Origin of the sequence: uncultured Sphingomonas sp. (assembly GCF_913062585.1) — a bacterium.
Lineage (GTDB): Bacteria > Pseudomonadota > Alphaproteobacteria > Sphingomonadales > Sphingomonadaceae > Sphingomonas.
In genome coordinates this window covers 1-57,671 of record NZ_CAJXWX010000021.1, presented here as the reverse complement: position 1 = coordinate 57,671, position 57,671 = coordinate 1, and the positions used below count along the sequence as shown (strand labels likewise).

Genomic DNA, 57,671 nt, shown 5'->3' with positions numbered 1-57,671 from the left:
GTGAAGAGAAGCAGATCTCGGTCACCTTCCCCGAGGACTATCCCGCCAAGGACCTGGCCGGTCAGCCCGCGACCTTCGACCTGGTGATCAAGTCGGTGAAGACCGCCGGCGAAGCCAAGGTCGATGACGAGATGGCGAAGAATCTGGGCCTCGAGAGCCTGGAGCAGCTGCGCGGCCTGCTGAAGGGGCAGATCGAGCAGGAGCATAACGGCCTGACCCGCACCTACATGAAGCGCAAGCTGCTCGACCAGCTGGCCGATGGTCATGACTTCGAAGTGCCGCCGTCGATGGTCGAGGCCGAGTTCTCGCAGATCTGGGCGCAGCTCGAGCATGAAGCGACCCATGAGGAAGACCCCGAGGCCGCCAAGGCCGAGATGGAGAAGGAGCGCGACGATTATAAGAAGATCGCCGAGCGCCGCGTCCGTCTGGGCCTGCTCCTCTCGGAGATCGGTCAGGCCAACGGCGTCGAAGTGACCGCACAGGAAATGAACCGCCTGATCGCGCAGGCCGCGCAGCAGTACGGTCCGGAAGATCGTCAGCGCTTCATCCAGTATGTCCAGCAGGAGCCGATGGCCGCCGCCCAGCTGCGCGCCCCGCTCTATGAGGACAAGGTCGTCGACTTCCTGTTCGGCAAGGCCGAGATCACCGACCGCGAGACCACCCGCGAGGAGCTGGAAGCCGCGATCGAGAGCGAGGACGGTTTCGCGACCGGCACGCACGTCCACAATCATGACCACGACCATGATCATGACCATGGCGCGAAGAAGCCCGCCAAGGCGAAGGCCAAGAAGGCCGATGACGTGACCGAGGATGCGGCAACCGAGGAGGCTCCGAAGGCCAAGACGACCCGCGCCAAGAAGGCGGCTCCGGCCGAGGCAGAGGCGGAAGCGCCTGCCGAGACCGAGGAAGCTGCTCCGGCGAAGAAGCCGCGCGCCAAGAAGGCCGCTGCTCCGGCCGAGGGCGAGGCGGAAGCCGCCGAGGCCGCGCCTGCCAAGAAGCCGCGTGCCAAGAAGGCCGCGCCGACCGAATAAGGTCGGCGTCGCCGGGCTTCGGCTCGTGACGAACGGAAAGGGCGGCCGCGCGAGCGGTCGCCCTTTTGTCGTTTGATCCTGACAATTTTATCGGATCGCCATATCCTCCCTCGCCCCTCTCTGAGGGGAGAGGGTTCCGCAGACTTGGTCTTTGCGAGAGCAAAGGCCTTAGTCGGAGCTGGGTGAGGGGTGAGCGCTCGAAGAGCGCGCGAGCCGGAGGCTCGCTCGACCCCTCACCCAAGCTACGCTAGCCAGCACGCTGGCAAGCTCCGCTAACTCTCTCCCCTATCCAGGGGAGCGATGCGCGATGCTACCCAGCGATCGACCTTGGCCTTTGCCGCCACGCAACGATAAAACAGGCGGCGAGCAGGGGGAGCAGCCACAGCACCCGGCTCTGATAGCGGTCATCCGGCCCGGACAGATCGCCGGTGATCGCCGCATTGAGCAAGACCGTCGCAACGACGAGCCCGGCCAGCCCCAGCACGCGCCAATCCCGCCTGCGCGCCGCCCAGAACAGCATCGGCGGAAGCAGCAGCACGACTAGAACCGCGACCGCCACGTCTGGCGCGAATTTCAGTGCGTCGAGTGTCCCGCGCTGCTGGCGCGAATGGGCAAAGGCCTGGAAAGCGTGCGGCATCCGCGTGGACAGGATGCGCGAGACCTGCATCTCGGCCGGATAGGGGGGCAGCACGCCTTTGCGGAGGGTGACCAGCTGCTCGGTAAAGCCGTGCCAGGCCAGTGCCGCGACACCGGCGGGATCGTCGTGCAGGACCGCGGCGATGATCCGCCGCTGCTCGGCGATGGTCCCCGGCCGGTCGCGGTGGAGCATCGCGCCCAGCGGCGAGCGCGCGTCCCAGAGATAGGCCTGGCCCGGCTTGGCGATCGTCGGATCGTCGACCAGCGGGCGGACCGCGCAATGCGCCATCGCCTGCGTCTGGCAGAGCCGCGCCAGGGCCGGCTGGGCGAGATGGCCGTCGAACAGCCGCCCGACCAGGAACATGTCGGACGACAGGGCGGGCTTGAAATCATAGCCGGCTGCGCGGTTCAGCGTGCTGAGCCCGAACAGGGCAAGCAGAATGGCGAGGGCGGGCGGCAGGGCCCGCCGCAGCACCGCGCGTGCGGCCATGCCCTTCGCCAGCATTGCCACTACCGCCAGACCCAACAGCCCCGTCACCAGCGGGACATGGCTGAGATGCACTGCGATCAGCGCCGTCAGCACCAGGGTCAGTCCGGCCCGTTGCCAGAGGGCGGCGGGACTGGCGAGCAGGGCGAACAGGACGAGCGGCACGAAGCCGGTGGCGAGATCGGGCATGATCTGCCCGACGAACCAGGGCAGGCTGCTTCCCAGCGCCAGAAAGGCACAGGTCGCGAGCAATTCGACCGGCTGCAGGCGGCGCCCGACGATGCCAAGCGTCATCGCTACAATCAGCGTGGCCCCGATCGCCTGGATCGCCACGATGCCCCAGGGCCCCGCGATCATCAGGGGCAGCCCGATGGCCAGGCCATAGATGGCCGGTCGATCGGTCGGGAAATACAGCTCCAGCGGAATGCGGAAATAGGTCCCCGAATCGGCGAAGACCAACGGAAAACCGTTGGCGATCGCGACCCAGGCGAGCAGCGCGGCGCCCAGCAGTATCGCGCCGCCCATCGGCCATATCGGCCATCGTGATGATCCCGGCGGGTGCCGCTTGGTATCCTGCATCCCCTGAGCCTAGGATGGCGACTGATCCGGGAGCAAGGTCGCGCGCGACCGCTTTCGTCCCGCATCGGCCATGGGGTCTCTCGCTTTACCCCGCGATCCTCCATAGAAGGCACCGCCAATGGGCCGCAGCTATGGCCCCACGAGGGAAGAATGATGGATCACCAGGGGGCCGCGCCACGGATCGCGGTGCTGTTACCGTGCTATAACGAGGAAGCCGCGATCGCACAGACGATTGCCGGGTTCCAGGCGGCGCTGCCGACCGCGACCATCCATGTCTATGATAATAACAGCCGCGACCGCACGATGGAGGTCGCGCGGGCGGCGGGGGCGGTCGTCCGGTCGGAGCGGATCCAGGGCAAGGGCGCGGTCGTCCGCCGGATGTTCGCCGATATCGACGCCGACATCTATGTCATGGCCGATGGCGACGCGACCTATGACGCGGCGTCCGCGCCCGCGCTCGTCGCCCGCATGGTCGAGGAACAGCTCGACATGGTGGTCGGCCAGCGGGTGAGCGAGGCGGAACTCGCCTATCGCCGTGGCCACCGGTTCGGCAATGCGATGCTGACGGGGATGCTCGCCAAGCTGTTCGGGCGCAGCTTCACCGATATCCTGTCGGGCTACCGCGTCTTTTCGCGCCGTTTCGTGAAGAGCTTCCCGGTCCTGTCGGTCGGCTTCGAGATCGAGACCGAGATCAGCGTCCATGCGCTCGAACTCAAAATGCCCTGTGCCGAGATCGCGACGCCCTATTATGCGCGGCCCGAGGGGTCGACGTCGAAGCTGAGCACCTATTCGGACGGCTGGCGCATCCTGCGGACCATCATCAAGCTCTATCGGATCGAGCGTCCGTTGTGGTTCTTCGGGGCGATTGCGGGCCTGTTCGCCGCGCTGGCCGTGCTGCTCGCGGTGCCGTTGATCTTTACCTATCTGGAAACGCACCAGGTGCCGCGCTTCCCGACTGCGATCCTGTCGACGGGGCTGATGCTGCTGGCCGGGCTTAATCTGTTCACCGGGCTGATCCTCGACACCGTCGTGCGCGGGCGACAGGAGGTTCGGCGGCTGGCCTATCTGGCGCTGCCCGCGCCGGGGAATGACCGCTAATCGGATTTTCACCCCTGAACGGGATAAACGCTGCACGGCAGCATCCTTGGATGTTGCCGGGGCTTGAATATGCGCGGGCATCACGCGACATAGGGGCTCTTCTGGGCATAAGAGAGAATTCCATGCACAATCCGTTCGAGACCGGCGATTTCGCGAGCCCGCTGGCGCATGCTGGCGTCGGGCTTCGGCAGACGCAGGCCGGGCTGGTTCCGATCGTCATCGAACAGTCGAACCGCGGCGAACGGTCGTTCGATATCTTCAGCCGCCTGCTCCGCGAGCGCATCATCTTCGTCACCGGCGGTGTCGAGGACGGCATGGCCTCGCTGATCTGCGCGCAGTTGCTGTTCCTTGAGTCGGAAAATCCGAAGAAGGACATCTACATGTACATCAACTCGCCGGGCGGTGTCGTCACGGCGGGCATGGCGATCCATGACACGATGCAGTATATCCGTCCGCGCGTCGGCACGCTGTGCATCGGCCAGGCCGCCTCGATGGGCAGCTTCCTGCTGGCCGCCGGTGAACCGGGCATGCGCTTTGCGACGACGAACAGCCGCATCATGATCCACCAGCCTTCGGGCGGGGCGCAGGGCATGGCGGCCGATATCGAGATCCAGGCGCGCGAAATCCTGCGTATGCGGCATTTCCTGAACTCGCTCTATGCGAAGTACACGGGCAAGCCGCTTGAGGAGATCGAGCGCGCGATGGACCGCGACAAGTTCATGAGCGCGGAGGAAGCCAAGGAGTTCGGCCTGATCGATCAGGTGTTCGACAAGCGTCCGGTTCCGGCCGAAGACGCATCGGCCGCCGCATAAGGCGGGTCGTTCAGCATGAACGGTTTATTTCGATTGTGACTTTATCGGGGTGCGGTACGATGCGCACCCCGGCAACGGTAGCGCACCAGTATCGGGTGCGAGAGGTGATTGATGGACAAGGTGAGCGGTGGCAACTCGAAAAGCACCCTCTATTGCTCGTTCTGCGGGAAGTCGCAGCACGAGGTGCGCAAGCTGATCGCGGGGCCAACCGTCTTCATTTGCGACGAGTGCGTGGAGCTGTGCAACGACATCATCCGTGAGGAGACCAAGTCCGCGCTGGTTTCCAAGAAGGATGGTGGCGTGCCGACGCCGCAGGAAATCTGCAATGTGCTCGACGATTATGTCATCGGGCAGAAACAGGCCAAGCGCGTTCTGTCGGTCGCGGTGCACAACCACTATAAGCGGTTGAACCACGGCGCGAAGGGCGCCGACGTCGAACTCGCCAAGTCGAACATCCTGCTCGTCGGCCCGACCGGCTGCGGCAAGACGCTGCTCGCGCAGACGCTGGCGCGCATTCTCGACGTGCCGTTCACCATGGCGGACGCGACGACGCTGACCGAAGCCGGTTATGTCGGCGAGGATGTCGAGAACATCATCCTCAAGCTGCTCCAGGCGTCGGATTACAATGTCGAGCGGGCGCAGCGCGGCATCGTCTATATCGACGAGATCGACAAGATCAGCCGCAAGGCCGAGAATCCCTCGATCACCCGCGACGTGTCGGGCGAGGGCGTTCAGCAGGCGCTGCTGAAGCTGATGGAAGGCACGACCGCCAGCGTTCCGCCGCAGGGTGGCCGCAAGCATCCGCAGCAGGAGTTCCTGCAGGTCGATACGACGAACATCCTGTTCATCTGCGGCGGCGCGTTTGCAGGGCTGGAGAAGATCATCGGCGACCGTCTGCAGGGTAAGTCGATCGGCTTCGGCGCCTATGTGGCGGCTCCCGAGGAGAAGCGGACCGGCGAATATCTGCGCCAGACCGAGCCGGAGGATCTGCTCAAGTTCGGCCTGATCCCCGAATTCGTCGGCCGTCTGCCGGTCATCGCGACGCTGGAAGACCTCGACATCGCGGCTTTGGTCAAGATCCTGTCCGAGCCGAAGAATGCTTTGGTCAAGCAGTATCAGAAGCTGTTCGAGATGGAGAATGTCGAACTCGACTTCACCGACGATGCGCTGACCACGGTCGCCAAGAAGGCGATCGAGCGCAAGACCGGCGCACGCGGGCTTCGTTCGATCCTGGAGGGCATTTTGCTCGACACCATGTTCGACCTGCCCGGCATGGACGGCGTCGACGAGGTGATGGTCGACAAGGACGTGGTCGAGGGCCGCAAGGAACCGATCCGCGTCTATGCCGAAAAGGCGAAGAAGACGGACGGCGCGGCGGCCTGAACGGCCCCGTGATCCGGTGGAATTGATAGCGGGCGCTTCCCCCTGGGGAGGCGCCCGTTTTCACATGGGGAATGCCATGGTGACGATCCGTGAGGCGGGGGCTGGCGACCGGGCGGCGGTGGCGACGATGCTGGGCCGCGCCTTTGCCGACGATCCGGCCATGTCCTATATCTTTCCCGACGCCGCCGACCGGGCGAAGCGGCTGCCGCGTCTGTTCGCCTTGTTGTTCGACAGAGATGCGGTGGGGATGCGGCTGGTCAGCCAGGCGGCGGATGCGGGAACCTTCTGGCGTCCGCCGGGGCAGGCGCATGTGCCGACCATGGCCTTTGTCCGGCGGCTGATCCCGGTGCTCCACGCGCTGGGGGCATCGCTGCCCCGCGCGATGCGGCTGGGCGATGCGGTCGAGGCGCATTTCCCGGCCGAGCCCTTCTGGTATCTGCACATCGCGGGTGTCGATCCGGCGCGACAGGGGCAGGGACTGGGCGGCGCGTCGATCCGGGCTGGGCTGGCCCGGTGCGATGCCGACGGCGTGCCCGCCTATCTGGAGACGGCGACCGGGAGCAATGTCGCGCTTTACGGTCGGCTGGGCTTCGAGCTGATCGGGGAATGGTCGGTGCCTAAAGGCGGTCCGCGCTTCTGGTCGATGATCCGGCGGGTCGGCGGGCGCTGAATTTCCTCCCCTGCAAGGGGAGGTGGCGCGCGTAGCGGGTCGGAGGGGTGTCACGCCATCGAGAGGGTTATACCCCTCCGTCAAGGCTTCGCCCTGCCACCTCCCCTTGCAGGGGAGGAATGAAACAGGCGTGCGAACCCTCTGCGTGACCGCGCGTTGCCGCTCCGAATAGGAGACGCACCGATGAAGCCCCATATGATCTGCCACATGATCTGCAGCCTCGACGGGCGCATCCTGCAAAGCCGCTGGCGCCCCGACAGCTACAAGCCCGGCGATTTGTTCGAGGACCTGCACGACAGGCTCAGCGGCGATGCGTGGATCGTCGGGCGGGTGACGGGGCAGGAGTTCGCCAAGGGCGAGCACTATCCCGACAGCGACCAGGTTTTCCCGCGCGAACATTGGTTCGCCCGCCGCGAGGCCGACGCGTTCGGCGTGGTGCTGGACGAACAGGCCAAGATCGTCTGGGGCCGGGGCGATATCGGCGGCGATCCGATCGTGGTCGTGCTGACCCGGGCAGTGTCGGACTCGCATCTGGCCGGACTGCGAAGCGATGGGGTGTCCTATATCTTTGCCGGACAGGACCGGATCGACCTGCGCGCCGTGCCCGAGATTCTCGCCGAGGAACTGGGGGTGAAGACCCTGCTGGTCGAGGGCGGGGGAACGGCCAATGGCGAATTCCTGCGCGCCGGGTTGATCGACGAGATCAGCATGGCGTTTTGCCCGGCGATCGACGGCGCGGCGGGAGCGCCGAGCCTGTTTCATTCGGGCGAGGAGGATGCAGAGGCGTCGGCGCCGCTGGCCGGGCTGGCATTGACGCATCATGAGGTGCTGCCGGGCGGTGAGGTGTGGCTTCGGTACAAGGTGGAGAATGTGGGGGGCGCTTAACGGCCCTCACCCTTCCGCCGCTTCGCGCCTCCCTCCCTCTCCCAATGGGAGAGGGAGGGAGGGAGGGGCGTTATTGCCCTGTCGCAACGAATTTGATCGCGTCGGGAGCCACTAGGGTGGTTGGCGCATTGGCATGACAGGGATGTCATCACCCCATGCCGAGAAGGAGACCAGACCCGCCATGAGCGAGCCCGACGCCATCGTCACCACCGGACAGAAACGCCCGCTGCTCCAGCGTCTGTTGATGCCCTGGTGGACCCTGGTGTTCCCGATATTGGGGCTGATCGCCATTGCGGTGTCGCTCTACAGGATGGGGACGGTCGGCGTCGTTGCCGCGGCGATCATTCTGTTCGGATGCGTGCTGTCCGCCGTGCATCAGGCCGAGGTCGTCGCGCACCGGGTCGGCGAGCCCTTCGGCACGCTGGTCCTGGCGGTCGCGGTGACGGTGATCGAAGTCTCGCTGATCGTCAGCCTGATGCTGTCCGATGCGGGCGATGCCTCCAGCCTTGCGCGCGACACGGTGTTCGCGGCGATCATGATCATACTGAACGGGATCGTCGGTCTCTGCCTGTTGGCGGGCGGTGTCACGCATGGCGAGCAGCGCTTCTCGTTGCGGGGGGCGAGTACCTCGCTGAACGTGCTGACCGCCATGGTGGTCTTGTCGCTGGTGCTGCCCAATTACGTTTCGTCCGCGCCCGGGCCGACCTATGCGCCGTCGCAACTGATCTTCGTCGCGCTGGTCAGCGTCATTCTCTACGGGACCTTCGTGATGGTGCAGACGGTCCGCCACCGCGACTATTTCCTGCCCGCCGACGACGACATGCCCGCCGACGCCCATGCCGAGCCGCCGACCAATGCGGCGGCCTGGGCGGCGCTGGGGATGCTGCTGGTCGCGCTGGTCGGCGTGGTGCTGCTCGCCAAGGGGCTGTCGGGGATCGTCGAGGCGGCGATCCTGGGGGCAGGCTTGCCGCTGGCGATCGTCGGCGTCGTGATCGCGGCGCTCGTGTTGGCGCCGGAGAGCCTGGCGGCCTACCGCGCGGCCAAGCGGAACCGGCTCCAGACCAGTCTGAACCTCGCGCTGGGTTCGGCGCTGGCGACGATCGGGCTGACCATTCCGGCGGTGGCGATCGTGTCGCTGATGCTCGGCCTGCCCTTGGCGCTGGGGATCGGAGCGAAGGAGATGACTTTGCTGGTCCTGTCGCTGTTCACTATCACGCTGACGCTGGGCAATGGCCGCACCACCGTGCTGGGCGGTGCGGTGCATCTGGTGATTTTTGCGGCGTATCTGTTCGTGACGGTGGTGCCGTAGGGTCGAGGAATTCCCCCCAGCCGTTCAGCCTGAGCGAAGTCGAAGGCCACGCTACAGCGGTAGCCAAAGGGAGATCGGCGAAGGGATTACCTTGGCCTTCGACTTCGCTCAGGCTGAACGGAGGGTGTGTTTTAGTTCGTCTTTTTCTTCGCCGCCTGCTCGCCCTTCCACGCCCGGAACTGCTCGATCGCGACCGAGCGCTTCAGGATTTTGGCCCAGGGATCGACCACGACATGCGCGCCCGCCGCCACGGTCAGCGTGCCCGTGCCGTCCGTCATCGGCAGGGTCTCGACCTTGTCGTCGACCTGCACTTCGACCGGCAGCGGGAAACGCCCGCCCCCCGGCACCTTCCAGCTCAGCGTCAATTGGTCGCCGACCCGCGTCTCGACGATCTCGGGCAGGGCCGCCTGGCGCAGATAGACGTCGAAGAACCAGCCATAATCCTTGCCCGTCACCTGTTTGACGAAGCCCTCATATTCCTTGGTCGAGCCATAGCGAGGGCTGAAATTCCCAGGCTTTGGATCGGTCCGCCCATAGACGGCCAGCCGCGTTACGTCCCAGAAGGCCTTGTCGCCGATCAGATTGTGGAGCGTGTGCAGCATCCACGATCCCTTCATATAGATGTCGAGGCCGGGACCGCCCTTGGCCTCTTCATAGACATCCTGCTCCGTCATGCTGCGGTCGTGGACGATGGGGGCCTTGTTCGCGATCTGCCCGCGCTGCGCGTCCATCATCACCGCATAGCGGGCCTCGCCCTCACGCCAGCGGCCGTAAGAGGGCTGCATATAGCTGCCATAACCCTCGTGCAGCCAGAAATCGTCCCAGTCGACATTGGTCAGCTGGTTGCCGAACCATTCATGGCTGAACTCATGCTGAAACAGCCAGTCGAACCCTTCCGGCGCCTTGGCATATTCATTGCCATAGGCGTTGATCGTCTGGTGCTCCATGCCCTTGTGCGGGGTTTCGACCACGCCGAGCTTTTCGTCGCCGAAGGGGAAGGGGCCGACGGTCGACTCGAAGAAATCCAGCGTCGGCGCGAACTCGGCGAACAGCCCTTCGGCCTTTTCCTTCTCGCCGGGCAGATACCAGTAGAACATCGGGATCGTATTGCCGAAGCGGCTCTTGTAGCTGCCCTGCACCACCTCATAGGGCCCGACGTTCAGCGCGATGGCGTAGGTGTTGGGGTGCTTCGCCCGCCAGTTCCACCGGGTCCGCCCATCGGGCAGCGTATCGACGCCCAGCAGCACGCCGTTGGACGGCGCCTTCAGCCCCTTGGGCACCGTGATGTGGAGCGTGACCACGCCCGGCTCACCCATCGGATAGTCCAGGCACGGCCAGAGCAGGTCGCAGCCATAGCCCTGGTCGGTGGTCGCGAACCAGGGGCGGCCGTCCGGCGTCTTGGCCCAGACGACGCCGGTATCCCAGGGGGCGCGCACCGCGACATGCGGCGTGCCGCCATAGGTGATCTTGGCGCTGACCTTCTGTCCTGTGCGAAGCGGGCGGGGCAGGGTGATGACCAGCTGCCCTTGCGGATTGCTCCACTGGGCAGGCGACAGGGCCTTGCCGTCGATCGCGATCGCCTTGACCGGCAGGTTCTTGTCGAGGTCGATCACCAGCCGTGCCAGCGGCGCCTTAGCGGTAAAGCCCAGCACCGCGATGCCGTTCAATTCCTCGGTATCGGGCAGCACCTCGAACGACAGGTCGGCGCTGTCGAAACGCACCGCGAGCTGTTCGGGGGGACGGACCCCGCCCGATATCATGGTCTGCGCAGTCAGCGGCGGCTCACCCTTGCCGGGCAGGGGCTTGGGCGTCTGGGCTGGAAGCGGCGTGACCGACAGCAGCGAGGAGGCGAGCAGCGCGGCGGCAATTCGTATACGATCCATCGCTATGGTGTTGCGCAACTGTCCGGACTTGGCAAGCACCGTATCGCCTCGTCGCACCGGTGATTGATGGATCGGCAACCCTCCCCATATAGTGAGGCGAAGAGGCCCCGCTGGGGGCCGACCGGAGTTTGCATGAACCAGTCCTATCCCGTCCTTCCGCTGCGTGACATCGTCGTCTTCCCGCACATGATCGTGCCTTTGTTCGTCGGCCGCGACAAATCGGTCGCGGCACTGGAAGCGGCGATGGCAGCGGATAAGGAAATTTTCCTGGTGGCTCAGTTGGATCCGGCCGAGGACGACCCCTCGCGCGAGGATCTGTACGAGATCGGCGTGACCGCCACCGTCCTGCAATTGCTGAAGCTGCCCGACGGCACGGTGCGCGTGCTGGTCGAAGGCAAGACGCGCGGTCGCCTGTCCGAGCTGGACGAATCGGGGGCGTTCCTGACCGCCACGATCGACGCGACGCCGGTCGATGGTGACGAGGCCGCGCTGGAGGCGCAGGACCATGACATGAAGGCGCAGATCGCCGCCCTGATGCGCTCGGTGGTCGACCAGTTCGAGAATTACGCCAAGCTCAACCGCAAGCTGCCGGCCGAGACGGCGGTCCAGCTGGCCGAGATCGAGGATGCCTCGCAACTTGCCGATGCGGTCGCCGCCAACATCTCGGTGAAGGTCGCCGACAAGCAGGCGCTTTTGGTGGAGACCGATCCGGCCAAGCGGCTGGAGATGGCCTATGCCCTGATGGAGGGCGAACTCGGCGTCCTTCAGGTCGAGAAGAAGATCAAGAGCCGCGTCAAGCGCCAGATGGAGAAGACGCAGCGCGAATATTATCTCAACGAACAGCTCAAGGCGATCCAGCGCGAGCTGGGCAATGAGGGCGAGGACGGCGATGGCGACGAGATCGCCGAGCTGACCCAGAAGATCGCGACGCTGAAGCTGTCGAAGGAGGCGCGCACCAAGGCGACCGCCGAGCTCAAGAAGCTGAAGACCATGGCGCCGATGAGCGCCGAGGCGACTGTCGTGCGCAATTATCTGGACGTGCTGCTGGGCCTGCCCTGGGGCAAGAAGTCCAAGGTCAAGAAGGACATCGCGGCGGCACAGGCGATCCTCGACCAGGACCATTATGCGCTGGAGAAGGTGAAGGACCGGATCGTCGAATATCTTGGTGTCCAGGCGCGCACCAACAAGCTGAAGGGGCCGATCCTGTGCCTCGTCGGCCCGCCCGGCGTCGGCAAGACCTCGCTGGGCCAGTCGATCGCCAAGGCGTGCGGGCGCGAGTTCATCCGCCAGTCGCTGGGCGGCGTGCGCGACGAGGCCGAGATTCGCGGCCACCGTCGCACCTATATCGGCTCGCTGCCGGGCAAGATCGTGACCAACCTGAAAAAGGCCGGCACGTCGAACCCGCTGTTCCTGCTCGACGAGATCGACAAGCTGGGCCAGGATTTCCGCGGCGACCCCGCCTCGGCGCTGCTGGAGGTGCTCGACCCCGAACAGAATGCCAAGTTCAACGATCACTATCTGGAGATCGACATCGACCTCTCGGACGTGATGTTCGTGTGCACCGCGAACACGCTGAACCTGCCGCAGCCTTTGCTCGACCGCATGGAGATCATCCGTCTGGAGGGCTATACCGAGGACGAGAAGGTCGAGATCGCCGAGCGTCACCTGATCGCCAAGCAGGTCGAGACGCATGGCCTGAAGGACGGCGAGTTCACGCTGACCCAGGACGGCCTGCGCGCCCTGATCCAGCGCTACACCCGCGAGGCGGGCGTGCGCACCCTGGAGCGGGAGATCGCGCGCCTCGCCCGCAAGGCGCTGCGCCAGATCCTGGAGGGTAAGGCGACGTCGGTCACGATCACGCCGGACAACCTCCACGAGTTTGCGGGCGTGCAGAAATATCGCCACGGCCTGTCCGAGCAGGAGGACCAGATCGGTGCGGTCACGGGCCTCGCCTGGACCGAAGTCGGCGGTGAGCTGCTGACCATCGAATCGGTGACGGTGCCGGGCAAGGGTCAGGTGAAGACCACCGGCAAGCTGGGCGATGTGATGAAGGAATCGGTGCAGGCCGCCTTCAGCTTCGTCCAGGCGCGCAGCCCGAGCTTCGGGATCAAGCCGTCGCTGTTCCACCGCAAGGACATTCATATCCACCTGCCCGAGGGCGCGGTGCCCAAGGATGGTCCGTCGGCGGGCATTGGCCTGGTCACGTCGATCGTCTCGACGTTGACCGGCATAGCGGTGCGCAAGGATGTGGCGATGACCGGCGAGGTGACGCTGCGCGGCCGCGTACTGCCGATCGGGGGCTTGAAGGAAAAGCTGCTGGCGGCGCTGCGTGGCGGCATCACCACCGTGCTGATCCCGCAGGAGAATGAGAAGGATCTGGCGGATATCCCCGCCAACATCCTGAACGGCCTGAAGATCGTGCCGGTCGCCCATGTCGATGAGGTGCTTCGCCTGGCGCTGGTCGGGCCGCTGGAGGCGATCGACTGGACCGATGCGGACGAGCTGGCGGCGCTGCCGCCCGCACCGATCCCGGCGGTGGGCGGCGAACGCCACCACTGATCGTCGCAGGCCAGAGGCCGCCGGTCGAGCGACCGGCGGCCTTTGTCATCAAACTGCAACCGGCATCTGTTTGCGTGCCGCCTCGTTTTCAATCGATGTCGGGGTTTGACAGCTTCGACAGCCTTGTCATTATCGGTCCTTTAATATTTGAGCGGCACCGAGTCCCAGGTCGCTTATCGTTGAAATCATAGGGGGTTATGGAATGAACAAGCAGGAGCTGATCGCTACCGTCGCCGATTCCTCGGGCCTCGCGCGCGGCGATGCGGTCAAGGCGGTCGACGCCGTGTTTGAATCGATCACCGCCGCTCTGAAAAAGGGCGATGAAGTCCGCCTGGTCGGCTTCGGCACCTTCTCGGTTTCCAAGCGCAAGGCGTCGACCGGCCGCAACCCGCGCACCGGCGAGCCGATGACCATCAAGGCGTCGTCGCAGCCCAAGTTCAAGCCGGGCAAGCTCCTGAAGGACTCGGTCAACTAAATCCGAAAATTGGGGCTGGACAGGCGGCGGATCGCCGCCTAAAGGCCCGTCCTCCGGTTACCGGGCGCGTAGCTCAGCGGTAGAGCACACCCTTCACACGGGTGGGGTCACAGGTTCAATCCCTGTCGCGCCCACCATTTTTTCAACGACTTGGCGGTCGTGAAAAAATGGCTTCCGATGCGATCATGTCCTGATGATCGCCTGTCCGGCAGGATTTTGCCGGTTTCCGGCAAAGATGTGCCGGTTGCATGACGCATTAAGGTGCCTTTAGCGGCTGTTTCCTATGCTGTTTGGCGAAGGAGATCGTCATGCAGCAGGGGTATCGCAGCTTTCGTCCCGAGCATCCGGCCATTGCGATCGCAATGGCCTTCCAGCCGGTTCTGGACGTCGAGACCGGGCGCGCCGTCATCTATGAGGCGCTGGTTCGCGGCCCCAAGGGAGAGGGCTCTGCCGATATCCTGGCGCGCGTCACGCCCGAGACGCGCTTTGCCTTTGACCCGCAATGCCGGGTGATGGCGATCGAAGGCGCGGTGGCGGCGGGCATCCTGAACACCGACGCCCGGCTGGCGATCAACTTCTTTCCCGACACCGTCCAGTCACCGCTCGCTGGCCTGGAGCAGACGCTGGCAACCGCCCGGTGGCTCAACGTGCCGCACGAACGGCTGATCTTCGAATTTTCGGAAGAGGCGCACGTCGGTGAGCCTGAGCATCTGGAGACCATTCTCGATACCTATCACCATATGGGCTTCGGCACCGCAATCGACGATTTCGGGGCGGGCCATGCGGGCCTGACGCTGCTGGCGCGGGTGAAGACCGATTATATCAAGCTCGACATGGCGCTGATCCGCGGGATCGATACGGCCATGCCCCGCCGGATGATCGTGGAGGGCGTCATCCGGATCGCGGACAAGATGGGCATCGCGGTCATCGCCGAGGGGGTCGAGACGATCGGTGAATATGACGCGCTGCGCGCGCTCGGCGTCCGCTATATGCAGGGTTACCTGCTAGCGCGTCCGGGCTTTCGCTGCCTGCCGCCGGGGCAGCTGCCCGAGGAACCAGCCTGGGCAAAGATGGCGTGACCGGGGATTCTTCCTCCCCGTGCGGGGAGGATGGATCCTCTATCGCTTGGCACCTGCATTCCCCTCCAGATAGCGGGCAATGGGGTCGATCATGTCCTTCGGGATACGGCGCGCGATGACCGGCATGGTCGCGTGGCTCTTGCGCGCGTCGACCATGTTCTTGTCGCCCTGCCAATGGCGCAGGCGCGCGGCGATATAGCTGGCCCGCTGTCCGGCAAGGACCGGATAGGGCTTGCCCGGCGCGTGACAGCTGGCGCAGGCGGGCAGTTGCTGGTCGGGCAGGCCGCGCTCGACGATCTTTGCGGCGGCATCATCGCCCGCAGGCTTGGCGCCCAGTCCCGGCATGGCCGCGAAGCGTCGCGCGGCGGCTTCCATCGCGGCGGGGTCCATGCGCATCGCCACTTGCTGCATGACCGCGCTCGACCGGGTGCCGTTCGCATAGCCCCGCAGCGCGGCAAGCAGATAGTCCGGGCTCTGGCCGCCCAGGATCGGGATGTCGGGGCTGCCGCGCCCGCCCCCGTCGGTGCCATGGCATCCGGTGCAATTGTCGGGGTCGATCGCGGGGGAGGCCTGGGCGACCAGCGCGCGATATTGCGCCGGGCTCATGCCGGGCAGGCGACGGACAAAGGCGACCATGCGCCGCACTTCGTCCGGCCGGTCCTGCACCGCCCAAGCGGGCATGCCGGTATATTTCACGCCATGCTGCAGGATCCAGAAGAGCTGCTTGTCGCTCCATTCGCGCGCGTTGATCGCCAGGTTCGGCGCGGGCGGGGTGGCGGCCTGCATCACCGGTGCGGGCTTCTGGCCCGGGGCGCCGTGACACACGGCACAGGCATTGGCGAAATGGCCCGCAGCGCTGACCAGGCCGCTGGCATCGGCCGGATCCTCGGGCGTAGTCAAGGCGGCATGGGTGCGCACCGAATTGCGCATCGCCCAGTGCAGGAACCAGTCGGTGATCGCCCAATGCCCGCTCGACGCGGCAAGGCTGATCACGCCCGACCAGGCCACCGCCAGCCCGAGCGCCGCCAGCCCGACCAGCGTCGCGAGTACCCGCTTCCATGTGATGCGGATCGTCATGCGCGTGCCTCCTCTGGCGTGCGGAGCAGGCGGCCGAGCATAGCGAGCCCGCCGCACAGATAGGCGATGCCGCCGACGAGCAGCATTACGACCCCCGCCAGCTGCTGGTCGGCCAGCGCCTCCGTACCGTGATGGGTGTAGAGCGGGCGCGGGGCCAGGCCGATCAGCGCGCCGAGCAGGGTCATGTGCATCGAGGTCACGAGCAGCGCCGCCACCCCCGCCGCATGGTGGCGCGGGGCCAGCACCGCCGCCCAGAGGAGCAGCCCGGCGGCCAGGAAGCTCGCCTGTTCCACTGCCAGCCACAGGGGCATGTGATCCGCCAGGCGACGCAGTGCGGGGACGTGCCAGCCCCACACGATCACCGCCTCGACCAGTGCGGCGGCCAGTGGCGTGGCGAGGCGCGGCCAGCGCTCGGCGGGATCGAAGCGGGTGCCCTGTACCCCGATCGCGAGACAGGGCGCGGCGACCGCGACGGCGATCATATGTGCGACCATATGGCCGGTCATGCCCCAGCCGCTTAACGCCCAGCCCAGGGGCAGCAGCGCCAGTCCGACGGTCAACGCCCCCCGCTTCATCGGCAATCGTTCAGCATGAGCACGGGCAGCGCGGTGAAGATTACCGCGACGAAGCTCAAGGCGGCCAGCAACATGGTCGAATAGGCCAGGAAGCGCAGGCGGTCGATGTCGGTGCCCTCATTATGCGGGGGCGGGTCGCCGGGCGTGCGCGACTGCTGCCACGCGATCACGCCGGACATGACGATCACGACAAGGGCGATGACCGTCCCGATCGCAAAGGCGGTGGGGAAGAGCGCCCATTCGCCGATCTTCTCGCAACTGATCGCGGCCCAGAGATAGGAGAACAGGAAATGCACCGCCCAAGCGGTCGGCGGTACGATCAGCGTCCACAGGGTGACGCGCAACCGGTGCGCGCGCTTCAGCCAGCGCCTCATAGCCCGGTCTCCGGAAACAGGCCGACGGTCAGATAGGTGACGATCGCGGTCAGCGCGAAGAAATGCGCATAGACAGTGATGTTGCGGATATCGGCGTCATGCGTCGGCTTCATCCGCCCCGCGATGCTGCGCGCCAGCGTATAGAACTGCATGATCGCGGCGACGGCCGCGTGGGCCACCGTCCAGACGACCAGCACCCATATGATCGCCGGATAGACATTGGCGGTCGGGTCCAGCCCGTCCAGGCAGGCGAGCCCGGCGAACAGGCTGGCGATCGCGGTCGCTGCGCCCGCGATCAGCAGCGCGCGTGCCGCCGTCACCGAGCCCCAGCCATGCATCTCGCGCGCCGCCAGCGTCGCCGCCCAGCTGGCGAGCGACAGGGCCAGCGCCATCATCGGTCCGGTGCTGCCCGGCCCGTCAAAGCCCGCGCCGAAATCGGGATGGACGGTCCAGTAGAAATAATAGCCGAAGACGAGGCCGGAAAAGGCGGTGGCGTCCGCCATCATGGTGATGAACATCGCCCACCATCCGGGCGCCGCCGGGCCGGAGATGTAGAGCGGCAGCTTCATACCATGACCGATCGGCTTTTCGGGCTTTTCGGGAATTTCGGCGGTGTCCCACAGCCACCATAATATGCAGGCCAGCGTCACCACGCCGCCCAGCGCCGCCATGATATAGAGGTGATAGGTGGTCAGGATGAATACGCTGCCCAGCGCAATGGCGGTCAGCATCGGCTTGACGCTGGGGGTGCCCAGTCGGATCACCGATACGGGCTTGGCATCCAGGACCGAGGTGATGATCGTCTCGCGCCGTCCTTCCTCGGCGTCGGGCAGGAAGAAGCGGCCTTCGTCCACCTTCGCGACGAAATTCTTCTGGTCCCAGATCGGATAGCGACTTTCGACCAGGGGAACCGATCGGATGCCCCAATCCTCGTCATCCGGATGAGCCAGCCATTCCAGCGTGCCCGCGTTCCAAGGGTTGCGCGGCGATTTCGGCCGCGTCGGCGAGAGGGCGAGGTCGACGACCAGCACCAGCACGCCGACCGCGAACATATAGGAACCCAGCGTCGAAGCGAGGTTCAGCCAGCCGATATTGAGTTCGGCCGGATAGGTGAAGACACGGCGCGGCATCCCTTCCAATCCCGACAGGTGCATCGGGAAGAAGGTCAGGTTCACGCCGACGAACATGATCCAGAAGGCGATGCGCCCCAGCCGGTCGGACAGTTTCTTGCCGGTGATCAGCGGCCAGTAATAATAAAGCCCGCCGAACAGCGGCAGCAGCGTGCCGCCGATCAGCACATAATGGAGGTGCGCGACGATGAAATAGGTGTCGTGCGCCTGCCAGTCGAACGGTGCGACGGCGACCATCACGCCGGTCAGCCCGCCGATGACGAAGATGGCGAGGCTCCCCGACGCGTAGAGCAAAGGCGTCGACCATTTGACCTTGCCCGCCCAGAGCGTGGCGATGAAGGCGAAGATTTGAACGCCGGTCGGGATGGCGACGGCTTCGGATGCGGCGGAGAAGAAAGCCAGGCTGATCTTCGGCAGGCCGGTCGCGAACATGTGATGGACCCACAGGCCGAACGACAGGAAGGCGGTGCCGACCGCCGCCAGCACGATCCACGGATAGCCGAGCAGGTGCCGTTGCGCGAAGGTCGGGATCATCATCGCGAACAGCGCGATGGAGGGCAGGAAGACGATATAGACTTCCGGATGGCCGAAGATCCAGAACAGGTGCTGCCACAGCAGGGGATCGCCACCGCGCGCCGCATCGAAGAACGGCCAGTTCAGCAGCCGCTCCATCTCGAACAACAAATCGCCCGCGATCAGCGGCGGGAAGGCGAACAGGATCATCACCGCCACGACCAAGATGTACCAGGCGTAAAGCGGCATCAGGTTCAGCCGCATCCCCGGCGGGCGGCATTTGAGCACGCCGACGATCAGCTCGACCGCGGCGGCCACCGACGACACCTCGATGAAGGACAGGCCCAGCATCCAGATGTCCGCGCCCAGACCCGACAGGTCGGTGCGGGTGGTCAGCGGCGGATACATGAACCAGCCGCCATCGGGCGCGGCGTTGAAGAAGATCGAGCCGCCGACGAACACGCCGCCCAGCAGGAAGCTCCAGTAACCAAAGGCCGACAGGCGCGGAAAGGGCAGGTCGCGCGCGCCCAGCAGCTGGGGCAGCAGGATGATCGACACGGCCTCGAACATCGGCACGGCGAACAGGAACATCATCATCGAGCCGTGCAGCGTGAACAGCTGGTTGAAGGTGTTTGCCGAGACCAGGTCGTTGTCCGGCACCGCCAGCTGGGTGCGCATGATGAGCGCCAGGACGCCGGCGAACAGCATGAAGCCGAACGCGGTCAGCGTGTACCAGACGCCGACGCGGTTGTTGTTCGTATCGGTCCAGCGCAGGAACAGGCCGCTGGGTGGCTTCCACACCGCACGCAGTCGCTCTTCCTGCGCGGCGCGGAGGGCCGGATCGTCCTGGGCGTGGAGGCTCATTTCAGGCCCTGCAGATAGCGGGCGAGGGCGCGGGCCTCGTCATCCGACAATTGGGGGAAGGAGGGCATACGAACGCCCGGCTTGGTCTTTTCCGGATGGCGGATGAAGGCGGCGACATTGGCCGGGGTCATCGGCAATATGCCCGCCGCCAGCGTCCGGCGGGCGCCGAAATGCGTCAGGTCGGGGCCGATCCGGCTGGGCGCTGTTACGCCCGCCACGGTGTGACATCCGCCGCAGCCATTTTCGGCGAACAGGCGCGCACCGGTCCGGTCGCTCGACCGGGCGGGCCGTGCTTCGTTGGCCAGCCAGGCGTCGAAGGCGGCGGGCGGCATTGCGATGACGTCGAACGCCATCAGCGCATGGGACAGGCCGCAAAACTCGGCGCATTGTCCGCGATAGCGGCCGGGCTTGTCCGCGCGCACGACCAGGGTGTTGGTGCGGCCGGGGATCATGTCCATCTTGCCGGCCAGCCCCGGGATCCAGAAACTGTGCACCACGTCGCCCGCGCTCAGCTGGAACGCGACGGTGCGGCCGGTGGGAATCCGGATCTCGTTGGCGCTGCTCACGGCGGGACGACCGGTGGGCTGGTAGGCGACGCGCCACCAGAATTGCTCGCCATCGACCGCGATGGTCAGGTCGGTGGGGGACACCGGGCGGGGCTTCATATAGGGTAGCGAATAGGCGAGCAGCCCGAGCAGCACGGTCGTCGGGATCACCCCGCCCAGCCACAGCACGATCCGCATCCCGCGATGATGGTCGATCGCCCCTTCCGGCGCGCGTACGGCATGGCGCATCAGCATCGCCACGCCGCCCGCGATCACGACCGCACCGACCAGCATGATGATGAAAAGATGCCGGATATCGGCCGCATCGGCTCCGAATGGCGCCAATGTGGACTGATGCGTGTTGCATCCCGCCAGCAGGCCGGCGGTCATGATCGAGATGGCGATGCTTGTCCCCCGCATCGCCCCCGAACGTTTCGCTGGTGGATTAGTTCATGTTAGCTTCATCTAAACTTCATGTTGCGGGCGTCACTCGTCATTGCGACGCCACACCGCCCCGGCCAGCACGGTCGCAAAGCCCAGCCATGCCGCCAGCGGCATCACGCTGACCGAAGCCGGGCGATCGACCTTCCAGGCGGTGGCGGCCAGCGCCGTCGTGCCCAGCGCCATCGCACCCGCCGCCGCCGTGCTGGCGCCGGTACGACGCTCGCGGAAGAACAGCTCAGTCCAGCCGCCGATCATCGCGGCGTTGCCCAGCCACAAAGCGACCGACGCGTTGCGGGCGGGCGAGGGTGGGCGTAGCAACAGGCGATAGCCGCCCACCGCCGCCAGCGTCTCCAGCACCGGCCAGACCGCGCCGAACACCGCATCGGGCGGGGTAAAGCCCGGCTTGTCGAGCCGTCGATACCAGCGCCGGATCCGCGGGTGCGCGGCATCGGGGGCGTTGCGCCGTCCGACCAACGCACTCAGCCCCAGCACGCCCGCCGCGATGCCGCCCGCCATCAGCGGCGAAAGTCCCTTGTCCTTCATGACCGTCATCCTTTCCGTTCGGCGGGACAACGACTGCCGGTCATCCATGTTCAACGGCCAGCTGGCGGCGGCCCCAGACGCAGAGCCGGTCGAGCAGCCCGATGGCCAGCAGCGACGCGCCGAACAGCGGCAGGACGATGCCCGCCAGGATCAGCGCGGTAACCAGCCCGCCGACCCGTGCACCGGACAGGGGCGGCGGTGCGCCGATCCGTCCCGCCGGGCGGCGCTTCCACCACATCGCGACTCCGCTGATCGTCAGTACCCAGATCGCCAGACAGGGGATCAGCATCACCAGCTGGTTCGCCCGGCCGAAATAATGGCCCATGTGAAGCTGCACGCCGGACTCCACCGCGCGGCCGACCACGCCATAATCGGCATAGCGGACCTCCGGCCCGATGGCGCGGAAGCTGTAGCGGTCGACATAGAGCGTCTTCTGCCCCCAAGGCCGATCGGGATAGGTGAACACCGTATAGACGCCGCGCGGCCCATTGGGCAGGAACAGCCGGTATCCGCCGCGCCAGCCCCGTCGGTCGAGCAGGGTCGTGACCCGGTCGGTGCCGCGAATGACGGCGGGATCGCGGGTGGCGCCGGGGCTTTCGGGGCCGTGACCGGCATGGTCGTTCGGCATCGACGAATGCGGCATCGGGGCATCCTCCAGCGTCCAGGGCGTGTCGCCCAATGCCGTCTTCATGGGCGTGCTGTGGGGGATGTTGTACTGGCGGAAGGAGGGTGGATAGCCTACCCCCAGCGTGGCGCTGACCCGGTGGAGTAGGGGCCCGCTGATCCCTGCCCAGGGCAGGCCGGTGACGATCAGAAAGCCGATCAGCACGACGCTCCACAGCCCGACCGGCCCATGAAGATCGCGCCAGAACCGTCGCCCGCGTCCTGACAGCCGGGGCCAGAGCGTGCCGCCCGCGCGAAAGCCCCCGCGCGGCCACCACAAGATCAGGCCGGTGACGAGCAGCACCAGCGCCCAGCAGACCGCCAGTTCGACCAGCCGCTCGCCGAACACGCCCATCAGCATCGACCGGTGCATCGCATCCGCCCAGCCGACGAGCGTGCGGTCATAGACGACGCTGCCCAGCACCCGCCCGCTGCCCGGATCGACCGCGACGCGGCGCGGCGGCCCGGACGCGGGCTGCACGAAGATCACGGCCGAACGGGTATCGGCATCGGGCATGTCGACCCGCGACGCCGCGCCCGGATAGGCCGCCAGTGCCGCGTCGATCATCCGGGACATCGGCACCACGTTGCGGTGCTGGGGCACGAGGCGAAGCTGCGGATACAGCGCGTCGTTCAGTTCCCGGTCGAACAGATAGATGCCGCCGGTCAGGCTGAGCATCAGTACGATCGGCGCGACCAGCAGCCCGGCCCAGAAATGCCAGCGCCAGATGGTCCGATGGAACGCCATGCGGGGGGAGTGCTTGGTCATGGCGATGCTCACAGCCGGGCGGCCAGCGCGATGTCGAAGGATCGCGGGGCGCCGATATAGATGTTGGTGGTCGGATAGCCCGAAAATTCGCCATAGAAGCGGTCGGTCAGGTTGCGTCCGCGCAGCGTCAGCGTCACGCGCTGGGCGACCGGCACCGACAGGCTGGCGTCGAACAGCATATGCCCGGCGACATGGATGCTGTTCGCGGTGTCGGTATAGAAGCCGCCCGCTTGGTGCATCAGGCCACCCAGCGTCACCGACCGGGCGATGGTGTAGAAGGCCGAGGCGAACAGCGTGGTGGCGGGTACGTTGATCGGCCGGTTGCCGCTGCGGTCCACCCGCACCCCGCCGACCAGTTCGGACAGGGCGTCGTAACGGGCATCGGTATAGGACGCGCCGGCGCTCAGCTTCAGCGGCGGCACCGGCGTGATCGCGCCCGACAGCTCGACCCCGCGCGAGGATTGGCGGCCGCCCTGGACGCTTAAGCTGGGGTTAGTGGGATCGCGGGTCAGGATGTCGGACTGTTCGATGCGATAGACCGCGCCGGTCAGACTGGCCTTGCCCGCCCAGCCACTGGCCTTGAACCCCGCCTCGACCGAGCGGCCATGGGTCAGGCGGAAGCGGCTGTTCGTGATCGAGGCGAGCAGGATCGAGGACACCGGCGAGACGGCGGTGGTATATTGCGCATAGAAAGTCAGGCCCGGCGTCGCCGCCCAGGACGTCCCCGCCCGCCACGACACGGGATCGAAACGGGGGGTGTTGCGATCGATGGCGCCCCCGACATTCTGGATCGTCATCCGGTCGAGCGCGATATGGTCCCAGCGGACCCCGCCGACGACCAGCCAGCGCGGCGTCAGATTGACTGCCTCCTCGGCAAAGGCCGATGCCTGCTTCAGTTTGGACACGAAGGTGACGTTGCCGCTGGTGAAGATCGCGGGCGAAGTCGGCGCGGCGATCGGTGCCGGGGCGCGGACATCGACATCGGGCAGGCTGCCGGGCGGGGCCTGCCGGCGCAGGCTGGTGAAGTCGGTATCGTTATACTCGCCCCCCAGGGTGAAGCGATGCCGCAGGCCCAGGATCGTCCCGTCGCGTCCCACCGCCGCGCGGGCGTTCCAGAAATGGTGGTCGTGGCGAAAATCCTGATAGCTTTGCCGGATCGCACCGTTCGGAAAGGCCGGGCTGGGCGCGACGAAGCTCTGCGTGTCGGCGAGCAGAAAGGCGCGCTTGGCGGTATAGCCGGTCAGATCGACCGCCAGCGTCCAGCCATCGCCCATCACCCAGTCGGTGCGCGAGCGGATTGTCGTCTCGTCCGCGCCCGACCATGCGCCCAGCGGATTATAGTTGCGCCGCCGCAGCGCCCGGTCGGCGACCAGGCCGTTCGTCGTCGTGACCGCATCGCTGGGGTCCAGCGCATAGCGGGCCGGGATCAGCGCCAGGCCCTGATAGCTGGCGTCGTAGCGATCCTCGAAATGATCGACCGCGATCAGCACCGACAGCCGGTCGTTGGGCTTGTAGAGCGCGCTGGCGGTCAGCCCGGTGGAGACGGTCGCATTATGGTCGACGTCATACAGGCTGTCCGAGCGCTGATAGCTCGCATCGGCGCGCACCGCGACGGCGGGCGAGACGGGCAGGTTGACGCCCGCGCCCGCAAAGACCGTATCGAAACTGCCGCCCGACAGCAGCAGGTCCATCGTCCATTCGCTCAGGACAGGCTTGCGCGTGACCTTGTTGATGGCCCCGGCCAGCGCGCCCTCGCCATAGAGGACGGAGGCGGGGCCCTTCAGCACCTCGATCCGGTCATAATGCCACATATCGGTGTCGCGCTGGGTGATGGTGGAGGCGGCGATGCGTACGCCGTCCTGCAGGATCGACACGGTGTTGCCCGCAAAGCCGCGCATCGACACGGTGGCGGGATTGCCCGGTACGTTGCCGGAGATCGCACCGACGATCTGGTCGAACGCCTCGCGCGCGGTACGGACGCCGCGTCGCTGGAGTTCGTCCTGGCTCAACACCTCGACCGTGGCCGGGGTTTCGCGGATCGACAGGTCCAGGCGGCTCGCCGTCAGGGTCGGTTCGTCTAGCGTGTCGCGGGGACGCTCGCCGGTCACGACGACCAGCGGCGACGTGGCCTGTGGGCCGGAGGCGATCGCATCCGGTGGCATGAAAAGGAACATGGAATAGGCTTTCGACCGACCCCCGCAGCGATGCGGGGGCAAGGATCATGGGGGCGTCACCATCGGCGACGCCGGATGAGGATCGGTCAGGAAAGCGATGGAGGTCCGCGAAGCGGCGGTCGCAGATAAGGCGCGGCGCATGGCGGGGGCGGCGTCGCCCGTGCGACGCCCAATGCCAGGATGAAGACGAGGAGCAGGGCGAGCTGGATCGGATCGACCGCGGCCAGGCCGGGGGCCGCGAGCCCGGCAAAGGCGCAGGGCAGGTCGCGCCCATGCGTGTCGTCGGAATGGTCCGGATGATCGCCCATGCCATGATGCATGGCCGCATGCCCCGGCATCGCCATCGCTTCATGGGGCGCGACCAGCGCCGGCGGCACCGGCCCGCTGCCCGGGCACAGGATGATCGCGGTATGACCATCGACCTGGCCGACCATGAACCCGGCGGGCACGATCAGCTTCAGGAGCAACGCCGCCGCGCAGATCAGCACGGTTAGATGGCGTTGCGCGAACAGGGTGCGGATCGCCGTCACGCATAGCGGGGTAGGGGCGGGGGCGACCCCTGTCACTCGGACAGATCGGCCCAGGGTCGCTTTTTTGCGATGCTTGCGCCATCGCAATGACAATCGGTTGAAAACCCGGCATCTCGCGTCCTGAAACAGCGCGTTAACCGCCGCTGGCGCATGGGCACACTCTGCTGCAAAAGATGATCATGGCTCTATCCTCCGCTTTCGCATTTCTCGATGGTGTGTCGGGACAGGTCGTCGACGAGATCGCCGCCTGCGACTGGACACGGACGAGCCTGGGCTGTCCGCAGACTTGGCCGGCCGCGCTGAAATGCCAGTTGGCGACGATGCTCGCCTGTCCGGTGCCGATGTATATGGTCTGGGGACCGGACCTGATCTCCTTCTACAACGACGCCTATCGCCCGATCCTGGGCTATCGCGCCGAAACCGCGATGGGCACGCCGTTTCGCATCCTGTGGGGCAGCATCTGGGACGAGATTTCGCCGCTCGTCGACCGCGCGCTGTCGGGTCACGTCGCGCAGATGACGGACATGCGGCTGGACCTGGCGCGCGAGGGGCGGCCTGAGGAAAGCTACTGGACCTTTTCCTATTCGCCGGTCTTCGACGATCAGGGTGCCATTGCGGGCATGTTGTGCATCACCGGAGAGACGACCGCGCGGGTGCTGGCCGAGCGACGCCAGCGTGAAGCCGATGAGCGGCTGGAGCTGGCGCTCGATTCCGGTGCGCATGTCGGCATGTGGGACTGGGACGTGCTGAACGACTCGATCCGGTCCGATCGCCGGTTCGCGGCCATGTACGGCGTCGATCCGGAGGCGGCCGAGGCGGGCGTGCCGATCGCGGAGTTCTTCCACGGCATCCACCCCGAGGACCGCGCCCGTGTCGAGGGCGAGATCGCACAGGTGATGGCGGCTGCCGAAAAGGGCGGCGGGGCGGAGCGGTTCGTCTCAGAATACCGATTGGTCCAGGCCGATGGCCGCGTCCACTGGGTGTCGGCGCGCGGGCGCTGCATGATCGACGAGAGCGGCCGCTGCGTCCGCTTCCCCGGGGTTAGCTTCGACATTACCGACCGTATCCGGATCGAGCAGCAACTGCGCGAGAGCGAGGCGCGGGCGCGGCTGAACGGCGAACGCGCCCAGCTGGCGTTGGAGGCCGGCGCGATCATCGGCACCTGGTTCTGGGACCTGCCGACCGACCATTTCACGGTGGACGAGCCGTTCGCGCGCCATTTCGGGCTCGATCCGCGGCTCGCTCAGGACGGGCTGAACGTGTTGGACGTGGCGGACAGGGTGCATCGCGATGACCGCCCTGGATTGTCGGAGGCGGTCCGCGAGGCCATTGCGCGGGGCGGTGCCTATACGCACCAGTATCGCGTGCGCCGACATGACGGGCGCTATCACTGGGTAGAGGCCATCGGCCGGGTCGATCACGCGCCTGACGGCACCCCCTTGCACTTTCCGGGCGTGCTGATCGACGTCGGAGGGCGCCGCGCGCTGGAGGCCGAGCGCGATACCGCGATCGCCGAGCTGCGTGCGCTGACCGAGCAGCTGGAACAGCGGGTGGCGGACCGCACCGCCGAGCTGATGCGCGCCGAGGAGGCGCTTCGTCAGAGCCAGAAGATGGAGGCGGTGGGCCAGCTGACCGGCGGCCTGGCGCATGACTTCAACAATCTGCTCGCCGGGATTTCGGGCTCGCTGGAGCTGATGGCGCTGCGGCTGGCACAGGGGCGGGCGGCGGATGTCGACCGCTATATGGATGCGGCGCAGGGGGCGACGCGGCGCGCGGCGGCGCTGACCCACCGGCTGCTCGCCTTTTCCCGGCGGCAGACGCTGGCGCCCCGGCCGACCGACATCGCCGCGCTGGTCAGCGGCATGACCGATTTGATCCAGCGCACGGTAGGACCCGCCATCACGCTGGAGACGCGCGGGGCGGACGATCCATGGACCATCCTGGTCGACGCGCCGCAGCTGGAAAACGCGCTGTTGAACCTGTGCATCAACGCCCGCGACGCGATGCCCGATGGCGGGCGGATCACGATCGAGATGAGCAACCGGCGCCTCGACGAGGACAATGCGCGCTTCGCCGACATTCCGGACGGCGAATATCTGGTGCTGTGCGTGACCGACACCGGCACCGGCATGACGCCCGATGTGATCGAAAAGGCGTTCGACCCCTTCTTCACCACCAAGCCGCTGGGGCAGGGGACGGGGCTGGGGCTCAGCATGATCTACGGCTTTGCCAAACAGTCGGGCGGGCAGGTGCGTATCCAGTCGACGCCGGGCGAAGGCACGACCGTCTATCTCTATCTGCCGCGCCACCATGGCCCGGCGGACGCGCAACCGGACGATCGCTCGACCCTGCCCGAGGGGGCGTCGGGTTCGGGCGAGACGGTGTTGGTCGTCGATGACGAAGCGACCGTCCGCCTGCTGATCGCCGACGTGCTGCGCGACATGGGATACCGGGTGGTCGAGGCGGCCGATAGCGCCGCCGGGCTGGCCCTGCTTCGTTCGGACCAGCGGATCGACCTGCTGGTCACCGATGTCGGCCTGCCCGGCGGCATGAACGGGCGCCAGCTGGCCGAGGCGGCGCGCGAATTGCGCCCCGGATTGAACGTCATGTTCATCACGGGCTATGCGGAAAGCGCGGTGCTGAACAGCGGGCATCTGTCGCCGGGGATGCAGTTGCTGACCAAGCCCTTCACGGTGGATGCGCTGGTCACGGGAATCCAGGCGGCGATGGGCGCGGGCGCGCGGCGCTACGAACCCCTCGCCTGATCCGATCGGGGCTTGCGCATCCATGCCCCGTTATGATCTCAGGTCCCGCGAGCTGAGGGAGACCATGCATGACCATCGAGCTGATCTGCCTGGATGCGGACGACACGCTCTGGCACAATATGCGCCATTTCGCCGCGACGGAGGAAGCGCTGGTCGGCCTGCTCGCCCCCTTTGCCGAGGCGCGGATGGCCCGCGCCACGCTGGAGGCGTGCGAGGCGCGCAACCTGCGGCTCTACGGCTATGGCGCGAAGGGCTTCACCCTGTCGATGATCGAGACGGCGGTGGAGCTGGCCGGGGACACGCTGCCCACCGACCTGATCGCGCGGGTGCTGGACGCGGGGCGGCAGTTGCTGGCGCACCCGGTCGAGCTGCTCGACGGCATCGGCGAGACGATCGAGGCGCTGAAGACGCGCGGGCGCCTGGTCCTGGTGACGAAGGGCGACCTGTTGCATCAGGAGGCCAAGCTCGCGGCGTCCGGCCTGGGCGCGCATTTCGCCGATGTCGCGATCGTGAGCGACAAGACGCCCGACACCTTTCGCCAGATTTTCGCGCGCCACGGTGTTTCGCCCGAGCGGGCGGTGATGGCGGGGGATTCGATGCGCTCCGACGTGCTGCCCGCGCTGAAGGCGGGGGCCTGGGCGGCGTTCATCCCGCAGCCGCTCGCCTGGAGCCATGAGGCGGGCGAAACGCCGGTCGACCATCCGCGCTTCCGCCAGCTGGAGCGGCTGGGCGCTCTTCCCGACTGGATCGACGCGATCGGCTAAACCCCTCGGTCAGCCCGGATCGCTTTCTTCGCCGACGATCACGCCCTTCGCCACATCGGCGCCGTCATGCGGAACGCCGTTGCGGTGGATGCGGACGCCCGCTGTCGCGACGGGCGCGCTGACGGCGGCTAGGGGGGCAGGGTCTTCGCTCTGCCGCTCGCCGCGATGGATGACGACGCCGTGCACCGTCTCGGCCAGCGCGGTGACGGCGGGGGTCAGAAGCGGCGCACGTACCGGGATGGCAGGCTCGACCCCGGCATAGGTCTGGCGGAAGGACAGGTCGCGTTCCAGCGCGCCCCTCCAGCGGTAGAAGATGTGGCTGCCGACCGCGCCGATCCGGTTCAGGCTGCTCGCCCACCAAGGCAGGACGTAATTGGCGTGGTAGAAGGTCGCGGCCCCCACGGGGGCATAGACCAGCCCGGCCAGCGCGCCCTGCGCGACGGCGGCGGCACGGGCCCAGGCGGCGGGCTCGCGCGGGTGGAGCATGGACCCGTCGCAGGTGAAGCTGAACTGGCATCCCGTCTGCCGCCCGGAACCCTGATAGACCACGCCGCAGATGCTTTTCGGAAAGGCGCGGTCGCGGACGCGGTTCAGCACGACCTGCGCCACCGCGCGCTGGCCGTCGATCGGTTCGGAGCGGGCCTCGTAATAGATGGCGGCGGTCAGGCACTCGGCGGCGCGCTGTGCATCGGTCGCGGTGCGGGCGATGCCGCTGAAGGCGGGGGCTGCGGCCATCTCGATCGGCGTGCTGGCATCCGGCGTGTCGGGCAGATCTTCGTCCGGGACGTCGAGCGCCAGTTGCCGCAACAGCGTCCGCGCGGTCGGCGGCGGCACGTCCAGCGTCAGATGCGCGGCGCGATGCCGGGCGGGCGTGCACGAGGTCGCGATCGCCAGCGTCGCCACCAACATCAACCAGCGCAACACGTTATCCGCTTTCCAACCCGTGGCCCCATGCGGGCTTTGTACGGAGAAGGGGGTTAGGAAGGGGTTAAGTCTGGCCAACCATGCCATTGAGGGAGGCTGCAATTCCTCCCCTGCAAGGGGAGGTGGCAGGCCGAAGGCCTGACGGAGGGGTGTCGCGCTCTCGGTAGGGGGACACCCTTCCACGACCGCTTCGCGGCGGTTCCTCCCCTTGCAGGGGAGGAACCGGGGACGATCAGAACCGTGCGCCCAGTTCCACGCCGTAGAAGCGCGGCTCGCCCGCGATATAGGTCGGCGTGCCGAAGGTGGCGCCGGTATTGCCTGCATCGATCAGATAACGCTTGCCGGTCAGGTTGCGGGCGAAGCCCCCGACATGGAACCGGCCCTGATCGCCGAACGCCAGGCCCGCGCGCAGGTTGACCAGCATATAGCCACCCTGCGAGATCGCCTCGCTGTTGGGCAGCTCGAAATACACCTTCGAGCGGTAATTGGCGCTGGGCGTCGCATAGAAGGTCGCGGACGACCCTACCGGCACGCGCAGCGTCGCGCCGCCCGAGGCGGTGGTATCGGGTTGCAGGCGGAAGCGGTTGCCCGCGAACACGCCGTTCGCCGGATCGTCGGCGATCCCGCCATCGAGATAGGCGAAGGTGCCGAACAGGCTCAGCCAGCGATGGACGGCCAGGCTGCCCTCCAACTCGACGCCGATATTATTGGCCGACCCCGCACTGCGCGTGACCGCCAGCCCGTTTTCATAGGTCGAGACCTGAAAACCGCGATAGCGCTGATAGAAGACCGAGGCGGCGCCGGTGAACGGACCGACCCGTCCCTTGATGCCGCCCTCGTAATTCCAGACATCCTCTTCGGGTATGATCTGAAGCCGGGGAATGGCGCCCGAATTCGCGACCGACAGCGGCACGATACGCTGCGCGTCGAGCTGCACGACCGGCGAGCGGCGGCCCTTGCTGACCGTCGCATAGAGGTTCACCTCGCCGCTCAGGCGATAGAGCGCATTGAAGCGCGGCAGGATGGCGGCATAGCTGCGCTCCGCCTCGAACATCTGCCCCTTGGTATTGGCGGCGGCGAGCAGGCTGGTGAAGATGCCCGCGCCCGCCAGCAACCGGCTGTCCGGCATGACCGAGCTGTAGCGCGAGACGCGATCCTCGATCAGCACGCGCGCGCCCGCGGTCAGTTCCAGCGCGGGGATCGGGATCCAGGTCGCATCGGCGAAGACCGAATAGCTGTCGTTCCGGCCGTCATTGGCGAAGCTGGCGCTATAGGGCAGCACGGTCGCGGCACCGCGCGACAGGATCGCGGTGGCGCGGGTCGCCGGGATGGTCCCGTTTGCGGCGACGCAGGCGGTGCCGGTCGGAATCCCCGCACCGTTCAGGATCTGGCGGATCGGCGCGAAATCGGGCGCGACCGAGCACGCCAGATAGGTGCCTTCCTCGGTCGAGAAGGGCACGCGCTGCTCGCCATTCTCGAAAAAGGCGTTCCAGCCGAACGCGGCGCGATAATGTGCCCCGTCAAAGGCGAAGCGGCCCTCATGGCTCCACTGGTCGCCCTTGGCATCCTCGCCGAATTCCAGATACCAGGCCGGGCCGCCATCCGCGTCGAAAATCTCGCGCGCATCGAACCGGCGATAGCCGTTGACGGTGGTGAAGCTGATCCCCGGCGCGACATCGACCGCGATCGTCAGGTTCGCGTCATAGACGTTGCGGGTCAGCCCCAGCTTGCGAGCGCCCAGTACCTGTGCGGAATAGGGCGAGCCCGACAGCTCGGCAGCGCCATAGTCGCCGGTCTGCCCGCCGGTGGGAGCGAAGACGCGGCTCTTGAAGGCGGTACCGGGATTGCGCTGTCCGTCATAGGTCAGGATCAGGTCGGCGGTCACCGACGAACCGGGCGTCCAGCGCAGCGAGCCGCGAACGCCGCGCTGGTCCTGGCCGTTCAGATCGTCCTGGTCGACGCGACCCTGATTCTGGTTCGGCACGTTCGGATCGCCCGCGATGTTGCGGACATAGCCGTCGCGATATTTATAGGCGAAGGCGATGCGCCCGGCGAGCGTGTCGCTGCCCGCGTTCAGATAGCCCGACACCTGGGTCCGGTCGAAATTGCCGTAAGAAGCCAGGACGCCGCCCTCGGTCCCGGCATGGGGCCGCGCCGAGATGATGCTGATCGCACCCACCGCGGCGGCCGTGCCGAACAGCGTCGCCTGCGGGCCCTTCACCACCTCGATCCGCTCGATATCGTACAGGTCCTGATACGCGCCCTGCTTCCGGCTGATGTCGATGCCGTTGTAATAGACGGTGACGCGCGCGCCCTGCTGCGCCGAGCCGGAGTCCGAGGTGATGCCCCGGATCACGAAGCCGGGACTGTTGGCGCTCTGCTCCTGGATCTGCAGCCCGGGGATATATTGCGCCACCTCGGACAGCGAATTGACGCCCAGATCGGCCATGCGCGCGCCGGACACGCTGCTGACGGTCAGCGGCACGTCCTCGATCCGCTGTTCGCGCTTCTGCGCGGTGACGATGACGTCCGGGTTGTCGTTGGTGCTGGTCGTGTCGCCCCGTGGCTGGATCATCGCCTGCGCCGTCGCGGCCTGGGTCATCGCGCCCTGCGACAGACCCGCCAGCAAGGTCACCAGCGTCGCGCGCCCTATCATCGAACTCGTCATATATCCCCCGGGATTATCCCCTTTTCCGTGCCGCTTAAGGGGAATGCCTTACCAGTTGGTATCCGCGGCATGGTATTTTCCGGACAGCGTGGCGGGTGTCGCCGAACCGTCACACCTCCGCCATCGGCGTGTCGTGTGCGGAGCCTAGCCGGGAGCCCGAAAGGACCTGCAAGATGACGATGATGAACCGACGCCGGGCGATCGCCCTGATGGGAAGCGGCGCGACGCTGGCTCTGCCGACGGGCATGGCGGAGGCGGCAACCCCTGCGGTTCGCTTCGATCATGGCGTGGCGAGCGGCGATCCTTCGCCGGTCGGCGCGATCCTGTGGACCCGCGCGACCCCGGCCGCCGACCAGGCGGGCGACGTCGCGCTGACCTGGCATGTCGCGGCGATGGACGGGCGAGATGCGGTCGGCCTGCGCACCGGCCGTGTCCTGGCCCGCGCGGCGCGCGACTTCACCGCCAAGGTCGAGGTGACCGGCCTGCAACCAGGCCGCGACTATCGTTACTGGTTCGAGGCGGCGGACGGACAGCGTTCGGCCGAGGGGCGGTTCTGCACCCTGCCGCGCGGCGCGGTCGCCGAGGTCGCGCTGGCGGTCGTCTCGTGCCAGCTCTATCCGGGCGGCCTCTTCAATGCCTATGACGCGATCGCCCATGCCGAACGGCTCGATGCCGTGCTGCACCTGGGCGACTATATCTATGAATATGGCGCGGACGGTTACGGGACGGAGAGCGGCCACAAGCTGGGCCGCCTGCCCGAACCCGCGCATGAGATCGTGACGCTCGCCGATTATCGCCAGCGCCATGCCCAGGTGAAGCGCGATCCCGATATGCAGGCCGCGCATGCCTGCGCCGCCTTCATCTGCGTGTGGGACGATCACGAGGTCGCCAATGACGACTGGATCGGCGGCGCGGAAAACCATGATCCCAAGACCGAGGGCGATTGGGGCAAGCGCAAGGCCGCGGCGATGCAGGCCTATTTCGAATGGATGCCGATCCGCGACCCGCTGCCCGGCAAGCCCTGGGAAGCGATCAATCGCAGCTTCGAGTTCGGCGACCTGGCGACCCTGGTGATGGTGGAGACGCGCCTCCTCGCCCGCTCCAAGCAGGTCCGGGCGAAGGGCGATGCGCCCGAGCCCGACGAATATGCCGCGATGATGGCCGAACGCGCGCGACCCGATCGCGAGTTGCTGGGGGCGGGGCAGCTCGACTGGATCGAACGGACGCTGACCCGCTCGGTCAAGGCGGGCACGCCGTGGCAGGTGATCGGCAACCAGGTCGTCATGGCGCGGATCGACGGTCCCGACCTGGAAAAGCAGATGGGGCCGGAGGGCTATGCCAAGCTGACCGCCCGTCTGTCGGAGGCGGAGCGGACCCATTTGGGCGAGGCACAGGCCTCGTACCGCGCAGGCCTGCCGCTCAATTTCGACAGCTGGGACGGGTATCCGGCGGCGCGCGAACGGCTCTATGCCGCGTTCCGGCGCGCGGGCAGCCGTCCGGTCGTGGTGTCGGGCGACAGCCACGCGGCCTGGGCCAACGATTTGTACGACGCGAACGGCCATCTGGTCGCGGCGGAGTTTGCGGGGACGTCGATCACCAGCCCGTCCTGGGGCGATCTGATGCCCGGTATCGGCCGAGAGATCGCCGCCGCCAATCCCAAGGTCGTCCGCTTCTGCGATCAGGATGCCAAGGGCTGGCTGCACCTGACGCTGACCCGCGACCGTGCGACGGCGCGCTACATGACGGTCTCGACGGTGATGGCCAAGCCCTATGCCTCGGGCTGCGCGGCCATCTGGCGGACCAGCGCGGGCGGTGCGGCGGCCCCGATAGAGCCCGTTACCGCCTGAGCGCTCTGCCTCTCCCGCTATCGCGCGGCGGGGGAGGGGACGTGACGAACGGCGGCCAGGACATGGGCGACCAGCGCAGCGTCGTCATGGTTCATGTAATGGCCGCCCGGCATCGCCTGGACACGGACGTTCGGCTGCTTCAGCAGCGGGCACAGGCTATCCGGCTCGCGCACGCCATAGATACAGGTCAGCGGCGCCCAGTCGATCCGCCGTGCGGTGGTCAGCGCGATGCTGTCCGGGCGGCCCATATAGGCCAGGCCCGAGGGATCGGAGCGGAAAAAGGCCGTCTCGCCCGGCACGACCAGGATGATCGACGCGACGTGCGCACGCAGATCGGCGGGGAGGGTCGACAGCCCGGTCTGGAGCATGTCGGCGCCGTAAGACTGGCCGATCAGCACCAATGTCCTGTCGCCCGCTTCGCGGACCGCGCGGCGCACCAGGTCCGCGATCAGCGCGTCGACCTGCGCCCGCGTACGCTTCTGGCGGAACAGGACCGGCGAATTGACACCCAGCACGGCGATGCCGTTGGCGCTCAACGCCCGCGCGATCACCCCGCCCATGCCGTAACGCAGCCCCATGTCCCCCGACAGCGACAGAGCCAGGACCGGCTTGGTCCGGCCCTGGGCGGGGAAGCGGGTAAACGGGTCCTTGTCGAAATAACTACCCGAATAGAGCAGGATAGCGAAAGCTGCGACAAGCAGCGCGACGACTGCCCCCAGTAAAAGGCGCCAGTGTCGGCGCAGACGGGCAAGACGTTCGGCCATGCCCTGTCCTAACGCCGACTTTGCGGGCTTGTCACGCGACGTCGCAAAGAACGGTGGGCGTTCATGAAAAAACTGTAATGTTGCGATCACCCCCTCTATGTCCGTGATCTGCCATCGGCAGGACGATAAAGGCATCGAAAAACAAACGAGCGGGGGCGGCGGAATGCCGTGTCCCCGTCCGCATAATGCACCGGGGACCGACAGCGTGACCAAGCCGATCTTCTTTGACCCGACCGGGCGCCGGGGCGCATGGGCGCGGCGCGGTGTCGCGGTGCTGATCCTGTCGGTGGTGATCGCGGCGATCGCCTTTGCGACGACCCTGGTCGCGGTGCCCAATTCGGGCGTCCTGCCGCTGCCCTTCGCCCGGCGCCAGGCGATGACGCTGGAGCCGACCGCGCAGCTGAAGGGGCGGCGCGGCCAATGGCTGCCGCGCAAGGCGGTGGCGCAGGGCCATACGCCGCTGACCATCGCCTTCTACACGCCGGGCAACGACTCCGCGCTGGCCTCGGTCCATGCTCATATGGGCCAGATCGACTGGCTGGTGCCCTCGCTGATGAACGTGGCGGGGCCCAAGGGGCAGTTGCAGATCGGCAACGACCCCAAGCTGGCCAGCCTGCTCTCGCGCGCGGCAAAGCCGCCGCGTCTGTTGCCGATGGTGCAGAATCTCGGCGCCGACGAATGGGACGGCCAGGCGATCGCCCGGATCATCGCCAGCCCGGCGGCATCCGAGGCACTGGCGACGCAGCTGGGCGATTCGATCGCCGCGAACCGCCAGTCGGGCCTGGTCGTCGACTTCGAGAATCTGCCCGCCAGCGCGATGCCGGGCTATCCGCGCCTGCTCCAGCGGATCAAGGCGCATCTGCCCAAGGGCACCGTGCTGGCCGTCACCGTGCCCGCCGAGGACGAGGCGTGGCAGCTGGCGTCGCTCGCCAAGGTCGTCGACCGGGTCATGCTGATGGCCTATGACGAGCATTGGCAGAGCGGCACGCCGGGGCCGATCGCGTCGCAGCCCTGGTTCCTGCAGGCGACCGAAAAGGCACTGCGCGAGGTGGGGCGCGACAAGCTGATCGTCGCGCTGGGCAGCTATGGCTATGACTGGCCCACCAAGGGCGATGGCAAGGATGCCGGTCCGCCGGAGCCCGCCGAGGCCAAGTCGATCGAAGAAGCCTGGCTGATGGCGCATGACAGCCAGGCCCGGGTGACGTTCGATCCGGCCAGCGGCAATTCGGGCTTCGCCTATGACGAGAATGGCCAGCATCATATCGTTTGGATGCTCGACGCGGCGACCAGCTGGAACCAGCTCCAGGCGCTCAAGCGGTTGGGCATCGACGACGTCGCCTTCTGGCAGATCGGCAGCGAGGACCCCGGATTATGGGCCGATTTCGCCGCCTTTCGCAGCACCGCGCGCGGCGTCTTGCCGCGCCTGGGCACCATCACCTCGCCGCTGAACACCGATGTCGAGGGGCCGGGCGAGATCCTGCGCATCACCGCCCAGCCGACCGAGGGCAAGCGCCTGCTGCAATTCGACAAGGACGGGGTCATCCGGAACGAGGTCTATCAGGCCTATCCGACCCCCTATGTCGTGCAGCGCGCGGGCGCGGTGCCCAAGACGATCGCGTTGACCTTCGACGACGGTCCCGACGCGACCTGGACGCCCAAGATCCTGGACGTGCTGGAACGCGAGAGGGTGCCCGCGACCTTCTTCGTCATCGGCGAGAATGCGTTGCAGCATCCCCAGCTGCTCCGCCGGATCGTCGCCGATGGCAGCGAGCTGGGCAATCACAGCTACACCCATCCCAATATGGCGACGACCAGCGACCGGACGATCAAGCTGGAGCTGAACGCGACCCAGCGGCTGATCCAGGCCTATACCGGCCGGTCGACCACGCTGTTCCGTGCGCCCTATTTTGGCGACGCCGAGCCGACCACGGCGGACGAGATCGGTCCGGCGCTGGTCGCGCAGAATCTGGGCTATACGGTGGTCGGCCTGCACGTCGACCCGAACGACTGGCAACGGCCCGGCGTCGACCAGATCGTCCAGCAGACGATCGACCAGGTGCACGGTGCGACCGAGGATAATTCGGCCAATGTCGTGCTGCTCCACGACGGCGGCGGCGACCGCGAGCAGACGGTCGAGGCGCTGCCGCGCATCATCGACACGCTACGCGCCCAGGGCTATCGCTTCGTGCCCGCCTCGCAACTGGTCGGGATCAGCCGCGACCAGGCGATGCCGCGCGTCGAGGGCAAGGATCTGCTGGCGGTGCGGACCGACGTGGCGATCTTCGTGGTCCTGGCGTTCCTGTCGGCGGCGCTCGCCTGGCTGTTCTACCTCGCCATTGCGCTCGGCATCGCGCGCGCCGTGGTGATGGCCGCGCTCGCCTGGTTCCAGGGGCGCAAGTCGAAGCCGTCGCCGCCCGAATTCACCCCCAGCGTCTCGGTCATCATCCCGGCCTATAACGAGGAGCGGGTGATCGTTCAGTCGGTGACGCGCGTGCTGGCCAGCAACTATCCGGGCCTGCAGGTCATCGTCGTCGATGACGGGTCGAAGGACGCGACCAGCGCGGTCGTGCGCGACGCCTTTGCCGACGAAGCGCGGGTGCAGCTCCTGACCCTGCCCAATGGCGGCAAGGCGGCGGCGTTGAACCGCGCGCTGAAGGACGCGACCGGCGAGGTGCTGATCGCACTGGACGCCGATACCCAGTTCGAGCCGGAGACGATTGCCAAGCTCGCGCGCTGGTTCGCCGATCCCAAGCTGGGTGCGGTGGCGGGCGATGCGCGGGTCGGTAACCGGGTGAACCTGGTCACCCGCTGGCAGGCGGTCGAATATATCACCGCACAGAATCTCGAACGCCGGGCGCTCGCCGGGTTCGACGCGATGACGGTCGTGCCGGGTGCGGTCGGGGCATGGCGTCGCGCGGCGCTCGACGGCGTGGGCGGTTACCCCGAGGATACGCTGGCGGAGGATCAGGATCTGACCATCGCGATCCAGCGGGCGGGGTGGCGCGTCACCTATGATCCGCGCGCCGTCGCCTGGACCGAAGCGCCCGAGAGCTTCAAGGCGTTGGCCAAGCAGCGGTATCGCTGGGCGTTCGGGACGCTGCAATGCCTGTGGAAGCATCGCCGCGTGATCCGCACCGGCCAGCCCGCCGGGCTCGCGCGGATCGGCCTGCCCCAGGCCTGGCTGTTCCAGATCATCTTCGCCGCGATCTCGCCGCTGATCGACCTGGCGCTGGTCCTGTCGATCATCGGCACGGCGGTGCGCGTCAGCCAGCATGGCTGGGCGCAGACCCACACCGACGTGTTCCAGATGGCGGCTTATTGGACGGCCTTCACCGCGATCGACGTGCTGTGCGGCTGGTTGGCCTATCGGCTGGACGGCAACCGGGTGCGTTACCCCGCGCATCTGCTGGTCGCGCAGCGGCTGGTCTATCGCCAGATCATGTACTGGGTCGTGATCCGCGCCATCGCCTCGGCGATCGGTGGGTGGATTGTCGGCTGGGGCAAGCTGGAGCGGACCGGCAACGTCGGGGCGTAGCTCCCAATCCTCCCCAAGCTTGCTTGGGGAGGGGGACCATCGCGTCAGCGATGATGGAGGGGCCGACAACGCCTGTGATGCCCATTGCCCCTCCACCACCGGGCTATCGCCCGGCGGTCCCCCTCCCCATCGAAGATGGGGAGGACTGGTTTATCCCAGCGTCAGCCGCACCCGCAGGCCCGGCGCATTGTCCTCCAGGGCCACCGTGCCACCGTGGAGATGCGCCACCGCCGTGGCCAGCGACAGGCCCAGCCCCGCGCCGCTTTCGGTCCGGGCCGCATCCAGCCGGCCGAAGCGTTTCAGCGCCTCCTCGCGGCGTTCCTCGGGGATGCCGGGTCCGTCATCGGCGACGGTCAGCACGGGGCCGGGCTCGACCCGCACGATGATGGTGCCCGCGCCATATTTCAGGCCATTGTCGACCAGATTGGCCAGCGCCTGACCCAGCAACTCGCGGTGGACCCGCGCGACCAGCGTCTCGGGTGCTTCGGCGCGGATCGTCATGCCGCGATCCTCGGCCAGCGGCTCGAACATGTCGGCGACGTCGTGGACCATCGCGGCGAGGTCGGCCTCGACAAAGGCGTCGCGACCCAGCCCAGCCTCGGCCCGGCTGATGCGCAGTGCGGTGTCGAGCATGGCGAGCAGCCGGTCGCCTTCCTCCAGCGCGCGACCGACCGCGACCCGCGCATTCTCGTCATGGCTCTCGGCCAATGCCCGATCCAGCGTGGCACGCAGCCGGGTCAGCGGCGAACGCAGGTCGTGCGCCAGGCCGTCCGTCGCGACCTTCAGCTCGGTCATCAGCATCGCGATCCGGTCGAGCATCGCGTTGACCGCCTGAGCAAGCGCGTCGAAGGCGTCGTCCCCGCCCTTGGACAAGACGCGGCGCGACAGGTCGCCCGCCGCGACGGCATGGGCGGTGGCGACCGTGTCCTCCAGACGCCGCTCGATCATCCGCGCCGCGGCCCAGGCGGCGAGTGCGGCGAGCACGATCGCCGCCGCCATGCCGACTGCCATCGCCTCTTCCATCGCCAGCGCGACGCGCAATTCGCTCTCGACGACATGTCCCGCCAGCATCCGCGATCCATCGGGCAGGCGGGTGGCGAGCACGCGCATCCGTTCGGGCTGGGAATGGCCGATGCGGAAGATCTCGATCGTCGCCGCGCCGGGGGCGGGGACGTTGGGCGGCCAGTCGGCGATGTTGCCCGTGACGAAGCGGCCGTGCGGATCGGTCAGCAGGATCACCGACTGGGGCAGCCGGTCGGTATTCATCCGCCGGTCGACCGCCGCGCGTATCGCCGCCTGTCCGCCCGTGCGCCACGTGCCGACCAGTTCGTCGCGCAGGTCGCTCGCGGCATCCTCGGCCTGGGCCGCGATCTCGCCGCGGGTCAGGTGGCGTATGGTGACGACCATCGCCCCCGCGCCGACCAACTGCAGCGCAAAGACCAGCAATGCGAAGCGCAGCGTGGTCGAGCGGAGCACGCCCGGCGCTATTTCTCGACCCCTAGCTTATAGCCCGAGCCGCGCACCGTGTGGAGCAGCGGCCGGGCAAAACCTTCGTCGATCTTCTTGCGCAACCGGCTGATATGCACGTCGGTGACGTTGGTGTTGGGGTCGAAATGGAAATCCCATACCCCCTCCAGCAACATGGTGCGGGTCACCACCTGGTCGACATGCTGGAGCAGATATTCGAGCAGCCGGTATTCGCGCGGTTGCAGGTCGATCGGCTTGCCCGCGCGGCGGACGCGGTGGGCCAGCAGGTCCATCTCCAGATCGTCGCAGACCAGCTTGGTCTGGGGCGCATTGGCCGTGGTGCCGCCGCGCCGGATCAGCAGGCGGACCCGCGCCAGCAGCTCGGCAAAGACGAAGGGCTTGGTCAGATAATCGTCCGAGCCCGAGGTCAGGCCCGTCACCCGGTCTTCGGGCGAGGACAGGGCGGACAGGATCATGACCGGCGATTCGATCCCCGCCGCCCGGATCGCGGCCAGCACCGACATGCCGTCCATGCCGGGCAGCATCCGGTCGAGGATGATGCAGTCATAGGTGCCGTCGGTAGCGTGGAACAGGCCATCGCGCCCGTTCGCGGCATGATCGATCAGAAAACCTTCTTCTCTCAACCCATTGGCGATATAGTCCGCCGTCGAGCGATCATCTTCGATCAGCAAAATCCTGTTGGCCACGCTGTCCTCCCGGCCCGCTCCTTAGCAGTGTGATCGTCAGGAGGCCATGGTCGCGCGCGACCTGAAGGCTGACCGGCATATTGCCGCGCCGCGCAGCTTCCTCGCGCAGCATCGTGAAGGAGGTCGCGGGGCGGCCGTCGACCGTCATGACCGTGTCGCCGACATGCAACGGCGGGTCGACCATCGGGGTCGGGGCCACGGCCACGTCGCTGCGCAGGCTGGTGACGACCAGCCCCGGCCGGTCCTCGCCAATGGGGGCGAAGGTCGCACCGTACAGGGTCGAGGGTATGCGAGGACCGGCATGAAGCGGCATGTGCCCGACGAGCAGCGCGACCGCTGCGCCGCCGACCAGCGCCGCCAGTCCGGCCCCCCAGCCCACGATCCGCAGCCCCTTCATGGCCGGCGGGTGGAGGACCCGGGGGAGGGCGCGCGACGCGCCGTCACCGTGACGATCACGATGGTGGGGGCGGCAAGGGGGCTCGATCCTTTCACGCCGTCCTTCTAGTCCCGGCGACATAAGCTAAGCGTGGGCGGAGCATGACGCTTCTGTCATTTCCGTTGCCGGGAATGCGTGACGAACTTGTCATGCATCCGTAAGGCAGGCGGGGCGGGCGGCGCTCTATGCCGCGCGGCACCGCGATAGATGGACATAATGACCAAGTGATTTGCGCGTGAACGGGGATGGGGCGGTGACGGGGCCGGCGAGCCAATCGGGCAGGGTGGGGAGGGTGTCGTGACATCGTCGTCCCGGCTGTCGTCGATGATCGAGCGCGTCGCCGATTTCGGCCGGGCGCGGCGCGGCTATCTGGCGGTGGGGGCGGTCGTGCTGCTCGTGGCGCTGGGCCTGTCGGCGCTTCGCCACCTGACCCGCTCGGTCCGGCTGGCCGATGTCCAGGCCGCCTTCTACGCGATCGACCCGCGCCAGATCATGCTGTCGGTCGGTTTCACCATCGCGAGCTATATCGCGCTGACCTTCTACGACGTCATCGCGCTGCGCGTCATTGGCAAGCCGCTGCGCTGGCGGACGGCGGCCACGGCATCGTTCACCAGCTATACGCTCAGCCATAATCTGGGGCTGGCGCTGCTGACCGGCGGGTCGGCGCGTTACCGCGTCTATGCCGCCGCCGGGCTGGACGGGCCCGATATCGCGCGGGTGATCGCGATCGCCAGTGCGACCTTCTGGTTCGGGGTGTTCACCGTCACCGGGCTGGGCCTGTTGTTCCATGACGGGCCGATCACGGTCGAGCAACTGGTGCTGGGCCAGACACCGGTGCGCTGGCTGGGCGGGGCCGTGGTCGCGGGTGCCGTGGCGCTGATCGGGCTATGTGCGCTTCGCCCCGGCCAGCGGATCGGATGGCGCGCCTGGAGCGTGCCGCTGCCCACACCCGCCCAGGCGGTCGCGCAGATCGGCATCGCCTCGCTCGACATGGCCTGTGCCAGTGCTGCGCTGTTCGTCCTGCTGCCCGGCGCCTCGATCGACCTGGCGCCCGCTTTCCTGCTCGCCTATGCGCTGGCGATCATCGTCGCGCTGGTCAGCCATGTGCCCGGCGGCATCGGCGTGTTCGAGGCCGTGGTGCTGGCGACCGTGCCGGTCAACCGGACCGAGCTGTTCGCCGCGCTGATCGTGTACCGCGTCCTTTATTATATTGCCCCCCTGGCGCTGGGCATCGCGCTGCTGGCCTGGGACGAGGCGCGGCGGCGGCCGGTCAAGGCGCTGCGCGATATCCGTCGCGTGCTGTTGGGGGTCGCGCCGACCTTGCTGAGTGCGGCCTGTTTCGGCGGCGGGGCTATCCTGCTGCTGTCGGGGTCGCTGCCCGCCATTCCGCAGCGCGTGCATCAGCTTGTCCATATCGTGCCACTGCCCTTTATCGAGGCATCGCATTTCGCGGCCAGCCTGGTCGGCACCGGTCTCCTCCTGCTGGCGCCGGGCCTCTATCGGCGACTCGACGGGGCGAGCCTGGCGGCGCGCGCGCTGCTGGTCGCGGGGGCGGTCTTCTCGCTGGCCAAGGGCATAGATTATGAGGAGGCGGCGGTCTGCCTGACCATCGCGCTGCTGCTCCAGATCAGCCGCAAGGCATTCTATCGGCGCACCTCGCTGGTCGCGCGGCCGCTGTCGCCCGCCTGGCTGTTCAGTGTGGCGGTGGTGATTGTCGGCACCGCCTGGATCGGCTTCTTCGCGTACAAGCATGTCGATTACCGGGAGTCGCTCTGGTGGCGCTTTGCGCTGTCCGACGACGCCTCGCGGTTCCTGCGTGCTGGACTGGGCGTGGCGGTGATGCTGGCGGGTGCGGGGCTGTGGCGCCTGTTCCTCGCGGCCCCGCCCGGCGAGGCCGATCATCCGGCGATGGAGCAGGTGCGCGGCATCGTCGAACAGGCCGAGCGGACCGATGCTGCGCTGGCGCTGCTGGGCGACAAGCGTTTCCTGTTCTCGCCGGAGGGCGACGCGTTCGTCATGTATCAGGTGCGCGGGACCAGCTGGATCGCGATGGGCGATCCGGTCGGCCCGCGCGCCGCCTGGGCCGATCTGCTCTGGCAGCTGCGGACCATGGCCGATGCGGCGCAGGGGCGGCTGATGCTGTACCAGATCACCCCCGATGCCTTGGAAATCGCGATCGAGATGGGGCGCCAGATCGTCAAATATGGCGAAGAGGCGCTGATCGACCTGGCCGCCTTCACCCTGGAGGGGGGCAAGATGCGCGGACTCCGCCAGACGCTCAACCGCTTCCGCACGCGCGAGAATGCCAGCTTCGCGATCGTCCCCGCCGCCGGGGTGCCCGCGATCATGCCTGCGCTGAAGGCGGTGTCCGAGGAATGGCTGCTGGAAAAGGGGCATGGCGAAAAGGGATTCAGCCTGGGTCGCTTCGATCCCGACTATCTTGCCATGACCGATTGTGCGGTGGTGCGGGTGGAGGGGCGGATCGTCGCCTTCGCCAATATCTGGAAGGCGGGCGAGAAACGCGAGCTGTCGGTCGACCTGATGCGCCATGTCGAGGATGCCCCCGGCGGGGTGATGGATTACCTGTTCGTCGAGCTGATGCTGTGGGGCCAGGCCGAGGGCTATGGCCGCTTCGCGCTGGGTCTGGCGCCGCTGTCGGGCGTGGGCGGGCGGCGTATGGCGCCCACCTGGGCCAAGATCGCCGCGCTCGTCTTTCGGCATGGCGAGCGCTTCTACGGTTTTCGCGGGCTTCGGGCGTATAAGGAGAAGTTCCAGCCGGAATGGGCCCCGCGCTATATCGCGGGGCCGCACGGGCTGGGGTTGGTCAAGGCCCTGCGCGACCTGAACGCGCTGATCGCCGATGGGGGCGAGGGCGGCTAAATCCTCCCCGGTACGGGGAGGGGGGCCGCCGCGAAGCGGTGGTGGAGGGGGCTCTTCGCAAAGGACGTCCAGCGTGGAAGCCCCCCTCCGTCAGGCCTTCGGCCTGCCACCTCCCCGTGCTGGGGAGGATTTTTTATGCCTTGAACAGCGACGGAGCCTTTTCCACGCGCGTCTTTCCGGCGGCGTCTGTCACCGCATAGGTGAAGCCCGGTAGCAGGCAGTACGCCCCGACCCGCCCGGCCGTATCCATCGCCAGAAAGCCGACCTGCACCCCCTTGATCGCATCGCCGCGCAAGGCCGCGATATGCTTGGCCGCTTCCTCGCAGGCCGCCTGCGGGCTCAGCCCGTGCCGCATCGAGGCGACGACGCGCGCGGTGCCGACGGTGCGGGTCACTTCCTCGCCCAGCCCGGTCGAGGTCGCGCCGCCCACGCCGCGCTCGACATAGAGGCCAGACCCGACTTGCGGCGAATCCCCGAGCCGCCCGCGCATCTTGAACGCCATGCCCGAGGTCGTGCACGCGCCCGCCATCCGCCCGCCCGCATCGCGCGCCAGCATCCCGATCGTGTCATGGTCCAGCGCGCCGCCGGGCGTGCCGGGGCGCCCCGCGCCGTAAGTGCCGGTTTCGCTATTGGCGACGGGCTTGTAGTTTTGCGTCTTCAGCCAGTCGCGCCAGGCCTTTTCCGCCTCGGGGGTCAGCAGGTTTACGCGCGGAAAGCCCCGGTCGCGCGCGAAGCGGGTCGCGCCTTCACCGACCAGAAACGTGTGCGGGGTATGTTCCATCACCGCGCGCGCGACCGAGATGGCGTGGACCGTATCCTCCAGCGCGCCGACCGCGCCGACGCCGCCGGCATCGTCCATGATGACCGCGTCCAGCGTCACATGCCCGTCGCGATCGGGATAGCCGCCATAGCCGACCGAGTGGTTGTTGGGATCGGCCTCGGGCACCATCACGCCCGCCTCGACCATGTCGATCAGCGTGCCGCCGCTGCGTCCCTTGGCAAAGGCCGCGTCATTGGCGGGCGCACCGAAATCCCAGGTCGACACGATCATGGCACGCGGCGCGGCGGCCTGTGCGAAGCTGCGAACCGGGGCCGCCAGTGCGGCTGCCACGCCGGCCAGCCCCATTCCGCCCAGAAATACGCGCCGTTCGTCCTGCATCTGTCTGCTCCATCCCCTTGGGCGATAGCGCCCCGCTCAGGCCGCAATAGTGCGGGGGGAATGGCCGGGCCGCAAGTGGGCAGCGGACCGATATGGAACCACGTTCGCATGATTCGGCGGCGGCGCGAAAGGTTTGGACCTGGGCCTGCATCGGGCCTTGTGTCGAAAGATTGCTGATTTGTAACCTAAGATATTGAAATCGTTTTACATTGTGGCTTTCTGGTGACAGTTTCTTCATAATGTTGCGATGGGTGCTGCATAGGTATGCATTAGGTATTGACCGTCCCAAGGCAAAAGTATTGGCCTGTCCTTCGAACCCGGCATCCCATCGGCCGGGGTGAAGGGGAGATTTCATGAGAATTCAACCGTCTGCATCATGGCTGGCGCTTTCCGCCGCCTCGCTGATGCTCGCCGCGCCCGCCGCTGCGCAACAGGTCGGATCGACCGCCGCGCCCGACGACACCGCCGCCCAGCAGGACGCCGACGCCTCGCTCAGCGCCCAGGCCGCGCAGACCCGTTCCAACGCGATTACCGGCACGCCCCAGGCGTCGAGCAGCGGTGAGGTCATCGTGACGGGCACGCGCATCACCCGCCCCAATCTGGCATCGGCCGCGCCGATCACCTCGGTCACGCGCCAGGACATCCAGGCACAGGCGCCGCTCAACGTCGAGGAAGTGCTGAACCGCCTGCCGCAGGTCGCGCCCGACGCCCAGTCCAACTATGCGGATTCGGACGGTCGCCAGCGGATCAAGCTGCGCAATCTGGGGTTCGAGCGGACGCTGGTGCTGGTCGACGGCAAGCGCCTGGGCACCCAGAACGGCCAGGATACCGGCATCATCCCGGCGAGCCTGCTGGAGCGGGTCGATGTGTTGTCGGGCGGTGCTTCCTCGGTCTATGGCTCGGACGCGATTTCGGGCGTTGTGAACTTCATCCTGCGCAAGGATTTCGACGGCATCCGCGTCGATGCGAACTATAATTTCTACAACCATCTGAACAAGGACACGCTGGTCACGCCGATCGCCAATGCGGCGGGATTTCCGTCGGCGCGGGGGCTGGCCAATGACGGTGGCCGTGCGGACCTGACGCTGACGGCGGGCAAGAAGTTGTTCGACGACCGGCTGAACGTGTCGGGCTTCTTCAACTATCGCCAGGCCGATCTCGTCCAAAATGGTGCGCGCTCCTATGCCGCGTGCCCGGTGGCGCAGCTGACCAAGGACTCGGCGCTGTCCTGTTCGCCGCTGTCGACCTATTCGCGCAGTGGCTTCGTATCGCCGGTGTCGGGGCCCAATGCGAACGCGCAATATGTCAACAACCCGGACGGCTCGCGGACGTTCGTGCCCTGGGGACCGGGTGCGGGCAATGCCGCCAATCCCTATGACGACGTGTCCTTCCAGCGCGCCAATGAGCGCTACACGGCGGGTGGTTTCGTCAATCTCAAGATCGCGCCCGAAGTCGAGATCTATGGCGACGGCATCTGGTTCCGCGACACGTCCGAAAACCCGACGCCGCGCCGCGTCTATGCTTACTCGGTGCAGGGCACGACGCCCTATCAGGTGAATTGCGACAATCCCTTCCTGTCGGCGGGGCAGGCGGGTGCGCTGGGCTGTACGCCGGGCAGCACCGGCTATGTACCGCTCGACGTGCGTTATCGCTTCGACGGACAGCCCGCCCAGTCCGACCGCTTCGTCAATATGGGCTTCCGTGCGAGCGGCGGCGTCCGCGGCAAGATCGGCGAGGCCTGGTCCTATGACGTCGGCGGCGTCTATGCCCGCAACCAGCAGGACTGGTATCTCGGGCCGACGTCGCAGAACGACCGGGTCAACCGTTCGCTGGACGTCGTCAACGTCAATGGCGTGGCCACCTGCCGCTCGGTGGTGAACGGCACCGATCCGGCTTGCATCCCCTTCGACGCATTCCGGGCCGGTTCGGGCAGCAATGCGCTGACCAACTATCTGTTCTCCAGCGGCGCGACGGGCCAGCGGCGGACGATCACCCAGTTGTTCGACGCGATCGCGGTCGTGAACGGCGACCTGACGACCTATGGCATAAAGACCCCCTGGGCCGATGAGGGCCTGGCCGTGTCGCTGGGCACCGAATATCGCAAGGACCGGCTGCTCTCGACGGCCGATGCGGGCTTTGTCGACCAGTTCGGCGACCAGGATGCGCGCCTGTCCCAGGACGTCTGGGAATCCAATATCGAGGTTCAGGCCCCGATCATCCAGAACAAGCCCTTTGCCCATCTGCTGCAGACCAATGGCGGCTTCCGCGTGTCGAAGTACAGCTCCAACCCCAAGAGCTTCTCGACCTGGAAGATCGAGGGGCTGTACGCGCCGGTCGCCGATATCACCTTCCGCGCCTCGTACAACAAGGCGCAGCGCGCGCCGACCGTGATCGAGATCCGCCAGGCGACGCAGATCAACTATGGCCGCAATTCGACGCTGACCGACTTCTGCGCCCCCGTCGCGCGGACGCTGCCGGACGGCACCGTGACCACCGCGCCGCTGGCCTCGCGCGAGCTGTGCAGCAGGACGGGACTGGCCGACAATCTGTACGGCAGTGCCTCGCTGCTCTGCCCGACCGAGGGGTGCACGACGCGCACCGGCGGCTTCACCGCCGATCCGGAAACCGCCTATACCCTGACCTATGGCCTGGTCGTGAAGCCCAGCTTCATCCCGGGGCTGGTCTTCTCGGCCGACCGTTATCAGATCCGGCTGGTCGACTCGCTGGGGTATAACGGCGCGGACTATTATCTGCAGGGCTGTCTGGCCTCGAACGGCGATCCCTTCTTCTGCAACGGCATCGTGCGTGATCCGACGACCGGCTCGATCGGCAATGCGCCCGCAGGCAATCCGTCGGCGGGCTTCGTGCGCCAGGGGACGACCAACTATTACCGGTCGCTCGCCTATGGCTGGGATTTCCAGGGGCAATATTCACTGGACCTCAGCCGGGCCGGGCGGATCGACTGGGGTTTCAACGGCTCGCTTTCGACGCTGGCCGGCGGACAGGATTCGCCGCTGCGCAGCCAGTATAATTGCGCGGGCTATTTCTCGAACGGCATTTCCTGCGGCCAGCTGATCCCCAAGTGGATGCACACCCTGCGCACCACCTGGACCTCGGCGGACAAGGTGTTCAACGTGTCGTTCAACTGGCGCTACACCGGCTCGCTGACGACCGCGAACAATTCGGGCAATCCGGACATTGGCGGCACGCCGGAGCGGTTCCAGAATAGCTTCGCGCGTATCGCGCCGCAGAGCTTCTTCGACCTGGCGCTGAGCTGGAATATCGCGCGCAAGTTCGCGTTCCGGATCATCGCGAACAATGTGTTCGACAAGTCGCCGCCGATCATCCCCAACTCGTACCAGGTCGCCCTGTCGCGCTCCAACACCGCGCCGCAGCGTTACGACGCGCTGGGCCGCCAGATCGCGATCGGGACGACGATCAACTTCTGATCGCTCCCTTCCCCCAAGCCTCGGAACGGGCCGATTCTCTTATGAGAATCGGCCCCTTTTTTGTGAGTGACAATCAGGAGGCCGGACGCTCTGGTCTGGCAGATCGGCCGAAAGGTTCGAAACTGGTATGGCACGTCCATTCGGCGCCGAGCCTCATGGTCTTTTCAAGTGGCATTCGGGCGGGCGCGTCAGCGCGCATGGCCGCGCTTTTCCGCAAAAATCATTAAGTGCATGTAAAATGGGAGTAATATAATATTCTTCAAATTCTTTTTTCTAATTGGCGCGTTTAATTTCAAGGGGTTAGCGTTTTGTGACATTGTTGCATCATGGTCACAATCGCGGACCAAAGTGAAATTGATCCTATATCGGTATGGCCCGACATATTGACCGCCCCCTGCAACTGTATTGTTTGTGCGGCACGCCGCTGAGCGCAACGACGCCAGCGGTTGAAAAGGGGGTTATGAAATGAAGTTGCTTCACCCGATCTCGTGGTTGGCCTTGTCGGCGGGCGCGCTGGTCGCCACGCCTGTACTGGCGCAGCAGTCCGGCGCGACCGCGCAGACTGACGCCGAAGATAACGCATCGTCCAGCGCGAAAGCCGCGCAGACCCGCACCGCCGCGATCACCGGCACGCCGCAGTCCGACAACAACGGTGACGTGATCGTGACGGGCACCCGTATCGTGCGTCCGAACCTCGCCTCGGCCTCGCCGATTACCTCGGTGACCGCACAGGATATCCAGGCGCAGGCGCCGCTGAACGTCGAGGAAGTGCTGAACCGCCTTCCGCAGATCGCACCCGACGCCCAGCAGAATTATCAGGACTCGGACGGCCGCCAGCGGATCAAGCTGCGCAGCCTGGGTTTCGAGCGGACGTTGACCCTGCTCGACGGCAAGCGCCTGGGCACGATGAATGCGGTGGATGTGGGGATCATCCCCGCTTCACTGCTCCAACGCATCGACATCCTCTCGGGCGGCGCGTCGTCGGTCTATGGTTCGGACGCGGTCTCGGGCGTCGTCAACTTCATCCTGCGCAAGGATTTCGACGGCATCCGGGTCGACGCCAATTACAATTTCTACAACCATCTGAACAAGAGCAACATCGTCACCCCGCTCGCGCAGGGCGTCGGCTTCAGCACGCCGCTCGGCTGGACCAATGATGGCGGCCGCGCCGACGTCACGCTGACCGCGGGCAAGAAGCTGTTCGACGATCGGCTGAAGGTGTCGGGCTTCGTCAACTACCGCAACGCGGAACTGGTCCGCACGGGTGACCGCTCGATCGCGGCGTGTCCGCTTGCGCAGACCAGCAAGGATGGACCGCTTTCCTGCTCGCCGGTGTCGACCTATTCGCCCTCCGGCTATATCTCGCCACGTTCGGGCCCGAATTCCGGCACGGCCTATGTCAACAACCCGGATGGCACGCGCAGCTTCGTGGCCTATGGCCCGCGCCCCGGCGTTGCAGCCAACCCTTATGACGACTTTTCTTTCCAGCGTCAGGGCGAGCGTTACACGGCGGGCGGTTTCCTGAGCTTCGAGATCGCGCCGGAATTCGAACTCTATGGCGACGCCATCTGGTTCCGCGACAAGTCGATCAACCCCAGCCCGCTGCGCGTCTACAGCTACACCGTCTATGGCTCGACGCCGTATCAGGTGAACTGCAACAATCCGTTCCTGTCGGCCGGGCAGGCGGGGGCGCTGGGTTGCGCATCGGGCGCGACCAACTCGGTTCCGATCGAAGTCCGCTATCGCTTCGACGGCCAGCCCTATCTGGTCGACACCTATATCAACCAGGGCATCCGCGCGACGGGCGGCCTGCGCGGCAAGGTGGGCGACGCCTGGACCTATGACATTGGCGGTGTCTATGCGCGCAACCAGCAGGACCGGCGCGGCTCGCCTTATGCGGATCCCGATCGGGTCAACCGTTCGCTGAACGTCGTCAACGTAAACGGCACGCCGACCTGCGTATCGAACCTGACCGGCGGCGACAGCGCCTGCGTGCCCTTCGACGCCTTCCGCGCCGGATCGGGCAACGACGCGCTGACCAACTATCTGTTCAACGGCCCGGGCAGCCAGAGCGGCGTCAACGGCCAGATCGGCATCCTGTACGACGTCATCAGCACGGTGACCGGGGACCTTGGCAAATATGGCATCAAGACGCCTTGGGCGAGCGATGGTCTCGCGATCGCGTTGGGGGCGGAGTACCGTAAGGACCGTTACATCTCGACTGCGAACGACGTGTACCTCAGCCAGAATAGCGACAGGCGGGTGAACCTGCGTCAGGACGTTCTGGAATCGAATATCGAACTTCAGGCGCCGCTGATCCAGGACAAGCCGTTCGCGCATCTGCTCCAGACCAATGGCGGTTACCGGGTTTCGAAGTACAGTGCGAATTCCAAGTACTTCTCGACGTGGAAGATCGAAGGCATTTACGCGCCGGTGAGTGATATCACCTTCCGTGCATCCTATAATAAGGCGCAGCGGGCTCCAACGGTTACGCAGATCGATTCCGCGACAACGATCCGCTATGCCAGCAACACCACGCTCAGCGATTTCTGTGCGCCGGTTCAGCGGACCTTGCCGGACGGGACTGTGACAACGGCTCCGCTGGCGTCGCGTGACCTGTGCCGCAAGACGGGGCTGGCGGATAACCTCTATGGAAGCCAATCCCTGCTGACGAATGTCTGCTGCACCGTCCGTTCGGGTGGAAACGAGGTCGATCCGGAAACGGCCTATACGCTGACCTATGGCCTGGTTGTGAAGCCGAGCTTTGTTCGTGGTCTGGTGTTCTCGGTCGATCACTACCGCATTCGGATACTCAACTCGATCGGCACCAACCTTGCCGATTACTTCCTGAACGGCTGCCTGGCGTCGAATGGCGATCCCTATTTCTGCCGTGGTATCGTGCGCGATCCGACGACGGGGTCGCTGGCCAATCCCCTCACAGGCCGGCCCTCAGCCGGATTCATCCTCCAAGGCACGACCAATTATTATCGGTCGATCTCTTCGGGCTGGGATTTCCAGGGCCAGTATACACTGGGTCTGGGAGGTGCTGGTCGTCTGGACTGGAACTTCAACGGCTCGCTCACCACGCTGGCGGGCGCTCAGGACTCGCCGTTGCGCAGCCAGTATAACTGCGCGGGCTATTTCTCGAACGGCATTGCCTGCGGTCAGTTGATCCCGAAATGGTCGCACGGCCTGCGCAGCACCTGGACGACGGCGGACAACACGTTCAACGCCTCGTTCAACTGGCGCTACAATAGTTCGCTCACCACGGCCTATAATTCGGGCAATGCGGATATCGGCGGCACCGCCGCCAATTTCCGCAACACCTATGCCCGGATCGCGCCGCAGAGCTATTTCGACCTGGCGCTGACCTGGAATATCGCGCGGCGGTTCGCATTCCGCATCATCGCGAACAACCTGCTCGACAAGAACCCGCCGATCATCCCGAACTCGTACACCGTGGCCCTGTCGCGCGCGAACACCGCGCCGCAGCGTTACGATGCACTGGGTCGCCAGATCTCGGTCGGGACGACGATCAACTTCTGATGACGGAGGCGGGGTGCTTCGGCATCCCGCCTTTGTCCCTATGGAAAAGGCCGACCGCCCGGTGGGGCAGTCGGCCTTTTTTGTGTCACGCCTCCGACTGTCCGCGTCGGGTCTTATTCCACGAAGTCTTCCACCTCGCGCCGCTTGCCACGCATGAAGGCGTCGGCGACGTGGCGCAGCGGGGCGATGTCGACGTCCGAACGCCCGCCCTGCACCAATTCGGCGAAGCGCGCATACAGCCCCGGATATTCGCCGTGCAGCCCTTCCTCGTGATGCGGGGTCGAGCCGTCGGGCAGGGTCAGCACCGCACCGCCCTCGGCAAGCTTCAACGTGCCCTCGCTCGTCTCGACGACGATGTCCCAGCTCTGATGCCCTTCCTGCCGCCAGTCGAGGTCGAGCGTCACCGGCGTGCCCTCGGTGGTGCGGAACGCCACCTCGGCGGCGATCGGCGCGTCGCGATTGGCGGGGAAGTCTAGGGTAGCGCGCTCGATGAAGAACGGCTCGGGCAGGATATGCGTCGCGATCGACAGCGCGTTGATGCCGGGATCGAACACGCCGAAGCCGCCCGCTTCCCAGATCCAGGCCTGGCCCGGATGCCATTGGCGCACATCCTCGCGCCAGGTGATCGCCGCCGATAGGGCCTGGCGGCTCGACAGCCATTCACGCGCAGGCTCGACGCCCAGCGCGTAACGCGAATGCCAGCTGGCGAACAGGGTCACGTTCGCCTCAGCCGCCAACTCCTCGAGCACCGCCACCTCGGCCAGCGTCGCGCCCGGCGGCTTTTCGAGGAAGACGTGCCAGTTATTGGCCAGCGCGGCGGCGGCGATCGCGTGGCGGACCTGCGGCGGGGTGCAGAGCGCCACCGCATCGACCTTTACGTCGCTCTGGGCGAGTTCGGCGATGTCGTGGAAATGCGGCACGCCCTCGACGCCGTTGGGCGAGCGGCTGACGGTCGCGACCAGTTGAAAGGCCGGGTTCCCTGCAATGGCGGGGACATGCTGGTCATGGGCGATCTTGCCCATGCCGACCAGCGCGAGGCAGATCGTGTCGGTCATCGGTGTCAGCGTGCCTTTTCGACATAGGCGCGCGCCGACACGGCGACATCCGCCGCCGGCTTGCCCGCGCGATAGAGGTTGGAGCCCAGACCAAAGCCGTCCGCGCCGTGCGCGCGCCATTCGGCCATGTTGTCGGGGGTGATGCCGCCGACCGCCAGCACCGCGACGTCGCGCGGCAGGACCGCGCGCTGCGCCTTGAGGAAGGTCGGCGAGGCGCCCTCCGCCGGAAACAGCTTCAGGCCATGTGCGCCCGCCTTCAGCGCGGCGAAGGCTTCGGACGGCGTGAAATAGCCGGGCAGAGAGATCAGGCCCTGCGCCACGCTGTGCGCAATGACCTCGACATCGGTGTTGGGCGAGACGATCAGCGTACCGCCCGCTGCCTTCACCCGGTCGACCTGTTCGGTGGTCAGGACGGTCCCTGCGCCGACGATCGCCTTGTCCCCGACATGCGCCGCGATCGCCGCGATGCTGTCATACGGGGAGGGCGAGTTTAGCGGCACCTCGATCAGGGTGAAGCCTGCGTCCACCAGCGCATCGGCGACCGGGATCGCCTCGTCCGGCGTCAGGCCGCGCAGGATGGCGACCATCGGACAGGCGGCGAAGGCGGCGGCGAACCGTGCGGCGGGGTCGGTCATGACAAATGCTCCCGAATGGTGTGAAGTCCGGCGAGGAAACCGGCATGGCTGTCGAGGGCGACGACGGTGCCGCCGCGTTCCTCGATCCCGATGGTGTAGAGGTCGGCGAGCAGGCCGCTCGACAGCAGGTGGACGGTGCCGCCCGCCAGGTCGGGCACCGCGCCGATGTCGCTGCCGATCAGCAGCCCGCTGGCATAGGCGGCGGCATCCTCAGCCGCGATCCGGCCGAGCAGGACCGAGGCGCGAACCCCGAACAGCGCCGCCGCCAGGTCGCACGCGCCGCTGCCGCGCGACAGGCCATCGCGAAAGGCGGGGCCATCCGCAACCGGGCCGTCGAGCATCCCGGCCAGGATGCCATGCCCCTTGACCAGCGCGAACAGCTCGCCGGTCATGGTGGTGGCGAAGTCGGTGATCCGGCTGCCGGCGACATACACCCATTTGTTATGCGTGCCGGGCTGTGCGAACAGCGCATCGGCGGGGGCGAGGCCGGCGGCGATCGCACCCAGGACCTGCACCTCTTCGCCACGCATCACATCGGCACGGGTGTCGGTCAGCAGCGAGACGCCGGGCACGATGGTGACATCCCATTCGGCGATCCGCATGGCGGCGCGAGCCAGGGCCGCAATATCGGCGGGGGCAGGAACATAGGCGGCCTCTCGCCAGCCACGCGTCGAGCCAACCATGCCCGCCGCGATGATCGGCAGATTGCCGAACCGCACCCGGATCGCCGCGATCTCATTGGGATACTCGTCCGCCGCCATCGCCAGCACGCCACGATCGTCGCGTACCGTGGCGAGCATGGTGCCGTCATCCGCGAGGACATAGATTCGGCGATTGGTGGTGCCCCAGTCGATCGCGATATAAGCGGGCATCACATCTGATGGCACGGCGGGCACGGCCTCTCCTGGCTTTTATTCGGCCGATTTGTAGGACAATAAAAGGGGCGGCGCAAGCGCGGGCGTTGGGCCGGAACCCGGTGGGCGTCCAAGCAGCGAAGGGGATGACGCGGGCCATGCACTGGCCTACATCACGGCCTATGTACGAGTTCGACATCACCGCCGGATCGAAGGCGGAGCTATACCGCGACCTCCACGCCGCGCTCGACGCGCTGACGGCGGGCGAGCAGGATGCGGTCGCCAACATGGCCAATGCCGCCGCGCTGATCTGGCAATATCTGCCCGATCTCAACTGGTCGGGCTTCTACCGCATGGTGGGCGGCGAGCTGGTGCTCGGGCCGTTTCAGGGCAAGGCCGCGTGCATCCGCATTCCGGTGGGCAAGGGGGTTTGCGGCGCAGCGGTCGCTGAGGCGCGGACCCAGCGCGTCGCCGACGTCCATGCCTTTCCGGGCCATATCGCGTGTGATGCCGCCAGCCGTTCCGAACTGGTCGTGCCCATCCTCCATGACGGCATCGTCCTTGGGGTCCTCGACCTCGACAGCCCGGAACCCGGTCGCTTCGACGAGGAGGATCAGGCGGGATGCGAGGCGCTGATGACGCTGCTCGCCCCCCGTCTGGCCGCCATGGGCGACCGATCCGGCTGACCCGATTCGGGACGGGCCACGGCGCTATCGGTCGGGGTGGCGCGCTGGTATCAAACCTTGTTCCGGTTGCGGCGTTTGGGGAAGCGCAACAGCCTTGATACAGGGGAATATTGATCCATCATGCGAAGCCCGTCGCAGCTGACCGTCCTGACCCTGGCCCTGATGTCGAGCGCCCCCGCGTTCGGCCAGGCAGGCGCGCGCTATCCGCGTCCCCATTTCGATGAAGCGCCGCCGCCGTCCGCGCCCGTGGTGACGACGACCAGCACCCTCGGGATCGGCACGGGCGGCCAGACGCCCGCCGGGCCCCAGCGCTGGGGCAGTCGGGTCGGCGGCCGCTGGTGGGGCGGGGGGAATGCGCCGGGCGGCTGGCGCGCCTATCGCCGTCCGGTGCGCGGCATGGTCATGCCTTCTTACTGGAACGACCGGCGTTTCGGGGTCGAGGATTGGGCGGTCTATACGTTGCCGCGGCCGCCCGTCGGCTATCGCTGGTCGCGTTATTATGACGACGCGGTCCTGATCGACCCGCGCGGTACGGTCTATGACAGCGTCTATAGCGTGGACTGGGACGGGGCTGGGCCGTCCGGCTATGCGGGCGGGCCCTACGTGCCGCCGCCGGTTCGGCGCGACGACGGTCTGGGCGGTGCGGCGATCGGCGCGGTGGCGGGCGGCGTCGCGGGCAATCTGATCGCTGGACGCGGCAATCGCCTGGGCGGAACGCTGATCGGCGCGGGCGTTGGGGCGGCGGCGGGCTATGCCATCGACCGGACCGAGGATCGGCATCGGCACATGGCCCCCGGCTATGACGATTATGGCCAGCCGGGCTATGACGATCGCGGTGCCTATGCCCCGCCCCCACCGCCACCGGCCATGGGGAGGCGGATCGTGACACGCGACGGCACCACCGTCACGACGACGACCACCGTCGGCACGCTGGCCGATGGAAGTTCCGGTTATTTTGAGGGCGGTTATTATTATCCTGCTCCCACGACGACGACAGTTGTGTTACAAGGTGCTCCGATAACGACGACGACGGTTGCCACGACTACCGAAGTGGTTCGTTCGGGTCGCCGCCGCGTACGCGGTCACAGCAAGCTGGTTCGTCGTTAAAGCCGTCCCCCAGGGGGGATTCGACCCGAGGAGACGCCGGGTCGATCATGAGGATGCCGCCCCGTCTCACTCCCTCGGGGCGGCATCTTTCCTTGTGCCTGGCGGGACTCGGTTCAGCGACCGCCGAAGGTGATCAGGCTCTCCGAACCATCCGCCGCGATCGCCGAGACGCCGACGAAATGATCGTCCACCGGCACCTGGGTCAGGACCGTCTTCGTCTCCGTCACGTCCTTCGCCTGGGTCCAGTCGGCCGTATCGTTCCGCCGCCAGTGGACGCGGTAGCGCACCGCTCCGGGCACCACTGCCCATTCCACCTGCGTATCGCGCGACAGGGCGCCGCTGATCGTCACCTTGTCGGGCGCGGACGGCGCGGCGGCCAGGCGGGCGAGGGTGGCGATGTTGATCGCCGTCACCTTGGCCAGATAGGGAAAGTCCATCTTGTCGATGGTGTCGCCGTAAGCGACCGTCCCTTCCTTGCGCACGTCCTGGTGCTGCGCATCCCAATCCTCGTTCGCGACCGAGAAGCGTATGGCGGGATAGCCGAGCTTCAGGAACGGTTCGTGATCGCCGCCGCGTCCGAAGCGATCCGGGCGGCGGTCGACGAAGACGTCGAGCCCGCCCAGCTTGTCGGCGATGCCGTCGATCGCCTTGGCCAGCGCGCGGCTGGGGCCGTCATCCTCGCCGCCATTGCCGCGTCGCTGCATCTGTTGGGGCAGGTCCTCGGAGGCGCGAATGCCTTCGGAAAAGACGCGGACCCAGCGGGCCTCGCGCACGCCGCCCTGGCCGACCGTGTTGCCGACGATGTCGTTGTTCAGCATCGCCGAGACGCGCCAGTTGCGGGCCTTCGCGGTGTCGGCCAGCAGGGTCGAGCCCCACAGCCCCTGTTCCTCGCCGGAAAAGACCGCATAGATGATGGTCGCGTCGAACTGGCGTTTGGACAGTTGCCGCGCCGCTTCCAGCACCAGCGCCACGCCCGAGGCGTCGTCATTGGCACCGGGCGCGTCGGCGGTGGCATTCATCACATCGGTCACGCGGCTGTCGATATGCGCGCCGACGATGACGACACGGGTCGGATCGCGCCCGCGCTGGATGCCCAGCACATCCTCGACCATCACCCCGTTCGGCGCACGCGGACCGGTGAAGCGGCGGTTGATCCGCTCGACGCTGATACAGCCGTTACAGCCTTGTGCGATCGTCTCGAACTGGCGGGCGGCCCAGTCACGCGCGGCGCCGATGCCGCGCTTGGGATCGGTGGTGGTCGAGGCGGTGTGGCGCGTGCCGAAGCCGACCAGCGCCTCGACATCGGCCTTCAGCCGGGCGGGGGAGGGGGTGGCGG

41 protein-coding genes and 1 tRNA gene (1 of these 42 running past the window's edge) are annotated in these 57,671 nt (G+C 66.7%); 20 read left to right on the top strand and 22 right to left on the bottom strand.

From position 1 onward, the window contains the following. Nucleotides 1-1,031, top strand: the 3' portion of a protein-coding gene (gene tig, locus QZ546_RS13640; protein WP_294238534.1) for a trigger factor. Its footprint begins 631 nt before the window's first position; 1,031 of the gene's 1,662 nt are visible here — the last part of the coding sequence; the start codon falls outside the window, past its left edge; it ends in the stop codon at nucleotides 1,029-1,031. 310 nt (nucleotides 1,032-1,341) lie between these two features. On the opposite strand, the gene QZ546_RS13635 is transcribed toward tig, so the two are convergent. Next, a complete protein-coding gene (locus QZ546_RS13635; protein WP_294238531.1) occupies nucleotides 1,342-2,679 on the bottom strand; it encodes a hypothetical protein in 1,338 nt (445 codons plus the stop codon). A 204-nt stretch (nucleotides 2,680-2,883) separates the two neighbouring features. Here QZ546_RS13635 and QZ546_RS13630 point away from each other — a divergent pair, with 204 nt between their 5' ends. From QZ546_RS13630 to QZ546_RS13605, 6 genes are all read left to right on the top strand, one after another. After that, nucleotides 2,884-3,831 (top strand): glycosyltransferase family 2 protein, encoded by a 948-nt coding sequence (locus QZ546_RS13630; protein WP_294238527.1) that lies wholly within the window; start codon nucleotides 2,884-2,886, stop codon nucleotides 3,829-3,831. A 122-nt stretch (nucleotides 3,832-3,953) separates the two neighbouring features. Then, the gene (clpP, locus tag QZ546_RS13625) at nucleotides 3,954-4,643 is read left to right on the top strand and encodes an ATP-dependent Clp endopeptidase proteolytic subunit ClpP (RefSeq protein WP_294238524.1); all 690 of its coding nucleotides are present in this window, start codon (nucleotides 3,954-3,956) and stop codon (nucleotides 4,641-4,643) included. Nucleotides 4,644-4,754: 111 nt separating this feature from the next. After that, on the top strand, nucleotides 4,755-6,026 hold the full coding sequence (gene clpX / locus QZ546_RS13620) for an ATP-dependent Clp protease ATP-binding subunit ClpX (protein WP_042489865.1): 1,272 nt from the start codon (nucleotides 4,755-4,757) through the stop codon (nucleotides 6,024-6,026). Nucleotides 6,027-6,102: 76 nt separating this feature from the next. After that, nucleotides 6,103-6,696, top strand: a complete 594-nt coding sequence (locus QZ546_RS13615; RefSeq protein WP_294238521.1) for a GNAT family N-acetyltransferase — start codon at nucleotides 6,103-6,105, stop codon at nucleotides 6,694-6,696. A gap of 183 nt (nucleotides 6,697-6,879) precedes the next feature. Then, entirely contained in the window at nucleotides 6,880-7,581 is a 702-nt protein-coding gene (locus QZ546_RS13610; RefSeq protein WP_294238518.1) for a RibD family protein, read from the top strand. 181 nt (nucleotides 7,582-7,762) lie between these two features. Then, entirely contained in the window at nucleotides 7,763-8,890 is a 1,128-nt protein-coding gene (locus tag QZ546_RS13605; RefSeq protein ID WP_294238515.1) for an ionic transporter y4hA, read from the top strand. A 131-nt stretch (nucleotides 8,891-9,021) separates the two neighbouring features. Here QZ546_RS13605 and QZ546_RS13600 read toward each other — a convergent pair whose 3' ends face one another. Next, nucleotides 9,022-10,773 (bottom strand): M1 family metallopeptidase, encoded by a 1,752-nt coding sequence (locus QZ546_RS13600; RefSeq protein WP_294238512.1) that lies wholly within the window; start codon nucleotides 10,771-10,773, stop codon nucleotides 9,022-9,024. 132 nt (nucleotides 10,774-10,905) lie between these two features. On the opposite strand from QZ546_RS13600, the gene lon reads away from it, so the two are divergent. The 4 genes from lon to QZ546_RS13580 all read left to right on the top strand — a co-directional run bounded on the left by lon (nucleotide 10,906) and on the right by QZ546_RS13580 (nucleotide 14,886). Further along, a complete protein-coding gene (lon, locus tag QZ546_RS13595; RefSeq protein ID WP_294238507.1) occupies nucleotides 10,906-13,332 on the top strand; it encodes an endopeptidase La in 2,427 nt (808 codons plus the stop codon). A 175-nt stretch (nucleotides 13,333-13,507) separates the two neighbouring features. Continuing rightward, on the top strand, nucleotides 13,508-13,807 hold the full coding sequence (locus QZ546_RS13590; protein WP_272867546.1) for an HU family DNA-binding protein: 300 nt from the start codon (nucleotides 13,508-13,510) through the stop codon (nucleotides 13,805-13,807). A 62-nt stretch (nucleotides 13,808-13,869) separates the two neighbouring features. Continuing rightward, nucleotides 13,870-13,944: transfer RNA gene (locus QZ546_RS13585), tRNA-Val, on the top strand. Nucleotides 13,945-14,115: 171 nt separating this feature from the next. Then, on the top strand, nucleotides 14,116-14,886 hold the full coding sequence (locus tag QZ546_RS13580; protein WP_294238504.1) for an EAL domain-containing protein: 771 nt from the start codon (nucleotides 14,116-14,118) through the stop codon (nucleotides 14,884-14,886). 39 nt (nucleotides 14,887-14,925) lie between these two features. Here QZ546_RS13580 and QZ546_RS13575 read toward each other — a convergent pair whose 3' ends face one another. From QZ546_RS13575 to QZ546_RS13535, 9 genes are all read right to left on the bottom strand, one after another. Then, a complete protein-coding gene (locus tag QZ546_RS13575; RefSeq protein ID WP_294238501.1) occupies nucleotides 14,926-15,963 on the bottom strand; it encodes a c-type cytochrome in 1,038 nt (345 codons plus the stop codon). Continuing rightward, entirely contained in the window at nucleotides 15,960-16,538 is a 579-nt protein-coding gene (locus QZ546_RS13570; RefSeq protein ID WP_294238499.1) for a cytochrome c oxidase assembly protein, read from the bottom strand. The genes QZ546_RS13575 and QZ546_RS13570 overlap by 4 nt, the downstream gene beginning before the upstream one ends. Next, a complete protein-coding gene (locus tag QZ546_RS13565) occupies nucleotides 16,535-16,912 on the bottom strand; it encodes a hypothetical protein (RefSeq protein WP_294238494.1) in 378 nt (125 codons plus the stop codon). The genes QZ546_RS13570 and QZ546_RS13565 overlap by 4 nt, the downstream gene beginning before the upstream one ends. Next, entirely contained in the window at nucleotides 16,909-19,419 is a 2,511-nt protein-coding gene (ctaD, locus tag QZ546_RS13560; RefSeq protein ID WP_294238491.1) for a cytochrome c oxidase subunit I, read from the bottom strand. Before ctaD ends, QZ546_RS13565 begins: the two co-directional genes overlap by 4 nt. Then, nucleotides 19,416-20,384 (bottom strand): cytochrome c oxidase subunit II, encoded by a 969-nt coding sequence (gene coxB / locus QZ546_RS13555; protein WP_294238489.1) that lies wholly within the window; start codon nucleotides 20,382-20,384, stop codon nucleotides 19,416-19,418. Before coxB ends, ctaD begins: the two co-directional genes overlap by 4 nt. A gap of 66 nt (nucleotides 20,385-20,450) precedes the next feature. After that, nucleotides 20,451-20,951 (bottom strand): TspO/MBR family protein, encoded by a 501-nt coding sequence (locus QZ546_RS13550; RefSeq protein WP_294238486.1) that lies wholly within the window; start codon nucleotides 20,949-20,951, stop codon nucleotides 20,451-20,453. 40 nt (nucleotides 20,952-20,991) lie between these two features. After that, nucleotides 20,992-22,383 (bottom strand): PepSY domain-containing protein, encoded by a 1,392-nt coding sequence (locus tag QZ546_RS13545; RefSeq protein ID WP_294238483.1) that lies wholly within the window; start codon nucleotides 22,381-22,383, stop codon nucleotides 20,992-20,994. 8 nt (nucleotides 22,384-22,391) lie between these two features. Then, a complete protein-coding gene (locus tag QZ546_RS13540; protein WP_294238481.1) occupies nucleotides 22,392-24,557 on the bottom strand; it encodes a TonB-dependent receptor in 2,166 nt (721 codons plus the stop codon). 86 nt (nucleotides 24,558-24,643) lie between these two features. Beyond that, complete coding sequence (locus tag QZ546_RS13535) at nucleotides 24,644-25,123, bottom strand: hypothetical protein (RefSeq protein ID WP_294238478.1); 480 nt, start codon at nucleotides 25,121-25,123, stop codon at nucleotides 24,644-24,646. Nucleotides 25,124-25,266: 143 nt separating this feature from the next. On the opposite strand from QZ546_RS13535, the gene QZ546_RS13530 reads away from it, so the two are divergent. Together QZ546_RS13530 and QZ546_RS13525 are read left to right on the top strand one after the other, a co-directional pair. Further along, nucleotides 25,267-27,852: a PAS domain-containing protein gene (locus QZ546_RS13530; RefSeq protein ID WP_294238475.1), complete on the top strand. Its 2,586-nt coding sequence runs from the start codon at nucleotides 25,267-25,269 to the stop codon at nucleotides 27,850-27,852. Nucleotides 27,853-27,920: 68 nt separating this feature from the next. Beyond that, on the top strand, nucleotides 27,921-28,616 hold the full coding sequence (locus QZ546_RS13525) for an HAD family hydrolase (RefSeq protein WP_294238473.1): 696 nt from the start codon (nucleotides 27,921-27,923) through the stop codon (nucleotides 28,614-28,616). A gap of 9 nt (nucleotides 28,617-28,625) precedes the next feature. Here QZ546_RS13525 and QZ546_RS13520 read toward each other — a convergent pair whose 3' ends face one another. Together QZ546_RS13520 and QZ546_RS13515 are read right to left on the bottom strand one after the other, a co-directional pair. Further along, on the bottom strand, nucleotides 28,626-29,540 hold the full coding sequence (locus QZ546_RS13520; RefSeq protein WP_294238471.1) for a cell wall hydrolase: 915 nt from the start codon (nucleotides 29,538-29,540) through the stop codon (nucleotides 28,626-28,628). A 232-nt stretch (nucleotides 29,541-29,772) separates the two neighbouring features. Further along, complete coding sequence (locus QZ546_RS13515; protein ID WP_294238468.1) at nucleotides 29,773-32,208, bottom strand: TonB-dependent receptor; 2,436 nt, start codon at nucleotides 32,206-32,208, stop codon at nucleotides 29,773-29,775. Nucleotides 32,209-32,381: 173 nt separating this feature from the next. Between QZ546_RS13515 and QZ546_RS13510 the strand changes: the two genes are divergently transcribed. Then, nucleotides 32,382-34,055, top strand: a complete 1,674-nt coding sequence (locus tag QZ546_RS13510; protein ID WP_294238465.1) for an alkaline phosphatase D family protein — start codon at nucleotides 32,382-32,384, stop codon at nucleotides 34,053-34,055. Nucleotides 34,056-34,072: 17 nt separating this feature from the next. On the opposite strand, the gene QZ546_RS13505 is transcribed toward QZ546_RS13510, so the two are convergent. Then, entirely contained in the window at nucleotides 34,073-34,819 is a 747-nt protein-coding gene (locus QZ546_RS13505) for an AcvB/VirJ family lysyl-phosphatidylglycerol hydrolase (protein WP_294238462.1), read from the bottom strand. 205 nt (nucleotides 34,820-35,024) lie between these two features. On the opposite strand from QZ546_RS13505, the gene QZ546_RS13500 reads away from it, so the two are divergent. Beyond that, nucleotides 35,025-38,354 carry a glycosyltransferase gene (locus QZ546_RS13500; protein WP_294238461.1) on the top strand — a complete coding sequence of 1,110 codons (3,330 nt, stop codon included), beginning with the start codon at nucleotides 35,025-35,027 and terminating at the stop codon, nucleotides 38,352-38,354. A 150-nt stretch (nucleotides 38,355-38,504) separates the two neighbouring features. Here QZ546_RS13500 and QZ546_RS13495 read toward each other — a convergent pair whose 3' ends face one another. The 3 genes from QZ546_RS13495 to QZ546_RS13485 are packed head-to-tail and all read right to left on the bottom strand — an operon-like array spanning nucleotide 38,505 to nucleotide 40,907. Next, the gene (locus QZ546_RS13495) at nucleotides 38,505-39,830 is read right to left on the bottom strand and encodes a HAMP domain-containing sensor histidine kinase (protein WP_294238459.1); all 1,326 of its coding nucleotides are present in this window, start codon (nucleotides 39,828-39,830) and stop codon (nucleotides 38,505-38,507) included. An 8-nt stretch (nucleotides 39,831-39,838) separates the two neighbouring features. Further along, nucleotides 39,839-40,528, bottom strand: coding sequence for a response regulator transcription factor (locus tag QZ546_RS13490; RefSeq protein ID WP_294238456.1), 690 nt, complete (start codon nucleotides 40,526-40,528; stop codon nucleotides 39,839-39,841). Next, a complete protein-coding gene (locus QZ546_RS13485; RefSeq protein ID WP_294238453.1) occupies nucleotides 40,497-40,907 on the bottom strand; it encodes a hypothetical protein in 411 nt (136 codons plus the stop codon). The genes QZ546_RS13490 and QZ546_RS13485 overlap by 32 nt, the downstream gene beginning before the upstream one ends. A 354-nt stretch (nucleotides 40,908-41,261) precedes the next feature. On the opposite strand from QZ546_RS13485, the gene mprF reads away from it, so the two are divergent. After that, nucleotides 41,262-43,844, top strand: a complete 2,583-nt coding sequence (gene mprF, locus QZ546_RS13480) for a bifunctional lysylphosphatidylglycerol flippase/synthetase MprF (RefSeq protein ID WP_294238451.1) — start codon at nucleotides 41,262-41,264, stop codon at nucleotides 43,842-43,844. Nucleotides 43,845-43,977: 133 nt separating this feature from the next. On the opposite strand, the gene QZ546_RS13475 is transcribed toward mprF, so the two are convergent. Beyond that, nucleotides 43,978-45,003, bottom strand: a complete 1,026-nt coding sequence (locus tag QZ546_RS13475) for a N(4)-(beta-N-acetylglucosaminyl)-L-asparaginase (RefSeq protein WP_294238448.1) — start codon at nucleotides 45,001-45,003, stop codon at nucleotides 43,978-43,980. A gap of 353 nt (nucleotides 45,004-45,356) precedes the next feature. Between QZ546_RS13475 and QZ546_RS13470 the strand changes: the two genes are divergently transcribed. After that, complete coding sequence (locus QZ546_RS13470) at nucleotides 45,357-48,452, top strand: TonB-dependent receptor plug domain-containing protein (protein ID WP_294238445.1); 3,096 nt, start codon at nucleotides 45,357-45,359, stop codon at nucleotides 48,450-48,452. Between the two features lie 465 nt (nucleotides 48,453-48,917). Continuing rightward, nucleotides 48,918-51,998 carry a TonB-dependent receptor gene (locus QZ546_RS13465; protein WP_294238442.1) on the top strand — a complete coding sequence of 1,027 codons (3,081 nt, stop codon included), beginning with the start codon at nucleotides 48,918-48,920 and terminating at the stop codon, nucleotides 51,996-51,998. Nucleotides 51,999-52,111: 113 nt separating this feature from the next. On the opposite strand, the gene QZ546_RS13460 is transcribed toward QZ546_RS13465, so the two are convergent. The 3 genes from QZ546_RS13460 to QZ546_RS13450 are packed head-to-tail and all read right to left on the bottom strand — an operon-like array spanning nucleotide 52,112 to nucleotide 54,560. Next, nucleotides 52,112-53,053, bottom strand: a complete 942-nt coding sequence (locus tag QZ546_RS13460; RefSeq protein ID WP_294238440.1) for a Gfo/Idh/MocA family oxidoreductase — start codon at nucleotides 53,051-53,053, stop codon at nucleotides 52,112-52,114. 5 nt (nucleotides 53,054-53,058) lie between these two features. Next, on the bottom strand, nucleotides 53,059-53,688 hold the full coding sequence (locus QZ546_RS13455; RefSeq protein WP_294238437.1) for a 2-dehydro-3-deoxy-6-phosphogalactonate aldolase: 630 nt from the start codon (nucleotides 53,686-53,688) through the stop codon (nucleotides 53,059-53,061). Beyond that, complete coding sequence (locus tag QZ546_RS13450; RefSeq protein ID WP_294238434.1) at nucleotides 53,685-54,560, bottom strand: 2-dehydro-3-deoxygalactonokinase; 876 nt, start codon at nucleotides 54,558-54,560, stop codon at nucleotides 53,685-53,687. Before QZ546_RS13450 ends, QZ546_RS13455 begins: the two co-directional genes overlap by 4 nt. Nucleotides 54,561-54,724: 164 nt before the next feature. Here QZ546_RS13450 and QZ546_RS13445 point away from each other — a divergent pair, with 164 nt between their 5' ends. Both QZ546_RS13445 and QZ546_RS13440 read left to right on the top strand, forming a co-directional pair. Then, nucleotides 54,725-55,228, top strand: a complete 504-nt coding sequence (locus tag QZ546_RS13445) for a GAF domain-containing protein (RefSeq protein WP_294238575.1) — start codon at nucleotides 54,725-54,727, stop codon at nucleotides 55,226-55,228. A 120-nt stretch (nucleotides 55,229-55,348) separates the two neighbouring features. Further along, on the top strand, nucleotides 55,349-56,335 hold the full coding sequence (locus tag QZ546_RS13440) for an RcnB family protein (RefSeq protein WP_294238431.1): 987 nt from the start codon (nucleotides 55,349-55,351) through the stop codon (nucleotides 56,333-56,335). A 113-nt stretch (nucleotides 56,336-56,448) separates the two neighbouring features. Here the strand turns inward: QZ546_RS13440 and QZ546_RS13435 are convergent. After that, nucleotides 56,449-57,671, bottom strand: a 1,223-nt coding sequence (locus QZ546_RS13435; RefSeq protein ID WP_294238429.1) for a M28 family metallopeptidase, incomplete at its 5' end; no start/stop codon positions are given.

Bases quoted from the DNA above. Each gene is read 5' to 3' on its own strand.
- QZ546_RS13635 (WP_294238531.1), bottom strand. From the start codon at position 2,679: ATGGGCGGCGCGATACTGCTGGGCGCCGCGCTGCTCGCCTGGGTCGCG.
- QZ546_RS13630 (WP_294238527.1), top strand. From the start codon at position 2,884: ATGATGGATCACCAGGGGGCCGCGCCACGGATCGCGGTGCTGTTACCG.
- clpP (WP_294238524.1), top strand. From the start codon at position 3,954: ATGCACAATCCGTTCGAGACCGGCGATTTCGCGAGCCCGCTGGCGCAT.
- clpX (WP_042489865.1), top strand. From the start codon at position 4,755: ATGGACAAGGTGAGCGGTGGCAACTCGAAAAGCACCCTCTATTGCTCG.
- QZ546_RS13615 (WP_294238521.1), top strand. From the start codon at position 6,103: ATGGTGACGATCCGTGAGGCGGGGGCTGGCGACCGGGCGGCGGTGGCG.
- QZ546_RS13610 (WP_294238518.1), top strand. From the start codon at position 6,880: ATGAAGCCCCATATGATCTGCCACATGATCTGCAGCCTCGACGGGCGC.
- QZ546_RS13605 (WP_294238515.1), top strand. From the start codon at position 7,763: ATGAGCGAGCCCGACGCCATCGTCACCACCGGACAGAAACGCCCGCTG.
- QZ546_RS13600 (WP_294238512.1), bottom strand. From the start codon at position 10,773: ATGGATCGTATACGAATTGCCGCCGCGCTGCTCGCCTCCTCGCTGCTG.
- lon (WP_294238507.1), top strand. From the start codon at position 10,906: ATGAACCAGTCCTATCCCGTCCTTCCGCTGCGTGACATCGTCGTCTTC.
- QZ546_RS13580 (WP_294238504.1), top strand. From the start codon at position 14,116: ATGCAGCAGGGGTATCGCAGCTTTCGTCCCGAGCATCCGGCCATTGCG.
- QZ546_RS13575 (WP_294238501.1), bottom strand. From the start codon at position 15,963: ATGACGATCCGCATCACATGGAAGCGGGTACTCGCGACGCTGGTCGGG.
- QZ546_RS13570 (WP_294238499.1), bottom strand. From the start codon at position 16,538: ATGAAGCGGGGGGCGTTGACCGTCGGACTGGCGCTGCTGCCCCTGGGC.
- QZ546_RS13565 (WP_294238494.1), bottom strand. From the start codon at position 16,912: ATGAGGCGCTGGCTGAAGCGCGCGCACCGGTTGCGCGTCACCCTGTGG.
- ctaD (WP_294238491.1), bottom strand. From the start codon at position 19,419: ATGAGCCTCCACGCCCAGGACGATCCGGCCCTCCGCGCCGCGCAGGAA.
- coxB (WP_294238489.1), bottom strand. From the start codon at position 20,384: ATGCGGGGGACAAGCATCGCCATCTCGATCATGACCGCCGGCCTGCTG.
- QZ546_RS13550 (WP_294238486.1), bottom strand. From the start codon at position 20,951: ATGAAGGACAAGGGACTTTCGCCGCTGATGGCGGGCGGCATCGCGGCG.
- QZ546_RS13545 (WP_294238483.1), bottom strand. From the start codon at position 22,383: ATGACCAAGCACTCCCCCCGCATGGCGTTCCATCGGACCATCTGGCGC.
- QZ546_RS13540 (WP_294238481.1), bottom strand. From the start codon at position 24,557: ATGTTCCTTTTCATGCCACCGGATGCGATCGCCTCCGGCCCACAGGCC.
- QZ546_RS13530 (WP_294238475.1), top strand. From the start codon at position 25,267: ATGGCTCTATCCTCCGCTTTCGCATTTCTCGATGGTGTGTCGGGACAG.
- QZ546_RS13525 (WP_294238473.1), top strand. From the start codon at position 27,921: ATGACCATCGAGCTGATCTGCCTGGATGCGGACGACACGCTCTGGCAC.
- QZ546_RS13515 (WP_294238468.1), bottom strand. From the start codon at position 32,208: ATGACGAGTTCGATGATAGGGCGCGCGACGCTGGTGACCTTGCTGGCG.
- QZ546_RS13510 (WP_294238465.1), top strand. From the start codon at position 32,382: ATGACGATGATGAACCGACGCCGGGCGATCGCCCTGATGGGAAGCGGC.
- QZ546_RS13505 (WP_294238462.1), bottom strand. From the start codon at position 34,819: ATGGCCGAACGTCTTGCCCGTCTGCGCCGACACTGGCGCCTTTTACTG.
- QZ546_RS13475 (WP_294238448.1), bottom strand. From the start codon at position 45,003: ATGCAGGACGAACGGCGCGTATTTCTGGGCGGAATGGGGCTGGCCGGC.
- QZ546_RS13470 (WP_294238445.1), top strand. From the start codon at position 45,357: ATGAGAATTCAACCGTCTGCATCATGGCTGGCGCTTTCCGCCGCCTCG.
- QZ546_RS13465 (WP_294238442.1), top strand. From the start codon at position 48,918: ATGAAGTTGCTTCACCCGATCTCGTGGTTGGCCTTGTCGGCGGGCGCG.
- QZ546_RS13460 (WP_294238440.1), bottom strand. From the start codon at position 53,053: ATGACCGACACGATCTGCCTCGCGCTGGTCGGCATGGGCAAGATCGCC.
- QZ546_RS13455 (WP_294238437.1), bottom strand. From the start codon at position 53,688: ATGACCGACCCCGCCGCACGGTTCGCCGCCGCCTTCGCCGCCTGTCCG.
- QZ546_RS13450 (WP_294238434.1), bottom strand. From the start codon at position 54,560: ATGCCCGCTTATATCGCGATCGACTGGGGCACCACCAATCGCCGAATC.
- QZ546_RS13445 (WP_294238575.1), top strand. From the start codon at position 54,725: ATGTACGAGTTCGACATCACCGCCGGATCGAAGGCGGAGCTATACCGC.
- QZ546_RS13440 (WP_294238431.1), top strand. From the start codon at position 55,349: ATGCGAAGCCCGTCGCAGCTGACCGTCCTGACCCTGGCCCTGATGTCG.